At 49.4% G+C, this 57,671-nt stretch carries 46 protein-coding genes (1 of these 46 running past the window's edge); 21 read left to right on the top strand and 25 right to left on the bottom strand.

Features of this window, described 5'->3' with window-relative positions:
* The 5 genes from ilvA to ilvC all read right to left on the bottom strand — a co-directional run.
* Positions 1 to 90, bottom strand: partial view of a threonine ammonia-lyase, biosynthetic gene (gene ilvA, locus PY479_RS12915; protein ID WP_275484025.1) — the 5' end (the start) only. Its footprint begins 1,470 nt before the window's first position; 90 of the gene's 1,560 nt are visible here — the first part of the coding sequence; the start codon lies at positions 88 to 90; the stop codon falls past the left edge of the window.
* A 1-nt stretch (position 91) separates the two neighbouring features.
* A complete protein-coding gene (gene ilvD, locus PY479_RS12910) occupies positions 92 to 1,948 on the bottom strand; it encodes a dihydroxy-acid dehydratase (protein WP_212595201.1) in 1,857 nt (618 codons plus the stop codon).
* Positions 1,949 to 1,993: 45 nt separating this feature from the next.
* Complete coding sequence (gene ilvM / locus PY479_RS12905; protein ID WP_212595200.1) at positions 1,994 to 2,251, bottom strand: acetolactate synthase 2 small subunit; 258 nt, start codon at positions 2,249 to 2,251, stop codon at positions 1,994 to 1,996.
* Entirely contained in the window at positions 2,248 to 3,921 is a 1,674-nt protein-coding gene (gene ilvG, locus PY479_RS12900; RefSeq protein WP_275484024.1) for an acetolactate synthase 2 catalytic subunit, read from the bottom strand. Before ilvG ends, ilvM begins: the two co-directional genes overlap by 4 nt.
* 395 nt (positions 3,922 to 4,316) lie before the next feature.
* Positions 4,317 to 5,798, bottom strand: a complete 1,482-nt coding sequence (gene ilvC, locus PY479_RS12895) for a ketol-acid reductoisomerase (RefSeq protein ID WP_275484023.1) — start codon at positions 5,796 to 5,798, stop codon at positions 4,317 to 4,319.
* 164 nt (positions 5,799 to 5,962) lie between these two features.
* On the opposite strand from ilvC, the gene ilvY reads away from it, so the two are divergent.
* Positions 5,963 to 6,835 carry an HTH-type transcriptional activator IlvY gene (gene ilvY, locus PY479_RS12890; protein ID WP_212595197.1) on the top strand — a complete coding sequence of 291 codons (873 nt, stop codon included), beginning with the start codon at positions 5,963 to 5,965 and terminating at the stop codon, positions 6,833 to 6,835.
* Here ilvY and PY479_RS12885 read toward each other — a convergent pair whose 3' ends face one another.
* Positions 6,836 to 8,170, bottom strand: a complete 1,335-nt coding sequence (locus PY479_RS12885; RefSeq protein WP_275484022.1) for a hemolysin family protein — start codon at positions 8,168 to 8,170, stop codon at positions 6,836 to 6,838.
* A gap of 306 nt (positions 8,171 to 8,476) precedes the next feature.
* On the bottom strand, positions 8,477 to 8,716 hold the full coding sequence (locus PY479_RS12880) for a hypothetical protein (RefSeq protein WP_212595195.1): 240 nt from the start codon (positions 8,714 to 8,716) through the stop codon (positions 8,477 to 8,479).
* Between the two features lie 223 nt (positions 8,717 to 8,939).
* On the opposite strand from PY479_RS12880, the gene PY479_RS12875 reads away from it, so the two are divergent.
* On the top strand, positions 8,940 to 10,463 hold the full coding sequence (locus PY479_RS12875) for a YifB family Mg chelatase-like AAA ATPase (protein WP_275484021.1): 1,524 nt from the start codon (positions 8,940 to 8,942) through the stop codon (positions 10,461 to 10,463).
* Between the two features lie 14 nt (positions 10,464 to 10,477).
* Here the strand turns inward: PY479_RS12875 and udp are convergent, their stop codons facing one another.
* Positions 10,478 to 11,236, bottom strand: coding sequence for a uridine phosphorylase (udp, locus tag PY479_RS12870; RefSeq protein ID WP_275484020.1), 759 nt, complete (start codon positions 11,234 to 11,236; stop codon positions 10,478 to 10,480).
* A gap of 337 nt (positions 11,237 to 11,573) precedes the next feature.
* Between udp and PY479_RS12865 the strand changes: the two genes are divergently transcribed.
* Positions 11,574 to 11,798, top strand: a complete 225-nt coding sequence (locus PY479_RS12865; RefSeq protein WP_275484019.1) for a DUF465 domain-containing protein — start codon at positions 11,574 to 11,576, stop codon at positions 11,796 to 11,798.
* A gap of 54 nt (positions 11,799 to 11,852) precedes the next feature.
* Here the strand turns inward: PY479_RS12865 and PY479_RS12860 are convergent, their stop codons facing one another.
* The gene (locus PY479_RS12860; protein ID WP_212595191.1) at positions 11,853 to 13,028 is read right to left on the bottom strand and encodes a type III PLP-dependent enzyme; all 1,176 of its coding nucleotides are present in this window, start codon (positions 13,026 to 13,028) and stop codon (positions 11,853 to 11,855) included.
* A 359-nt stretch (positions 13,029 to 13,387) separates the two neighbouring features.
* Here PY479_RS12860 and ygiD point away from each other — a divergent pair, with 359 nt between their 5' ends.
* Positions 13,388 to 14,182 carry a 4,5-DOPA dioxygenase extradiol gene (gene ygiD, locus PY479_RS12855; protein WP_275484018.1) on the top strand — a complete coding sequence of 265 codons (795 nt, stop codon included), beginning with the start codon at positions 13,388 to 13,390 and terminating at the stop codon, positions 14,180 to 14,182.
* On the opposite strand, the gene PY479_RS12850 is transcribed toward ygiD, so the two are convergent.
* Positions 14,183 to 14,689 (bottom strand): hypothetical protein, encoded by a 507-nt coding sequence (locus PY479_RS12850; protein WP_275484017.1) that lies wholly within the window; start codon positions 14,687 to 14,689, stop codon positions 14,183 to 14,185.
* Between the two features lie 135 nt (positions 14,690 to 14,824).
* Here PY479_RS12850 and PY479_RS12845 point away from each other — a divergent pair, with 135 nt between their 5' ends.
* Positions 14,825 to 15,658, top strand: coding sequence for a mechanosensitive ion channel family protein (locus PY479_RS12845; RefSeq protein WP_212595189.1), 834 nt, complete (start codon positions 14,825 to 14,827; stop codon positions 15,656 to 15,658).
* 176 nt (positions 15,659 to 15,834) lie between these two features.
* Positions 15,835 to 16,083 (top strand): hypothetical protein, encoded by a 249-nt coding sequence (locus tag PY479_RS12840; protein WP_212595188.1) that lies wholly within the window; start codon positions 15,835 to 15,837, stop codon positions 16,081 to 16,083.
* Between the two features lie 64 nt (positions 16,084 to 16,147).
* On the opposite strand, the gene PY479_RS12835 is transcribed toward PY479_RS12840, so the two are convergent.
* A complete protein-coding gene (locus PY479_RS12835; protein WP_275484016.1) occupies positions 16,148 to 16,603 on the bottom strand; it encodes a GNAT family N-acetyltransferase in 456 nt (151 codons plus the stop codon).
* 649 nt (positions 16,604 to 17,252) lie between these two features.
* On the opposite strand from PY479_RS12835, the gene PY479_RS12830 reads away from it, so the two are divergent.
* Positions 17,253 to 17,375, top strand: a complete 123-nt coding sequence (locus PY479_RS12830; protein ID WP_267459533.1) for a hypothetical protein — start codon at positions 17,253 to 17,255, stop codon at positions 17,373 to 17,375.
* A gap of 101 nt (positions 17,376 to 17,476) precedes the next feature.
* Here PY479_RS12830 and PY479_RS12825 read toward each other — a convergent pair whose 3' ends face one another.
* A complete protein-coding gene (locus PY479_RS12825; protein ID WP_275484015.1) occupies positions 17,477 to 18,748 on the bottom strand; it encodes an SO_0444 family Cu/Zn efflux transporter in 1,272 nt (423 codons plus the stop codon).
* On the bottom strand, positions 18,742 to 19,218 hold the full coding sequence (zntR, locus tag PY479_RS12820) for a Zn(2+)-responsive transcriptional regulator (RefSeq protein ID WP_275484014.1): 477 nt from the start codon (positions 19,216 to 19,218) through the stop codon (positions 18,742 to 18,744). Before zntR ends, PY479_RS12825 begins: the two co-directional genes overlap by 7 nt.
* 303 nt (positions 19,219 to 19,521) lie before the next feature.
* Between zntR and purH the strand changes: the two genes are divergently transcribed.
* Both purH and purD read left to right on the top strand, forming a co-directional pair.
* On the top strand, positions 19,522 to 21,111 hold the full coding sequence (purH, locus tag PY479_RS12815; RefSeq protein ID WP_275484013.1) for a bifunctional phosphoribosylaminoimidazolecarboxamide formyltransferase/IMP cyclohydrolase: 1,590 nt from the start codon (positions 19,522 to 19,524) through the stop codon (positions 21,109 to 21,111).
* 52 nt (positions 21,112 to 21,163) lie between these two features.
* Complete coding sequence (purD, locus tag PY479_RS12810) at positions 21,164 to 22,462, top strand: phosphoribosylamine--glycine ligase (protein WP_275484012.1); 1,299 nt, start codon at positions 21,164 to 21,166, stop codon at positions 22,460 to 22,462.
* A 54-nt stretch (positions 22,463 to 22,516) separates the two neighbouring features.
* On the opposite strand, the gene PY479_RS12805 is transcribed toward purD, so the two are convergent.
* Entirely contained in the window at positions 22,517 to 25,105 is a 2,589-nt protein-coding gene (locus tag PY479_RS12805; protein WP_275484011.1) for an EAL domain-containing protein, read from the bottom strand.
* Between the two features lie 236 nt (positions 25,106 to 25,341).
* Positions 25,342 to 26,406, bottom strand: coding sequence for a uroporphyrinogen decarboxylase (gene hemE / locus PY479_RS12800; protein WP_212595181.1), 1,065 nt, complete (start codon positions 26,404 to 26,406; stop codon positions 25,342 to 25,344).
* A gap of 462 nt (positions 26,407 to 26,868) precedes the next feature.
* Between hemE and rsd the strand changes: the two genes are divergently transcribed.
* Positions 26,869 to 27,354 carry a sigma D regulator gene (gene rsd, locus PY479_RS12795; protein ID WP_212595180.1) on the top strand — a complete coding sequence of 162 codons (486 nt, stop codon included), beginning with the start codon at positions 26,869 to 26,871 and terminating at the stop codon, positions 27,352 to 27,354.
* Positions 27,355 to 27,414: 60 nt separating this feature from the next.
* Here the strand turns inward: rsd and acnB are convergent, their stop codons facing one another.
* Positions 27,415 to 30,012, bottom strand: a complete 2,598-nt coding sequence (acnB, locus tag PY479_RS12790) for a bifunctional aconitate hydratase 2/2-methylisocitrate dehydratase (RefSeq protein ID WP_275484010.1) — start codon at positions 30,010 to 30,012, stop codon at positions 27,415 to 27,417.
* Between the two features lie 341 nt (positions 30,013 to 30,353).
* Between acnB and hxpB the strand changes: the two genes are divergently transcribed.
* Positions 30,354 to 31,028 (top strand): hexitol phosphatase HxpB, encoded by a 675-nt coding sequence (hxpB, locus tag PY479_RS12785; protein ID WP_275484009.1) that lies wholly within the window; start codon positions 30,354 to 30,356, stop codon positions 31,026 to 31,028.
* 70 nt (positions 31,029 to 31,098) lie between these two features.
* On the opposite strand, the gene PY479_RS12780 is transcribed toward hxpB, so the two are convergent.
* The 8 genes from PY479_RS12780 to ampE form a co-directional block, all read right to left on the bottom strand.
* Positions 31,099 to 33,162 (bottom strand): M13-type metalloendopeptidase, encoded by a 2,064-nt coding sequence (locus tag PY479_RS12780; protein ID WP_212595178.1) that lies wholly within the window; start codon positions 33,160 to 33,162, stop codon positions 31,099 to 31,101.
* 113 nt (positions 33,163 to 33,275) lie between these two features.
* Entirely contained in the window at positions 33,276 to 35,498 is a 2,223-nt protein-coding gene (locus PY479_RS12775) for a patatin-like phospholipase family protein (RefSeq protein WP_275484008.1), read from the bottom strand.
* Positions 35,499 to 35,580: 82 nt separating this feature from the next.
* Positions 35,581 to 40,026: an EAL domain-containing protein gene (locus tag PY479_RS12770; protein ID WP_275484007.1), complete on the bottom strand. Its 4,446-nt coding sequence runs from the start codon at positions 40,024 to 40,026 to the stop codon at positions 35,581 to 35,583.
* Between the two features lie 164 nt (positions 40,027 to 40,190).
* Positions 40,191 to 41,621: a dihydrolipoyl dehydrogenase gene (gene lpdA / locus PY479_RS12765; protein WP_275484006.1), complete on the bottom strand. Its 1,431-nt coding sequence runs from the start codon at positions 41,619 to 41,621 to the stop codon at positions 40,191 to 40,193.
* A gap of 154 nt (positions 41,622 to 41,775) precedes the next feature.
* Positions 41,776 to 43,773 (bottom strand): dihydrolipoyllysine-residue acetyltransferase, encoded by a 1,998-nt coding sequence (aceF, locus tag PY479_RS12760; protein ID WP_275484005.1) that lies wholly within the window; start codon positions 43,771 to 43,773, stop codon positions 41,776 to 41,778.
* A 12-nt stretch (positions 43,774 to 43,785) separates the two neighbouring features.
* Complete coding sequence (gene aceE, locus PY479_RS12755; RefSeq protein ID WP_275484004.1) at positions 43,786 to 46,452, bottom strand: pyruvate dehydrogenase (acetyl-transferring), homodimeric type; 2,667 nt, start codon at positions 46,450 to 46,452, stop codon at positions 43,786 to 43,788.
* A gap of 68 nt (positions 46,453 to 46,520) precedes the next feature.
* Entirely contained in the window at positions 46,521 to 47,273 is a 753-nt protein-coding gene (gene pdhR / locus PY479_RS12750; RefSeq protein WP_212595172.1) for a pyruvate dehydrogenase complex transcriptional repressor PdhR, read from the bottom strand.
* A 345-nt stretch (positions 47,274 to 47,618) separates the two neighbouring features.
* Positions 47,619 to 48,470, bottom strand: a complete 852-nt coding sequence (ampE, locus tag PY479_RS12745; protein ID WP_275484003.1) for a beta-lactamase regulator AmpE — start codon at positions 48,468 to 48,470, stop codon at positions 47,619 to 47,621.
* Here ampE and PY479_RS12740 point away from each other — a divergent pair.
* Positions 48,469 to 48,600 (top strand): hypothetical protein, encoded by a 132-nt coding sequence (locus tag PY479_RS12740; RefSeq protein WP_275484002.1) that lies wholly within the window; start codon positions 48,469 to 48,471, stop codon positions 48,598 to 48,600. The genes ampE and PY479_RS12740 overlap by 2 nt on opposite strands.
* Here the strand turns inward: PY479_RS12740 and ampD are convergent.
* Positions 48,597 to 49,139 (bottom strand): 1,6-anhydro-N-acetylmuramyl-L-alanine amidase AmpD, encoded by a 543-nt coding sequence (ampD, locus tag PY479_RS12735; RefSeq protein WP_275484001.1) that lies wholly within the window; start codon positions 49,137 to 49,139, stop codon positions 48,597 to 48,599. The genes PY479_RS12740 and ampD overlap by 4 nt on opposite strands.
* Before the next feature lie 166 nt (positions 49,140 to 49,305).
* Here ampD and nadC point away from each other — a divergent pair, with 166 nt between their 5' ends.
* The 9 genes from nadC to mutT all read left to right on the top strand — a co-directional run bounded on the left by nadC (position 49,306) and on the right by mutT (position 57,493).
* Positions 49,306 to 50,166, top strand: a complete 861-nt coding sequence (gene nadC, locus PY479_RS12730; RefSeq protein ID WP_275484000.1) for a carboxylating nicotinate-nucleotide diphosphorylase — start codon at positions 49,306 to 49,308, stop codon at positions 50,164 to 50,166.
* Between the two features lie 852 nt (positions 50,167 to 51,018).
* The gene (locus tag PY479_RS17580; RefSeq protein ID WP_343377252.1) at positions 51,019 to 51,438 is read left to right on the top strand and encodes a prepilin-type N-terminal cleavage/methylation domain-containing protein; all 420 of its coding nucleotides are present in this window, start codon (positions 51,019 to 51,021) and stop codon (positions 51,436 to 51,438) included.
* Between the two features lie 2 nt (positions 51,439 to 51,440).
* Positions 51,441 to 53,147 (top strand): type IV-A pilus assembly ATPase PilB, encoded by a 1,707-nt coding sequence (pilB, locus tag PY479_RS12720; RefSeq protein ID WP_275483999.1) that lies wholly within the window; start codon positions 51,441 to 51,443, stop codon positions 53,145 to 53,147.
* A 64-nt stretch (positions 53,148 to 53,211) separates the two neighbouring features.
* Positions 53,212 to 54,480, top strand: coding sequence for a type II secretion system F family protein (locus PY479_RS12715; protein WP_275483998.1), 1,269 nt, complete (start codon positions 53,212 to 53,214; stop codon positions 54,478 to 54,480).
* A 79-nt stretch (positions 54,481 to 54,559) separates the two neighbouring features.
* The gene (locus PY479_RS12710; protein WP_275483997.1) at positions 54,560 to 55,474 is read left to right on the top strand and encodes an A24 family peptidase; all 915 of its coding nucleotides are present in this window, start codon (positions 54,560 to 54,562) and stop codon (positions 55,472 to 55,474) included.
* Positions 55,474 to 56,082, top strand: coding sequence for a dephospho-CoA kinase (gene coaE / locus PY479_RS12705; protein WP_275483996.1), 609 nt, complete (start codon positions 55,474 to 55,476; stop codon positions 56,080 to 56,082). The genes PY479_RS12710 and coaE overlap by 1 nt, the downstream gene beginning before the upstream one ends.
* A gap of 4 nt (positions 56,083 to 56,086) precedes the next feature.
* Positions 56,087 to 56,821 (top strand): cell division protein ZapD, encoded by a 735-nt coding sequence (gene zapD / locus PY479_RS12700; RefSeq protein WP_212595164.1) that lies wholly within the window; start codon positions 56,087 to 56,089, stop codon positions 56,819 to 56,821.
* 48 nt (positions 56,822 to 56,869) lie between these two features.
* Complete coding sequence (gene yacG / locus PY479_RS12695) at positions 56,870 to 57,085, top strand: DNA gyrase inhibitor YacG (protein WP_212595163.1); 216 nt, start codon at positions 56,870 to 56,872, stop codon at positions 57,083 to 57,085.
* Between the two features lie 6 nt (positions 57,086 to 57,091).
* Positions 57,092 to 57,493 (top strand): 8-oxo-dGTP diphosphatase MutT, encoded by a 402-nt coding sequence (gene mutT, locus PY479_RS12690; protein ID WP_275483995.1) that lies wholly within the window; start codon positions 57,092 to 57,094, stop codon positions 57,491 to 57,493.
* The last annotated feature ends 178 nt before the right edge of the window (positions 57,494 to 57,671 follow it).

Raw genomic sequence — 57,671 nt, 5'->3', positions numbered from 1 at the left:
TTTGGCGACATCGTAAACACTGGAAAGTAGGATCCGTTGCAGATAATAGTTCGCCAGAGACAACTGGGATTGTGATGCAAGCGCTAACATCTCAGTCCTCCAGCAGTGCGCGGTTACGTACTGCACCTTTATCGGCACTGGTTGCCATCAGAGCATAAGCTTTGAGCGCCATAGACACTGGACGCACACGCGCCAATGGTTTCCACGCCAAAGGACCTTTAGCTTCCATCGCAGCGCGACGAGCAGTCAGCACCGCATCACTTACCCGCAATGAAATACCACGTGAAGGAATATCAATATCGATCATGTCGCCATCTTCGATTAATGCGATAGTGCCGCCGGCAGCAGCTTCTGGAGAGACATGGCCAATGGACAGACCCGATGTGCCACCAGAGAAACGGCCATCAGTGATCAGTGCGCATTTAGTTCCCAGCCCCATGGATTTGAGATAACTAGTGGGATACAGCATCTCCTGCATACCTGGACCACCTTTCGGGCCTTCATAACGGATCACCACCACGTCACCGGCGACAACCGCACCACCGAGGATGCCATCAACTGCCGCTTCCTGGCTTTCAAATACACGGGCTTTGCCACTAAACTGCAGATTGGATTCATCTACACCCGCAGTTTTGACGATACAGCCATTGGCGGCAACATTCCCAAACAGCACAGCCAGACCGCCTTCCTGACTAAACGCATGCTCGCGATCTCGAATACAACCGGATTGACGGTTAGTATCCAGCTCTGGCCAACGACAATCCTGGCTGAAAGCTACGGTAGTGGGGATCCCCGCAGGGCCAGCGCGATAGAATTCCTTCACCTTATCGCTATCGGCAGTCATCACGTCGTAAGCGGCCAAGACAGAAGCCAGCGTGCCATCTTCGGCGGCGACATGATGCACATCAGTATGCAGCAGACCCGCCCGGTTCAGTTCGCCGAGAATACCCATCACGCCACCGGCACGATGTACATCTTCCATGTGATACAGCGGAGTCGATGGTGCAACTTTACATAAATGCGGTACTTTGCGGCTCAAGCGATCGATATCTTCCATGGTGAAATCAACGCCCGCTTCCTGCGCTGCGGCCAGCAGATGCAGCACGGTATTGGAGGAGCCCCCCATGGCAATATCCAACGTCATCGCGTTTTCAAACGCTTTAAATGAGGCGATATTGCGTGGCAAAACGCTATCATCGTTGTCGTAGTAATAACGTTTGGCCAATGCCATTACCCGTCTACCGGCTTCCAGGAACAACTCGCGACGGTCGGCATGCGTTGCCACCAACGAACCATTACCCGGCAACGATAACCCTAAGGCTTCAGTCAGACAGTTCATCGAGTTAGCCGTGAACATCCCAGAGCAGGAGCCACAAGTCGGACAGGCGCTACGTTCAATCTGTTCACTGTCGGCATCAGACACCCGTTTGTCCGCCGCAGCGACCATGGCATCGACCAAATCCAGCTTGATGATTTTGTCGGATAATTTGGTTTTACCGGCTTCCATCGGACCACCGGAAACAAATACCACCGGAATATTCAAACGCAGCGACGCCATCAACATCCCGGGAGTGATTTTGTCGCAGTTAGAGATACACACCAACGCATCAGCGCAGTGCGCATTCACCATATATTCCACGCTATCGGCAATCAGCTCACGCGATGGCAATGAATACAACATGCCGCCATGCCCCATGGCAATACCGTCATCGACGGCGATGGTATTGAATTCTTTGGCAATACCACCAGCAGCTTCTACCGCAGAGGCGACCAATGCCCCCATATCTTTCAGATGAACATGACCGGGAACAAACTGGGTAAAGGAGTTCGCAATCGCGATGATCGGCTTGCCGAAATCGCCCTCTTTCACGCCGGTAGCGCGCCACAACGCGCGGGCACCAGCCATATTACGGCCTTCAGTACTGGTGGCAGATCTTAGTTTTGGCATTGCTCAATTCCTTTGTTTAATTCTGGTAAAAATTAATGTGCTGTTTTAACCGTTGATAGTGCTGGCCAATGGTTGGCTGCTTTGCACTTCACACGCGGTAACATCCATCAGCTTCACGAGCTGACGGCTTAATAATTCGATGGCGCGTTCGCTTGCTACTGTCATATCCAATAACAAGTGTTTATCGTCCTGTTCCGACATATGCATTTCACAGACCCGAAAGCCGCGATGACGAGTCACTCGTAATACCCGTTCCAATACTTCCGGACGTTGTTCCAAGGTCAATATCAGATGATAGATCATTCCTGCACCTCCACTTCTTCAATCATGTCACTGTTGGAGGCGCCCGGTGGCACCAATGGCCAAACATTGAACTTATCGTCTATCTGCACATGTAACAGGAATGGGCCTTTGGTAGTCAGCATCTCTTCAAGTGCAGCGCTGACTTCTGTAGCTTTGCTAATACTGCGTCCAGGAATATTGAAGGCGGATGCGAGGGTCAGAAAATCGGGGTTATCGGAAAGGTCGGTCTCGCTGTAACGCTCTTCAAAAAATAGCTGTTGCCACTGTTTCACCATACCGAGTTTCTGGTTATCCAGTAACACAATTTTCAGTGGCAGCCGGCGGCGTTTGATTGTGGTCAGTTCCTGCACATTCATCATAAAAGAACCATCTCCGCTAACAGCTACCACGGTCGCCCCCGGACGTGCTACCTGTGCGCCCACCGCCGCCGGCAAGCCGAACCCCATCGTTCCAAAGCCGGCACTGGATAAGTGATCTTCCGGGCGACGGAACCACATATGTTGTGCCACCCACATCTGATGCTGGCCAACATCACAACTCACGACACTGTCTTCCGGCAAGTTATCCGCTAACTGCTTTAACAATGCGGGTGCATAAATCTGCTCGCCCGGCCGGTCATAACGCCAGGCATACTGTAACTTCAATGCGGCAACTTGCTGTTGCCAGGATGAGATATCTTGAGTCAAGGTTAACGCTGGCAACACGTCACAAAGATCATCACCAATGGCGACGTCAGGTTGCCGTAATTTGCCTTGTTCTGCTGCATCGATATCCAGATGGATCACTTTGGCGTTTGCTGCGAATGTATCCAGCTTGCCGGTGACCCGGTCATCAAAACGGGCACCCACCACCAGCAATAAGTCGGCTTGCTGAACAGCGTGATTTGCAGCCTGGTTGCCGTGCATTCCTAACATACCCAGATAGCCAGAGGCGTCATGAGGAACTGCCCCAAGCCCTTTTAAGGTAGCCACCGATGGAATACCAGTTCGTTGGATCAACTCTCGAAGCTGTTCGACGGCGCCAGCCATACCGACACCACCACCGACATACAACATCGGCTGCTTTGCTTGGGCTAGCAGGGTATTGGCCGCATCAATCGCAGCGAGATCTAATGACTGTTCAACCGGCACCGCTTGCAGCGGAGTTTTGTACTCCAGTGCAGCCAACTGAATGTCTTTGGGAATATCTACCAGTACCGGGCCTGGACGGCCAGACGCAGCAATTTCAAAAGCACGATAGAGTGTGGGGACCAACTCTTCAGACGAAGTCACCATAAAACTGTGTTTGGTACAGGAAAGGCTCATTCCTAACACGTCCATTTCCTGAAATGCATCGGTACCGATGACTGGAGTGGCGACCTGACCGGTAATGGCCACCAGCGGGATGGAATCCATCATGGCATCTGCTAGTGCCGTAAACAGGTTGGTAGCTCCCGGACCTGACGTCGCAAAGCAGACACCGGTTTTGCCACTGGAACGGGCATAGCCCACAGCGGCAAAACCGGCGCCCTGCTCATGGCGACTGAGAAGGTGCTCGACCTGACTGCCATACAAGGCATCATAAATAGGCATGATTGCCCCGCCGGGATAGCCGAATACTGTGGTGACTCCATGGGCAGCTAACACCTTGATGACTGCCTGACTACCACTGATTGTTTGCCCTTGTTCCATCGCTATTGTTACCTGCTGTTACCTGAACACGCCATAAAAACGAAAAAACCCCCGGTCCTTGCGGAGCGGGGGTTCGACTGCGACCAGTTGGTCTAACTTCGTGCCGAGCGCCACCCCCGCTGTGATCCAATAATAATCACTACGGTAATAATCACGAGGAGGAGCTTGGCGCTGAAGTTAATCATCTTTGGTGACAGTTTCCTGTTACTATCAAATTCCGTTGTTCTTTGCCGTTTAGCATTTTGACTCTCGGCGAACAGTTATTAAGCAATACCACAAAGGCTTTGCGAAACACAACAATTAATTTCCGGTAATTGATTTTTTGTGGTCAGCGACCATTCACCTGTTCTCATGCAAAAAGGGTTTCCGCTAACGGAAACCCTTCGGTTTGAACATTAAGATTCCAAATTGATACGTTTCATTTCAGTCATATAGCCACGCAATTCTTCACCGATATACTCAACATCGGTATTGCGGATAGCAGCGTTGACTTCAATTAGACGCATATTGTCTACTGCGTTGTCATCACCTTTCAGACCACCACCAACCCACTGTGGATCCAGGCTGTTAACGTAACGACGTAACAGTGGCAGTGCCGCATGGTTGAACAAATAGCAACCATATTCGGCGGTATCAGAAATCACCACGTTCATTTCATACAGACGCTTACGAGCGATGGTGTTAGCAATCAGCGGAGTTTCGTGCAATGACTCGTAGTAAGCTGATTCATCGATGATGCCTGAAGAAACCATGGTATCGAAGGCCAGTTCAACCCCCGCTTTGATCATCGCAATCAGGAAAATACCTTTGTCGAAATAGGTCTGTTCTTCAATGAATTCATCGCATTCTGGTGCCTGTTCGAAACCAGTAGCATTAGTTTCTTCACGCCACTTCAGCAGGTTAGCATCACCATTGGCCCAGTCTTCCATCATCACACGAGAGAACTCGCCGCTGATAATGTCATCCATATGTTTTTGGAACAGCGGAGTGAGCATGGTTTTCAGCTCTTCCGAAATTTCATAAGCCTTGATCTTTGCAGGGTTAGACAGACGGTCCATCATGTTAGTGATACCGCCGTGTTTCAGCGCTTCAGTGATCACCTCATACCCTTTCTGGATCAGTTTCGCGGCATATCCTGGCTCGATGCCGTCATCCAGCATTTTTTCGTAACCCAGAATTGCACCGGTCTGCAGCATACCGCAGAGGATGGTCTGCTCGCCCATCAGGTCAGATTTCACTTCCGCGATGAAAGAAGACTGCAACACCCCGGCACGGTCGCCACCCGTCGCACTGGCATAGGCTTTCGCGATTTCTAAACCGTCACCGTTAGGATCATTTTCTGGGTGTACGGCAATCAGGGTGGGGACACCGAATCCACGCTTATATTCTTCACGAACTTCTGTGCCTGGGCACTTAGGTGCAACCATTACCACTGTGATATCTGGACGAACTTTCATGCCTTCTTCCACGATGTTGAAACCGTGAGAATAAGACAATACAGAACCTTGCTTCATCATTGGCATAATGGCATTAACGACTTTGCTATGCTGTTTGTCTGGCGTCAGGTTCAGCACCATGTCAGCCTCTGGGATCAGCTCGTCAAAAGTGCCAACTTTAAAGCCGTTTTCACTCGCGCGCTTGAATGATGCACGTTTTTCAGCAATCGCTTCTGGGCGCAGGGCATAAGAAATTTTCAACCCTGAGTCACGCATGTTCAACCCTTGGTTAAGACCCTGGGCACCGCAACCGAGAATGACAATGTTCCAGTCCTTAATATATTCACAGCCGTTAACAAATTCACTGCGATCCATAAAACGACACTGGCCCAGTTGTGCTAACTGCTCACGCAGACTCAGTGTATTGAAATAATTTGCCATCTTGGTCACCTGTATTCATAAAATCCTGAGGCACTACTCCCCCCAAGGGAGCAGTAATGGTGTTCACTATAGCTCAGGATGATGATTGCTTGAAATGATATATTTGGCATACTACGTTGCAGATTTTGCAATATTTTGCATAAAAAAACATCGGAGCCAGATTGGTGGATATTCGCATTTTAAAAGTCTATCTCGACCTGTGTGACACGCTGCATTTTGGCCGCACCGCCGCCAACATGCATATAAGTCCGTCAGCACTCAGCCGCACACTACAACGGTTGGAACAGGACGTTGGCAATAAGCTGCTGGAACGAGATAATCGCAGCGTGGCTTTGACGCATGCGGGCAAAGCTTTCCGTCGATTTGCCGAAGAAACCTTAGGACAGTGGCAGACGCTGAAACGAGAGTTAGACACAGAACAGCATCTGCTGCGAGGAACGTTGCAACTCTACTGCTCGGTCACTGCAGCCTATAGCCACTTACCCGCCCTGCTTGATCGGTTTCGCCGGGTGCAGCCCTTGGTCGATATCAGCCTAACCACCGGTGACGCAGCAGATGCGATTAAAAAGGTCCAGAGTCAGCAAACCGATATTGCCATTGCCGCGTTGCAAGATGATTTCACCGATAAGTTGCACTTTGCCCCGATCGGCAAAGTAACACTGTCAGTCATTGCCCCGGCGGTTCACTGTCAGGTACATACCTTGGTCAATCAGTCGCCAATCCCGTGGGAAAAGTTACCTTATATCGTGCCCGATCATGGCCCCGGCAGACTGCGCATGGAACGTTGGTTTAAGGCCATGAATATCAACGCTAATATCTATGCGCAAGTAAGAGGACATGAAGCCATCGTGCCGATGGTGGCCTTAGGATGTGGAGTCAGCATCACTCCGAATGTGGTCGTCAACAATAGTCCGATGATGGATCGTATTCAGGTACTACAGTCACCACAGCCCATTTCACCCTTTGAACTGGGCTGTTGTTGCAAACAGAAACGTCTCAATGATCCGTTGATTAACGCATTTCTGGCCGTGATCTAACTAGTGGGGTGGATCGATTTTTTCTTTGAGTGCTATTTCCGGATCAACGGGCGTCAGGCGGGTCACTAACAACTGATCCACTTTGTAGGAATCGATATCCACTACCTCAAATTTATAGCCAGCAAAATTCACCGAGTCGGTACGTTTCGGGATCTTTCGCAGCATATACATCATGAAACCGGCGACAGTTTCATAGTTCTGACTTTGCGGAAACTCTTCAATCTCAAATGCGCGCATGATATCCGTGATAGGGGTGACACCATCCACCAACCAGGAGTTAGCGTCACGAGCCACAATCTGTTCTTCACTTTCATGCAGCGACCAGGCTCCCATCACCGCACTTTGCAGATCGTTAGAGGTCACCATCCCCACGACCAAGGCGTATTCGTTCATCACTACGGCAAAATCTGCACGTTGCTGGCGGAAATACTCCATCGCTTCAGACAGACTCAAGGTATCCGGCACTATCACACAAGTGCGTACCAGAGAGGGATCCAGCAAATCAATCTTGCGACCGCTAATGACCCTGACCAACAGCTCTTTTGCGTCAACATAGCCTTTGATGTTATCCAGCTGACCATCGCACACTAAAAACTTACTATAAGGATGGCTACCAATTTTAGCCTTTATCTCTTCTTCACTGTCCTGCAGCCGGAAATACACCAAGCTTTCACGGGCGGTCATGGCCGATGTAACACTGACGGATTGCATTTCGAACACATTCTCGATCATCTGCTGTTCGTCTTTATCCAGCACCCCGGCTTCAGCGCCAGCATCCATAATGGCGTAAATATCATCAGATGTGATTTCATCGTTGCGCGCAGTGGGAATACGCAGACCGCGGAATACAAAATTAGCTAAGCCATTAAAGAACCACACAAAGGGTCGTAATAATTTAATGCAGACCACCATTGGACCGACCAATACGACGGCAACCTTTTCAGGAACAGCCATCGCCACCCGTTTGGGCATTAAATCGGCCAGCAGAATAAACAGACTGGTCACCATCACAAATGACAACAGAAAACTCACTTTACTGAGCCAAGGTTCAGGTAACAGTGATGCCAATATTGACGAAAAATAGGGAGTAAACGCTGACTCACCGACAATACCGCCCATGATCGCCACCGCATTTAAGCCGATCTGCACCACCGTAAAAAAACTTCCTGGAGTGGTTTGCAATGTCAGCACTTTTTCAGCACGGACATCGCCCTCTTCAATCATCTGCCGTAACCGCATTTTCCGCGAGGCGGCCAAAGCAATTTCAGACATCGAGAAAAAGCAACTGATGGCGATCAGACACAACACCACAACCATATTTTCAAATACACTCATAACGCACCTAAGGCACTGACATATCAGCGCAATACCAAGCATTGCGCGACAAACTATTGGGATAAAACATTAGATTGCTGCTACAGCAGCGTCGGTCATGCACAGTGCTGATGCCGACAATGGGGACACTCCAGGAAGATAACCGCCTATATTATAACCGATTTTTAAACACTATGGCAGCCACCCACAGTGAAAAAGGAGATTAACACCCGCTGATGAATCGGGTATTACACCAACAATGGGGAAAGAATTTTTATAGGAATTTACCGCTGCCACCGCAACTAACGGCCGCAGCGGTACATAAAATTATTGAAATTTTTGCAAGGATTCAACTCGCTGATAGCCCATTTCATTGAGCTGATCATTGACGCAGTCCAACAGGTAATCCTGCAGCTCTGCTTTAGTGACTTCATCTTCAGTCGCCATTTGGTGGCACACTTGCACTAACTCTTTAATATCGGCCACTGATGCTTGTGGTAATGGATCTTCATCTGCCACTACAGAGGCTGTTACCAACATTGCCGCTAGCAGCGCCAACGCTTTCATCTTAACTCTCCTTGCAAAGTTTTATCGGTGCCGGGCACACCGCCGGCACGTTAAATCGCGCACAATCTAGCACTAACCCTCAGGCTTTGATAACGAATTTTTTTTACTGTTTCCGTGACAAAATTTATCCGAATTTGTTACCTGAGGATCACAATAATTCAGCGCTTGATTTACTGCTAAACTCATTAACTAACAGGATGTTTTAACCACACAAGGATTTGTCATGGCCATTGCCAAAGTTGCCACTCGCGCCGCGGTAGGTGTCGAAGCGCCCCAAGTATGGGTAGAAGCCCATATCTCTAACGGTTTGCCCGCGTTCAATCTGGTGGGATTACCCGAAGCGTCTGTTAAAGAAGCGCGAGAGCGAGTGCGTAGTGCGTTAATTAATGCCGGGTTCGAATTCCCGCAGCGACGTATCACGATTAATCTTGCGCCCGCTGATTTGCCCAAGCAAGGTGGCCGCTATGACTTACCTATCGCGATTGGCATTCTTGCCGCTTCCGAGCAACTACCACTACAAGCATTGGAAGATCATGAATTTATCGGGGAGTTGGCGTTATCAGGTGAGATCCGTGAATGCCCCGGAATGCTGCCGGTCATTGTTGCCGCGCGCCGAAAAGCGATGAAACTGGTAATACCGCAGGGCAACCGCAGTGAAGCTGAATTAGTGGGTTATGCCGAGATTCAGTTAGCGCAACACCTGCAACACGTTGCGGCTTACCTGCATGGGCAAATGCAATTACCGGGGATCACCCGCGAGATGCTGTGGCAGGATACGGTTTCATGCCACCATGAGCACTCCTGTCTCAGCGATGTCATTGGGCAGTATCAGGCCAAACAAGCGCTGGAAATTGCCGCCGCGGGTGGCCATAACCTACTAATGTTAGGACCACCGGGAACCGGCAAAACCATGTTGGCAAGCCGCATTATTTCTTTGTTACCCCCCCTTAATTATGAAGAAGCACTGGAAGTGGCAGCACTGCACTCGGTGGCAGGAATGACAATGGATACGACGCAATTTTATCAGCGACCATTTCGGGCACCACATCATACCAGCTCGGCGATTTCTTTAGTCGGCGGCGGCAGTGTACCCCGGCCAGGTGAGATTTCACTGGCACATCATGGCGTGCTGTTTTTGGATGAGGTCGCTGAATTTCCAAGGCGAGTGTTGGATTGCTTACGAGAACCGATGGAAACTGGCGAAGTCGTTATCTCTCGTGCTGCAGCTAAACTCACTTTTGCTGCACGGTTTCAGCTGATTGCCGCGATGAATCCAAGTCCTTGCGGCGATACCGGCACTGACAGCCGCGCCACACCAGATCAAATTCGTCGTTACTTATCACGTTTATCGGGTCCCTTTATCGATCGCTTTGATCTGACCATAGAGGTGCCGAAATTGCCGGCGGGGACGCTGACGGCCCCCAAAGCAGAAGGCGAAACCAGTGCCAATATCGCTGCGCGTGTGCGTACAGCGCGGGAAGTTCAACTCAGCCGTGCCGGAGTTCTTAACTGCCAGTTAGGGAGTAAGGCGCTCAAACAAGCAGGCTTTAAATCAGCAGATTTAGTATTTCTGGAACAGAGCGTTACCAAGTTAGGATTGTCGGTCCGCAGTTTTCATCGGTTACAACGGGTGGCCAGAACGATAGCGGACTTACAGCAATCTAGCACCGTCGAGCGGCGTCACATTGCCCAGGCACTAGGTTACCGGGCAATGGACCGCCTGCTGACAGGATTGCGGGCACAATAGCCCAAAGAATGTCATTACGCCAACAACTTACGGGCGGCCTCGACCACAATCGAGATTGCTCTCTGTTCAGTTCCTTGCATCACCGCAGCATCCGGGATCTCTTGCTGTGTACGATTCACAATCACCCCGGCAACACACGCCGCTCGCCAGCCCTGACTGGCACACATAGTAAACAGTGTGGCGGACTCCATCTCATAGTTGAGTACGCCCAATGCCTGCCAATGCTTCAGCGAACCTTCAAAGCGCGGGGTCACTCGTCCAGAGACCGTGTCATAGCGCTCCTGTCCAGGATAAAAAGTATCAGATGAGGCGGTAATTCCCACATGCGGCTCAACCCCCTGCTCACGACAAGCGGCCACCATCGCAGCAGTACAGGCAAAATCCGCCACCGCTGGATACTCCATCGGCGCAAAATGCAGACTCGCACCGTCCAACCGGACTGAAGCTTGGGACACAATGATATCGCCAACCTTAACGTGAGGCTGAATTGCACCCGTAGTGCCGATTCGCAAGAAAGTACGGATGCCTAATTGCGCTAATTCTTCTACCGCAATAGAGGTTGATGGGCCGCCAATACCGGTAGAGCAGATGACAATTGGCTTACCATCAAGATTTGCCAGATAAGAGGTAAATTCACGATGGCTGGCAAGAAACTCCGCGTCATCCAGCAATGCGGCAATCCGCTTTACCCGTTCTGGATCTCCCGGAACAATTGCTAATGTTGCCCCACGCAACATGGTTTTGGTCAGTCCTAAATGGAACACATCGGCCATATAAACCTCTTATCGTCTTTTGTAATGCCAATGATCCCGGAATCCGCTTCCGGGGAAACCGACAAGGTTACCGCGAAGCATACTATCGGTGCAACGCATCACGCGTTCTGACCGGAGACAATAACAAAACACATTACCTTGGGTATCAGAGGGCTTACTTGTTAATCCAGTTGCAGAGATGCGGCTAATGCATCATCAATACGATGATGACACTTTACTGAAAAACTTGGGAATAGACGCTACTATTAACACTTGTCGCTCAGACAAGTTAACTAGGATAAATCAGTACATTTACTAAAAGTATTTATTACAAGTCAATGTGTTAAGGAGTGTGCCCATGTTTACGGAATACGGTGCGTTGGTAGTAGAACTCAAAAATTCTAATGTTCAATTCCAAAAACTCTGCGAAGAACATGATCAACTCGATAAAGAGATTAAGAAAATTGAACGCTACCCATCCAGCGAATTTTCTCAAGATGTCAAAGCGATGAAAAAACGTAAACTTGAGCTGAAACAGCAGTTATTCAACATATTGAAATGTCAGCCAGAATTCAAACATTGAACAAACAGAAGGGCGCCAATTAGGCGCCCTTCTGTTTGCTACTAGAGTTGCCAGTTACAGGTAATAGGCCTGTAATGGAGGGAATCCGTTAAAGCACACTGCAGAATAAGTGGTGGTGTAAGCACCAGTAGTCAGCCAGTACATACGGTCACCAATAGCCAAATCGCCAGGCAAACCATACGCATATTGCTCATACATGATATCAGCACTGTCACAGGTCGGGCCGGCAATCACACAGCGCTCCAACGGGCCTTTGGCATCGGTGTAGATCGGGAATTTAATCGCTTCATCCATGGTTTCAATCAACCCGGAAAACTTACCCACATCGGTAAACACCCAGCGTTCCAGCGCCGTATGAGATTTACGGCTGATCAACACCACTTCTGAAACCAAAACCCCGGCATTAGAGATCAATGACCGTCCAGGTTCCAGAATGATACGTGGGAAGTTGTCACCAAAATCCTCTTTGAGGAAGTAAGTGATCTGCTCGGCATACATTCCCAGAGTATTGGTTTTATCAATGTAATTCGCAGGGAAGCCACCGCCCATGTTTACCATTTTCAGTTCGATGCCGTGATCATCCTTGAGGCGCTGAAACAGCACACTTACTTTGCCAATCGCGGCATCCCAGGCACCGATATCACGCTGCTGAGAGCCTACATGGAATGAGATACCGTAAGGTTCTAATCCAAGGTCACGGGCCAGCACCAGCAGTTCGTACGCCATTTCATTCTGGCAGCCAAATTTGCGCGACAATGGCCAGTCAGCAGTTTCTGTGCCTTCGGTCAAAATACGCACATATACTCGTGAACCCGGGGCTTCTTCAGCGATCATTCGCAGATCTGGCTCTGAATCAGAGGCAAACATGCGTACACCGCGCTGGTAAAATTCCCGTACATCCTGACGTTTCTTAATGGTATTGCCATAACTGATGCGATCCGGCGTGACACCCAGCTCCATCACCATGTTCAGTTCATAAATTGAGGCAATGTCAAAATTTGCGCCCTTGTCACGCAGCAGCGACAGGATCTCCTTCGCTGGATTAGCTTTAACTGCATAAAACACATCGGCATAGGGGAAACTTTCCACCATGTCGTTGTATTGTTTGGCAATGATATTGGTATCAATCACCACAAATGGCGTCGGCTTGGTGTCCGCAAATGCTTTTATCTTGCTAAAGGTTTCACTGTCATAGTAATCAGCAACGTTAATAGCATGGAACTGGCTCATTGGCCCCGGATCTCCTAATCAGGCTGTCGGCAACATTGCCGGTACAGGTTGAAAAACGTGCGAAGTAGACGATATTTTTCCTTTGGATGCAACGAATTTTTATGCCACAGACGCAATTTTTTATTCGATTTTGTTTTCATCCTGTTAAATATGATTTTAGTGATTAAAAATCAATATGTTATACATGGCTTGTGGGGGGTGTTTTGATGCACTTTTTCTTTCTATTAATTAGTATATAAACGTCATTTTTCTGCGATTATTTTCGATAAAAATAAAGTGTAGGCTTTATAACCATAGCTATTGGACGCAAGTGGTTGTTACCGCTGCGATATCTTGCTTAAAAACGCATTGGAGTCACGATGTCTGAACCTCAAAGTGCAGTCAGTTCGCGGATGCCAGCAATCTTTGTTGGTCATGGCAGTCCGATGAATGCCATTGAAGAAACGGCGTACACGCGCCAGTGGCAGCAGTGGGGCCAACAATTACCGGTGCCGAAAGCTATACTCGTCGTTTCTGCACATTGGTTGACCTATGGCACAGCCATTACCGGTGCCGCAAAACCTGAAACCATACACGATTTTGGTGGATTTCCAGCACAACTATATGCGCAACAATACCCTGCGCCAGGTGACCCACAATTGGCTCATCAGTTGGCCAAAATGATGGGTGCCAATGTTATTGTGGACGATACGCGGGGCTTAGATCATGGTGTCTGGTCGGTATTAATGCATATGTATCCACAGGCGGAGATCCCGGTATTACAACTTAGTATCGATCCTAGGCTGACACCCCAGCAGCAGTACGCCGTGGGGCGGAAGTTACGACCATTAAGAGATCAGGGGATTCTGATTGTGGCATCCGGCAATGTGGTACATAACCTACGGGTTATGCGCTTTGACGGCCCAGCGTACCCATGGGCGCAAGAGTTTACCGATATGATAACCACCAAACTGCAAAGCCATGATGATGCAGCGGTATTGGATTATGAAAATCTAGTATCACCACAAGTGGCACAGATGTGTCATCCGACAGATGACCATCTGCAACCACTGTTTTACCTGCTAGGCACGGGTTATGACGATGAGCCACGTCAACTGTTTGATAACAGCATTGATTTACGCGCCATCGCCATGCTCAGCATACAGCTTGGTTGATCATTTAGCGGCAGTGGGTAATTCAAGCCCACTGCTTTGCAACGCCTGTTTCAACGCCTCCGCACTGTCGAAGTAGCGAATTTGAGTGATCTTCAATTGCTCCAGATTAATTAATGCTGCAGTGTCATCCGCGACGGGGAACAGTTTGGTCGGTTGCCCCTCACGGTCTAACGCCACCGGAAAACTAAAATCTTTCATTTTAGGGATGGCGACTAACCGCGCTATCAGTGATGGCATACCGCTAATATCGGCAATATATAACAGACCAATATGTTGCATCTGTTCTGTGGTCACGCCTGACAGTGCTTCACGAGCAATTTTGCCGCCGGCCATTGAGCGCGTGAAAACCAGCAGTTTGTCACCGGCATTTAAAGACTGAGGCGCATCGAACTGGTCTTGTAATGTTACTGGTTGCAGCGTATCGCCAACGGCGTATTCAGACGCCTGCGCCGACTGCAGCGTAAACAGCATCAGGCACATCATCAGCAATGTTGCGGGAATTTTCATGATCGTCCTTTTTAATTCGTTGTATAGTTGGCGCAATGTCGCGATAGTCATCATGACAATCGAACACATTACCACCATGCGCTAACGATACCACAACAACTCCGTGCCATGACATGCTGATTTAAGGAGAAAACGATGGCTGACTCCGGTTTGGGTTCTGAGCTGGCTCAGATACAACAGGTCTATGATGTTATTACCGAATATTTAGTGAAATACAGCTTCCAGATACTCGGTGCCCTGATTATCTTTTTGCTGGGGCTGTGGCTCGCAGGAAAAGCCTCCACTATGGTGGAGAAGCAACTGCAAAAGCACAATATTGATGTCACCCTGAGCACGTTTGTGACCCATCTGGTGCGATTACTCGTCATTATCATGGTGGGGATTATTGCACTGGGAAAACTAGGGATCAGCGTTACGCCAATGGTCGCAGCTATCGGTGCGGCATCTCTGGGCGCCGGTCTTGCTGTGCAAGGCATGTTATCCAACTATGCCGCAGGCATTACCATCATTGTGTCCAGACCATTCGTGGTGGGAAATACTATCAGTATTAACAACATCACCGGTCAGGTAAAAGATATCAAACTCGGTATGACCTTCCTCACCAACGAAGAGGGGGAGCTTATCAGCATTCCCAATAAACATATTCTTGGGGAAGTACTGCATAACTCTTTTGCCAATAAGTTGGTGGAACTGCATTTCAATATCGATTACCAAACCGATCCGACTAAGGTGATTGAATTGATTAACGGCATACTGGAAAGCCATCCGCAAGTGGATAAACAATGCCCATTACAGGTTGGGATTAACGGGTTTAACAGTACAGGTCTGGATATTGGTGTGCGCTACTGGATCCCAACTGCCAGTTATTTCCAGGATAAATACCAGGTCAATTTGCAGCTATGGCAAGCGTTGGTCGATGCCGGGATCTCTATCCCACGTCCGGCCCAACAACTATATATTCATCAATAACTGATGGATCGACACTGCATATAGATGTGATCTGACGCAGATTATCGCTCATAAAAGCGACACCATGTGACACAAAATTGTCTTATGTCAAAAATTTAACCCTGGTTACTTTGTATTGTTCAGCTGCCAATGCCACAGCAGTGACGTGGTACAACTAACGGTCGAAGAATCGAATCATGGTCCAAACACTAGAACAATATCAAGAAAGGCGACGGACCGCCATTTCACGCGATACTTTTTGGGATGCAATGACGCCAGAGCAAAAAATGGCATACTATCGGCTTCAGGGATACGGTTATCGCCTGCTGTTTGTAAGGCAGATGTATTCCGGCCCACTGGCAATCGTTGCGCAGCATTCCCAGTTAGCGACAATTAATTGGCAAGGAGACATTGATCTGCAACCTGAGGTCAAGTTACGTGCTTAGGTAGGACCCCCTGCCAATAAAAAAGGCGTGCTTTGCACGCTTTTTTTATTGGCGTTGCCATGACCTAAGTAGCGTTCGGCAGCAACATCTCTAAATGTGGAATACCATCCTCAAGATACACTGCAGAAACCGCCTGAAATCCTAACGCTGCATAAAACTGTCGTAAATAATCCTGGGCACCAATCCGAATAGCACTTTGAGGCCACTGTTGCCGACAAGCCTCGATTGCCTGTTGCATCAGCGCATGAGCCAAACCTCTTCCTCTGGCACAGGGTGCTACCAACACGCGACCAATACTGCACTCGTCATAACTACAACCTGGTGGCAATAAGCGCGCATAGGCCACCAGCTCCCCATTATCGTAACCTATTAGATGCAGAGCACCTTGATGGCGATCTTTATCATCTAATTCCGGGTATGGGCACTGCTGCTCCACCACAAACACATCCACACGCAGTTTCAACACGGTATAGAGCGTATTTGTGTCCAAGTCAGCAAACGAATAACGCTGCCAATACATGAGCTGCCCCCTGAATTCCAAAAAGCGGATTACATCATAGAATCTATTGACTAGGAAGCTGAGGTCCACAAAGTGGATTGCGGTATAAATTTGGCTCCGGGAGCCGGTGCGGTTGTCGATAAGACCTGTAAAGGTGGCCGGGAAGCGCTTCGAAATAACCTGCACCGGCCAATAACCGTCTTAACGTCCAGTTATTGCTCCGGATACCAAAAGAGGTAACTGCATCATACAGTTGTCACCAGTAGCCAATTCAAGGCATCAGGCATGTTTGGGGGTGTTTAACACTAGAGATAACGCTGGTTATTCTACCTTTGTCACATAGAATTTATTAGACCGTCGATAATTTACCCACTGTTGCATGAGTGCAACAATCGAGATAGTCAGCGGCACTAGAAAGCGCGTTTTAATTCGTTCTGATTATCACCAAAATCCACTTATTAAAAATTATTCTATTGGAAGATGCGCCACCCTGAAAGCAGCGGCGTAGAATGAAATTCACCGACAGATGACTGTCGGTGCAACTGGTTTCATCGATACCTAAAAACGCAGGTATCACCAGCTGTCAGGTGAGTCTTGAAATCGCCGGGATATACCGACAGGTTATATAAATCCCTACGGTTTCTCCTAAAGTAAATACGGAAGGAAAACCATGAGTAAAGAACACAACAGCAGCAAAGAACAGAAGAAAAAGCCCCAGCTGAGTATGAAGGAAAAAAGGGCAGCCAAAGCCGCTAAACGGCAGGCCAGAAATAATCCGGTAGATAACAGCTGATACTTCTGTCAATGAAACTGAAATTTTTGCAGCCGCTTGTCGGCAACAGGATCACGAAAGGCACTCAATGAGTGCCTTTCTCTTTATGGCGGCCAAGGTTATTAAGAGCAACAATCTCTGCGCAACCAACGCCGTGGCACTTTGTCGTAGAGAGCTTTAGCCATCAGCCCCGCCAGTAATAATGCAGAATAGCTGACCACCACCTGCGGTAATACCTCATGTTCGGCACCAATTTGTGGTGTCACCTCGAAGCCAAATGTCGCCACCAGATAATTCACCACAAAACCACTCAACAGCGCCACCCCCAGCACACCACCCAAGTACCCGTACAATGCCCGTTTACCCAGCTCTTTCGACACAATCCCAAGTGTTGCAATATTGGTGGCGGGGCCAGCCAACATAAATACCAATACCGCACCGGGGGAAATCCCTGCCAATAGCAGTCCGGCGGCGACAGGTGTCGAAGCCGTAGCACAGATGTACATAGGGATTGAAATCAACACCATTGCCAACATCGCCAGCACCCCATCACCCCAGCGAGCCAGAAAGTCTGCCGGGACATAGGTAGTCACTACCGCAGCAAAAAACAGTCCCACCAGCAGCCATAGTGCGGTATCTGCCACCAGATCTGTCGCCGCGTACTTGATGCCATGCCAAAGCTTACTCAGGAACGACATTTCTCGATTTTCCGAGGTTTCACCTCCGCAACAACTACTTTTACCGCTGCTGCAGCCACAACTGTCCTCGATTAAGGATTCATACTGCGGGGCTTTATCACTACAGCAACTGTCTGCCGCCTGCGCGGAACCACAGCAACTGCTCTCTTTGGCCGGTTTGACAGAGCAACCGCAAGACGAACTTGCAGTTGCAGTATTAGTGCAACAACTGCTCGGCTTCGATGCCGCCGATGTCACTGGTGAGAACATCCTCCCGGTTACTGGGGTAAATTTGGATACAGCATTGACCTTGTCGGCTTGAGCTTCATCGCGTCCCACCAGTAATCCAGCAACTATCGCGCTGACTACGGCGGCAATTGGGCGAACGACGGCCATAAAAGGCCCAAGGAGCACATAAGAAATCGTGACCGAATCAACTCCGGTTTCTGGCGTTGATACCAGAAACGAAGTCGTCGCCGCTTTTGATGCACCACTACGACGCAAAGCAACTGCAGCGGGAATTACGCCGCAGGAACACAGAGGTAATGGGGCACCGAATAACGCCGCTTTAATAGTACTACCGATACCATTTCCACCAAGCTGCTTGTGCATCCAAGTAGTTGGCACAAACATCTTTAACATACCGGCTAACAGCAACCCCAGTAATAACCATGGGGCAGATTCCATAAACAGCGCGATAAAATTATTCATCAACATTTGCAATCACCCTGTAGCGGTGCATGAATATGTATTGTTTCATCTGGTAACGCTTCAGCGCTGGATACATCACAAGACTCCAACGCCTTTAAAATTGAACAGTGTTCCGCGCTTTCCGGGCCACCACAGCAAGTGTCCGATAACAATTGCAGAGAACGACGAAAGCGATCGAGTTCCGCAATCCGTTGTTGCACCTGCGCGAGTTTGTCGTCCACCATGCCTTTAACATCACCACAAGCGCGGTTGGCCTTGTCCAGCTCGATAGATAACAGTTCTGAAATTTCACTCAGACTGAATCCCACCGCTTTGGCTCGCAGAATAAACTGTAAGCGTGCCGCATCATCGGTGCTGTATACGCGATAACCTGACGCTGTGCGCATGGAAGGCGTCAACAAGCCATGCTTTTCATAAAAGCGCAGCGTATCTGTATTCACTCCGCACATGTTTGCCAGCTCGCCAATGCGTAACATCTGCCCTCACCTATCTTGCCAGTTGAGTATAAACCTTAGAGCTATATCCAAGGTCAAGCTATTTTAACTGAAAATCACTCTCATTTGATAGTTAAGATGATGCGGCTTCGTTCGCCAGAGGCGTATGTGTTGTTCGGCATAAAAAACAACGCGATTGAGGGATTTGCGCTAGAATACCGCCTCCGGCAGCATCCCAGATGCTCAAGGCTGGAGGGACTTTGGCAAAGTTATAAATATATAACTATGATTTTTATAATTTTTCTAAAGTCCTTTGCAATATCTAAACGTGGAAACTGTACTCAAATGACTACTGCCAGACCTATACGTCGTGCGCTGCTCAGCGTCTCAGATAAAACCGGAATCCTTGAATTTGCCCAAGCCTTGCACGCGCAAGGAGTGGAGTTGCTCTCCACAGGTGGCACCGCCCGCCTGTTGGCAGACAACGGCGTACCGGTTATCGAAGTCTCAGACTACACCGGTCATCCGGAAATCATGGACGGCCGAGTAAAAACCCTGCATCCCAAAGTGCACGGTGGCATTTTGGGCCGCCGCGGTCTGGATGAACAAGTGATGCTGGACAACCATATCAGTCCGATCGATCTGGTAGTCGTCAACCTCTACCCCTTTGCCGCCACCGTAGCCAAACCGGGTTGCACACTGGAAGATGCGGTAGAAAACATCGATATCGGTGGACCGACGATGGTGCGTGCCGCCGCGAAAAACCACAAAGATGTCACTATTGTCGTCAATGCTGCGGATTATGACCGCGTGTTAGCCGAAATGGCTGCTAACCAGGGTTCAACCACATTGGCAACCCGCTTTGATCTGGCGATTGCCGCGTTTGAACATACCGCGGCTTATGACGGCATGATCGCTAACTATTTTGGCACTATGGTGCCAGCACATAGCAAAGACAACTGCGACGCTGATTCTAAATTCCCGCGTACCTTCAACACTCAGTTGGTGAAAAAGCAGGATCTGCGTTATGGCGAAAACAGCCATCAGAGCGCGGCATTTTACACTGACCTCAATATTGATGAAGCCTCAGTGGCCACTGCCGTACAACTGCAAGGCAAGGCGCTGTCTTACAACAATATCGCCGATACCGATGCAGCGCTGGAATGTGTGAAGGAATTTGCTGAACCCGCCTGTGTGATTGTTAAGCACGCGAACCCTTGCGGTGTCGCGCTGGGCAGTAACCTGCTAGACGCTTACAACCGGGCATTTAAAACCGATCCAACCTCAGCGTTCGGTGGCATTATCGCGTTTAACCGTGAACTGGATGGCAACACTGCTGCGGCAATCGTTGACCGTCAGTTTGTAGAAGTGATTATTGCGCCAGTGGTTAGTCCGGCCGCTCGAGAAGTCGTTGCCAAGAAAGCGAATGTGCGTTTGCTGGAATGCGGACAGTGGCAGCAACCGACTAAAGGTTACGACTACAAGCGCGTTAACGGTGGTTTGCTGGTGCAGGACCGCGATCAGGGCACCACGACTGAAGCTGACCTGAAAGTCGTGACTAAGCGTCAGCCGACCGCCAGTGAGCTGAAAGATTTACTGTTCTGCTGGAAAGTCGCCAAATTTGTGAAATCCAATGCTATCGTCTACGCCAAAGCGGGAATGACTATTGGCGTAGGTGCCGGCCAGATGAGCCGCGTGTACAGTGCCAAAATCGCGGGGATCAAGGCAGCGGATGAAGGCTTGGTCGTCGAAGGTTCAGTGATGGCATCCGACGCTTTCTTCCCATTCCGTGACGGTATTGATGCAGCAGCAGAGGCTGGCATCAGCTGTATCATTCAACCAGGCGGTTCCATCCGCGATGAAGAAGTGATTGCTGCGGCGGATGAACACGGGATGGCGATGGTCTTTACCGGAATGCGTCATTTCCACCATTGATGATTTGCCCGGGGAGCCAGGCTCCCCGCTGACAGCATTAAGGAATTAACAGATGAAAGTACTCGTGATTGGTAATGGTGGTCGTGAGCACGCCCTGGCTTGGAAAGCTGCACAATCTGCTGACGTAGAGCAGGTATTTGTCGCACCAGGCAATGCCGGCACGGCGCTGGAACCCAAGCTGCAAAATATTGCGATTGATGCGACAGACATTGACAAGCTGTTGGCATTTGCCAAAGCGGAACAGGTAGCACTGACCATCGTCGGCCCCGAAGCACCGTTAGTCCTTGGTGTCGTCGACGCTTTTCGTGCAGCTGGGCAAACCATTTTCGGCCCAACCAAGGCGGCCGCACAATTAGAAGGCTCCAAAGCATTTACTAAGGATTTTCTGGCTCGGCACCATATTCCCACTGCCGACTATCAGAATTTTACCGAAATCGCCCCAGCCAAAGCCTTTGCTGCCACGCTCGCCGCACGTACGGGCTTCCCAGTGGTCATTAAAGCCGACGGGCTGGCTGCCGGTAAAGGCGTAATCATCGCGCAGGATCAGGCCGAAGCCGATGCCGCCATTGATGATATGCTCGCTGGCAACAAATTTGGCGAAGCCGGTTCACGCGTCGTCATTGAAGAGTTTCTGAAAGGCGAAGAAGCCAGCTTTATCGTGATGGTCGATGGTCACAACATTCTGCCGATGGCCACCAGCCAGGATCATAAAGCGCGTGATAATGCGGATAATGGTCCAAATACCGGCGGTATGGGCGCCTATTCCCCCGCGCCAGTGGTCACGCCAGAGATCCATGACTGGGTCATCGCCAATGTCATCCGCCCAACGGTCGATGGGATGGCTGCGGAAGGGAATGTCTATACCGGTTTCCTGTATGCCGGACTGATGATTGCGGCGGATGGCACGTCGAAAGTGCTGGAATACAACTGCCGCTTTGGCGACCCTGAAACCCAACCAATTATGATGCGGTTAAAGTCTGATCTGGTAGCTTTGTGCCTGGCCGCCTGCCGCGGTGAACTGGATCAAGTGACCGCTGAATATGATGAACGCGCTGCCGTAGGTGTAGTGCTGGCTGCCGGGGGTTATCCAGACAGCTATCGTAAAGGGGACGTGATTGAAGGGCTAAGTCTCGGCAATAATGATGCGAAAGTGTTCCATGCTGGCACCAAAATGCAGGATGGTCACGTGGTAACCAATGGGGGTCGGGTGCTGTGTGCAACCGCGCTTGGACATTCCGTTACCGCAGCGCAACAAGCCGCTTATGCACTGGTGGATGAAATTCACTGGGATGATGTGTATTTCCGTACCGATATCGGTTATCGGGCCATCGCCCGTGAACAGCAGCGTTAAACCGCTCAGTTACATTGAAAACCGAAGCAAATGCTTCGGTTTTTTATGGCTGTTTCAGCGACTAACCGCAACGGCTGTCGGCTCTGCCAGCAGTTCTGTTACTAATCGTAACCCGGCGGTTGGCAAACTGTATTGCTGCAAAGGTATGGGGCGTCCGATCACATAGCCTTGTGCATAATTGACACCTATTTCACTCAGCTTGTCGATGATCGCCTGACTTTCGACAAATTCCGCGACTGTTTCGATACCCATAGTACTGCAGACATCATGTATCGATTTCACAATCGCGTAATCGCGGGCATTGACGGCCAATTGCCGCACAAAGCAGCCATCAATCTTCACATAATCGACCGGCAACTCACGCAAGTAGCCGTAGGAAGCGAAGCCACTGCCGAAATCATCTAATGCCAGCGAGAACCCCAATTTTCGCATCGCTTTTAGCATTTCCATCGCCCGTTGCCGATTCTGGATGGCGCTGGTTTCGGTAATTTCAAAGCAAATGCAGCTACTGGGAATAGCATACAGCGCCTGCATATCCGCAATGTAGCTCAACATACCATCGGCACCCAGACTGTTGGCCGATAAGTTAATCGACATGGTAATTTGCTGACATAACGTTCGGTGTGCAGCTAACCAGTCAAATGCCATCCGTATCACTTCTCGATCGACTTCCGGCATCAGCTTGAAGCGTTCTGCCGCGGCAATGAACTGTGCTGGTGGCAAAATACGGCCATGCTCACCTTTAATCCGCAGCAGAATTTCTAACCGCTGCCGACCGCTACCACCATTCAAATTGCGGATCGGCTGGAAATACAACAGCAACTCCCTAGCTTCGATAGCGCGAGTGATCCGTAGTGCCCACTGCGGAGCATTGCGCTCATACGCCAGCTCCTGATTACGCCCATCAAAAATGTGGATTTGATTGCTGCCCTTGCGTTTAGCCGCAATACAAGCAATGTCAGCATCTTTAAGGAGTTCACTGGCCTTTATCGGCTCGCCCTGGCAAAAGGCAATACCGACACTGATGCCTACTCGGTAATGAATGCCCTGGTGGTGGATCGTCTGCAGATGCACCTGATGCACAATCTGTTTCAGTAAGCGTGTCACTTCCACAGCACTGCGATCACGCAGCACGACGCCAAACTCATCTCCCCCCAGTCTGGCTAACAGATCCTGTTCATCCAGCTGTGACGCAATGGCCTTGGCAACCAGTGCCAACATCTGATCACCGGCATCGTGACCACAGTTGTCATTAATCAACTTGAATTGTTCAAGGTCGAGATAACAGATGGCTAATGAGCTGGCATGAGCGACAAATCCCGGTAATCGCTCTTCAAAAGCATTGCGATTGAGTAAAGCCGTAGTACCGTCGTAGTCGGCTTTCTTTTGCAATTGCAGCTTCAAACCTTCTTCATCGGTAATGTCTCTTAGCACGATCACCGAGCCAATAATTTCATCCTCTTCATCATGCAGATTGCTCAGGGCACGGTCCAGTATCCGCGGCTGCGATAACGCCAGACTCATTTTACGATGTTCCGCCTGACGACCGCCGGAGGACATAAACTGCTTAATTTCAGCATCAAGACTATTAGCGCTGTCGAACATCTCACCGAGCGTTGCCTTAAGTGCCTGCCGCCGATTGACGCCGAGTAACTTTTCCGCCTGCGGATTCAAGTAAACAATGCGCGCATGTCGGTCGGTAATTAACACAGCTTCAGCGATGGATTCCAGGGTAATTCGCGAGCGTTCTTTATGGCGACAGATCCGCAGCAGCAACTCATTAATCCTGTCTGCCAGGATACGGAATTCTGCACCGCCCTTACCACTGAGGCGTGCAGGAATACGCGTGTTAGGATCAATTTGTGCTAACTCGTCCATCAACCGTGAAAATGGCGTCAGCAATTTAGTCCGCAACCATAAATACCCTAATGCCACTATCAGTAAACCACATGGGAGTAATAACAACACGATGGGAATACTGCGCCATTGCATCTGTGCCACTAACTGTGGCTGTAGTTGTAATTCCAGCACCACCGGGACATTCCCCACTGACGGCAGCGCCAACCGCTGATAAAGACGATGAGGCGTTGCCTCTGGCAGAATACTAAAGGCTGACAATGGCCTAAGATGAATCACTTGGGTCTGTTCCAGTGCGGCAAGATAGGCGTCATTCAACCAACGACAAGCGATTAATACCTCTCCGTTGGGTAAGCGTATATATCCCAGCATCACTGGCTGATCATCCACCAGCAAAATACCGCTGCTTTCAGATGCCAGCCACGCAGGATTATTGAGCGTGGTGAATAATTGGTGAGTCTCGGGGAAACTGCCCCCCTGCAGCTTATGTAACTGCTGGTGCTGCTCGACAAACAGACTGATGTTATGACCCGCCAATAACGGCTGCCAAGCTCCCTGCACTTCCTTCTGCTGATACACGGGTGCATATAACGTCAGCAGCTGTTGCAGTTGCTCTAAATCTGCCGAGATCTGTTGCTGTATCCGAGCCAGCTCATGCTGCATCATCTGTTGTTGATGTTGTGCAATTCCCTGTTGAAACCACAAATTCAGACAATAGGTGACAACCAGCAGCGCCGGAATGCAAAAACCACCAATAAATAACCGAATACGATTGCCAATATACATAGTGGGAGTCTCGGCACATCTCTCATCAAGGCAGCCAAAAGGAGGCCGGCGCTGTCGATAATGGCAGCACTTACCGGCGGAAAGTCTGTGCATCTTGCCTGAAGCTTTTAGGCAATTTTTTGATTTAGCGCATTTTCGTCAATGGCTATTTTGCAGAAAACGTAAAAGTGTGACGGCTAATATACTGAAAACAATAAAGGCCCGATGTCGGGCCTTTATGCACATTGAGACGGTGACTATTTGTGATATTTACGAGACTGCTCGTGTACCGCTTTCACAAACGCTTCGGCGTGAGCAGGGTCAGCATGCTGGGAAATACCATGTCCCAAGTTAAACACATGACCATTGCCTTCGCCAAATCCAGCCAGAATAGTGGCCACTTCTTCTTCAATGCGCGGAATTGGCGCATACAACATCGACGGGTCCATATTGCCCTGCAACGCCACTTTGTCACCTACGCGGCGGCGAGCTTCAGCAATATCAATGGTCCAGTCCAGCCCCAGAGCATCACAACCAGTAGCTGCCATGGCTTCCAGCCACAGACCGCCACCTTTAGTGAACAGCGTTACTGGCACTCGACGACCTTCGGCTTCACGAGTCAGACCTGCAACAATCTTCTCCATATAACGCAGAGAGAATTCAAGATAGGCTGAATGAGACAGTGCGCCACCCCAGGAATCAAAAATCATCACGGCTTGCGCGCCGTTGGCAATCTGGGCATTCAGATACAAGGTCACCGCATCGGCCAGCTTGTCTAGCAACAGGTGCAGCGCCGCCGGTTCGGCATACATCATGCGCTTAACTTGTTCAAACGTTTTGCTAGAGCCGCCCTCAACCATGTAAGTCGCCAATGTCCAGGGTGAACCAGAGAAGCCGATCAGCGGCACTTCACCTTTCAGCTCACGGCGAATAGTGCTTACCGCTTTCATCACGTAACCCAGTTCCTGTTCTGGATCAGGCACTGGCAGTGCTTTGATGGCTGCCATGGTGTCGGCTTTACGCTCAAAACGAGGACCTTCACCGGCTTCAAAATACAGCCCCAGGCCCATGGCATCAGGCACGGTCAGAATATCGGAGAACAGAATTGCCGCGTCTAAATTGAAACGACGCAATGGTTGCAAAGTCACTTCACAAGCTAAATCAGCATTACGGCACAGTGCCATAAAATCCCCAGCCTGAGCACGTGTGGCACGGTATTCAGGTAAGTAACGTCCAGCCTGACGCATCATCCACACCGGAGTTACGTCAACAGGTTGTCTCAACAAGGCACGCAAATAACGATCGTTCTTCAATTCTGCCATTTGGCTGTTCCTACAGGTTAATTTAGGATTTTCTGGGGCGGTAGTTTAGCATTTGCCACAATAATGTAACCTCTCTAACAGTATTTCTGTGACCCTTAACATGGATATTTCCAGATCAGAAAAATGTGTCAATTATGCAGAATCGGCCACGGATCACGGACCGGGAATAAACCGAAATGAAAAAGGAAAGCACATCTCTTATGTGACTGAAAAAAGTTGCACCAGTTCCCCCCCTTTGGTATAAAAAGTCTGCGCTAGCAAGAACAATCAAGAAGCTCGTCACATCGAGCCCGTCATAATTTTCCTCGCCCAGCGGTAGTTTCTACCGCTGGGCTTTTTATTTTTCGAATGACATTGTCACCAGTCGATAGACTTTAGTCGCTTGTCGGATCTGTTTCAGTTGCCAAGCACCGCTGTAATCGCCTAAATTGAAAGTATTCTAGGCGGGGAAGGAGTGTCATTATGCTGACTGAACTCGAACTGGCAGAACAAAAATGGGGTGGCGCCAGCCGACTGATCGACCGTTGGCTGCACAATCGACGAGAATTACTGAGCCAGTATTTCAAGTTGGCGGGGATACCCTACGGTAAACGTGACAAAAAAAGCCTTCCTGAGGTGGCGCAGGTACATCTGTTCTGTGAACACCTCGTCGATTACATATCAGAATGTCATTTCCGCGTAATTAACCAAATCATGCACTCGTTTCCTGAGGGGCAAAAACTGACCGATCAGCTGTTGCCAAAACTTCTGGAAACCACCGAACTCCTGCTCGATTTTATCGACAAATACGCTGACGTTGAGAGCGACGATATGCTGTTTGAACTGGATGACGATTTAGCCGAGCTGGTGAATACTCTGGAAACTCGTCTGCAATTAGAGGATCGCTTGCTGCAGGTGCTTTACACCTATCGCGTCAAACGAGAAGAAGCGATGCAATCAGCCGTTTAGCAAGGCATGTTGTCGATGAAAAAGGCCAGCATTTGCTGGCCTTTTCTCTTAGCAATGAACTTACACTGCCGTCTGGAAAATCACTTTTCCGGCCTTTTCAGTGTAAGAGCCAATCTTGTCAAAGTTCAGGTAGCGATAAGTATCGGCTGCGGTTGCATCGATTTCCTTCGCATATTCCTGATACTCTGCTGGCGTTGGTAAACGGCCAATCAGTGCAGCGACTGCTGCCAGTTCGGCAGAAGCCAGATACACATTGGCACCGGTTCCCAGACGGTTCGGGAAGTTACGGGTAGAAGTTGATACCACCGTCGCCCCATCGGCGACGCGCGCCTGGTTACCCATACACAGCGAACAGCCAGGAATTTCGATACGCGCACCAGCACGACCGAAAATACCGTAATAGCCTTCTTCGGTCAGTTGGTCCTTATCCATCTTGGTTGGCGGTGCAATCCACAGACGGGTTGGCAAAGTTTTGGCAAACTTATCCAGCACTTTACCCGTAGCACGGAAGTGGCCGATGTTGGTCATACAAGAACCAACGAACACTTCGTCAATCTTGGTATTTGCCACTTCAGACAACAGCCGGGCATCATCTGGATCGTTTGGTGCGCACAGGATCGGTTCTTTAATCTGATCCAAGTCGATTTCAATGACTGCAGCATATTCAGCATCGGCATCGGCTTCCATCAGTTGTGGATTAGCCAACCACTCTTCCATACCCTTGATACGACGTTCCAGCGTGCGACGATCACCGTAGCCTTCTGCAATCATCCACTTCAGCATCACGATGTTAGAATTCAGGTATTCAATGATCGGGGCTTTATCAAGCTTGATGGTACAGCCAGCCGCACTGCGTTCAGCAGACGCATCTGACAGTTCAAAGGCTTGCTCAACCTTCAGATGTTGCAGACCTTCAATCTCCAGGATACGGCCAGAGAAGATGTTCTTCTTACCTTTCTTCTCAACCGTCAGTAAGCCCATTTCGATCGCTTTGTGCGGAATGGCATGCACCAGATCACGCAGAGTGATACCCGGCTGCATTTTGCCACTGAAACGTACCAGCACGGATTCTGGCATATCCAACGGCATTACCCCGGTAGCGGCAGCAAATGCCACCAGACCAGAACCCGCAGGGAAAGAGATCCCAATCGGGAAACGGGTATGCGAGTCACCACCAGTACCGACAGTATCTGGCAGCAGCATACGGTTCAGCCAAGAGTGGATAACACCATCGCCAGGACGCAGTGATACACCACCGCGATTCATGATGAAATCAGGCAGTGTGTGGTGAGTATTCACATCAACTGGTTTTGGATAAGCGGCAGTGTGACAGAAAGACTGCATCACCAAATCGGCACTGAAGCCCAAACAGGCCAGGTCTTTCAGTTCATCACGGGTCATCGGGCCAGTCGTGTCCTGAGACCCGACAGAGGTCATCTTCGGCTCGCAATACTGACCAGGGCGAATACCTGCGACGCCACAAGCTTTACCCACCATCTTCTGGGCGAGGGTGAAACCTTTGCTAGAGGCGGCCACTGCTGCAGGGCGAACAAAGACGTCAGACGCTGGCAGGCCCAGCGTTTCACGTGCCTTGTCTGTCAGACCACGGCCAATGATCAACGGAATACGGCCACCGGCGCGGACTTCATCCAGTAACACATCAGTTTTCAGCTCGAAAGTAGAGATCACTTCGTCTGAGTCATGACGCTTCACTACACCTTGATATGGGTAAACATCAATGATGTCGCCCATTTCCATGTTGCCAACATCCAGTTCAACCGGTAAAGCACCCGCATCTTCCATGGTGTTGAAGAAAATAGGCGCGATCTTGCCACCAAAACAGAAACCGCCAGCGCGCTTGTTAGGCACAAATGGAATATCGTCGCCCATCAACCACAATACTGAGTTAGTGGCTGATTTACGGGAAGAACCAGTACCCACCACATCCCCCACGTAAACCAGTGGGAAGCCTTTGGTTTTCAGTTCTTCAATTTTGCTGATGGGGCCAACCACACCGGATTGATCCGGCTCGATACCATCACGAGCGTTTTTCAGCATCGCCAGTGCATGCAATGGGATATCTGGACGTGACCAGGCATCAGGTGCAGGAGACAGGTCATCGGTGTTAGTCTCGCCGGGGACTTTAAACACTGTCAGGGTAATTTTGTCCGCCAGTTTCGGACGACTGAGGAACCATTCGGCATCAGCCCAGGATTCTACAACCTGCTTGGCGTAACTATTACCTGCCTGCATTTTTTCCACCACATCATGGTAGGCATCGAACATCAGCAGGGTATGAGACAACGCTTTAACCGCAAGAGGTGCCAGATTTTCGTCGTCAAGGAATTTCACCAACGGCTCAATGTTGTAACCGCCTTGCATCGAACCTAACAGTTCAACTGCGTGCTCGGCGCTAACAATAGGAGAGGTCACGGTGCCGCTGGCAACGGCATCAAGGAAGCCGGCTTTAACATAGGCAGCTTCATCAACGCCTGGGGGAATACGGTTTTCCAGCAGATCCAGGATAAATTGTTCTTCACCCGCTGGTGGATTTTTTAGTAGTTCAACCAGTTCGGCAACCTGATGGGCATCCAGCGGTTTTGGGACAACACCCTCGGCGGCACGCTCTGCAACGTGTTTACGATATGCTTCTAGCACGGCAACATTCCTCTTCGTTTAGCGCTCTTACGACTGCCCATTCGCGAGCGCGGGCAGTCCCACAGATTCAACCCTTATTTTCCGCGCAGAAGTATACTACAGCTTTGCAAAAGTATGAATCAGATCACACATGAACCACATAATGCGTGGGGGTAAATTTGTAGGCGCAGAATAAACTAAAGTTTGAAATTCAATAATGATATTAGACAATAGTTTGAAAATTAATCATTTAGATAAAATACAGCGAATTACAGTAGTGTGATATTGTCCTTACAATATTTTGCAGCGACAAACAAGCGCTTGTCAGCCAGTGCCAATTTTACACAATGACGGTATTAACGATGAAAAATACCCCGCTCAACGCAGTAATTTTCGATATGGATGGCGTACTGATCGATTCTGAGCCCGTATGGCAACAGGCGGAATTTGATATTCTTACGGCCAAAGGATTGCCCATCACCAAAGCAGAAATTGCGCAGACCACCGGTCTGCGGATAGACGAGGTGGCTGAATACTGGTATCAGCGTTTTCCTTCCGATGATTTTGATACCGCCATGGTGGCTGACTACATTATCGAGCAGGTCATCCGCTACATCCGCCAGGATGGCAAGGCCATGATCGGCGTTAACGAGGCGCTGCAAGCCTGCCGGACATACCAGTTGAAAGTTGGACTGGCAACCTCCTCATCCAGCAATATTATCGACGCGGTGCTGGAGCAGTTACAGATCCGTGAATATTTTGATGTCATTCAAAGTGCTGAATCACTGCCTTATGGCAAACCGCATCCTGAGGTCTATCTGCGTTGTGCATCAGCCCTTGGTATTGCGCCGGTCAGTTGCCTCGCTGTCGAAGACTCATTTAACGGACTGATTGCTGCTCGTGCCGCCAGAATGCAGACACTGGTGATTCCCGCGTCATCGCAACGGCATGATCCTCGTTGGACAGCCGCGCACCATCAAGCCGACAATTTGCGGCAACTTCCAGCCTTGTTAGCGCAGCTAATAGGCAAGGCATAACTTGAGCTCACACAAAACAAAAGCCAGACGATAGTGTCTGGCTTTTGGGTTCATGAGCAAAACAGTGGTATTACCAGATTTTCACTCGTTGATCTTCGGGTAAATACTCTTTATCGGTCGGTTTCAGATCAAACGCCTTATAGAAACCGTCGATGTTACGTGGCGTAGCCATCGCCCGATAGTGACTGGGAGAATGCGGGTCAGTCAACAAACGGCGCACCAGCTCTGCATCACGATAGTTACGGCGCCATACCTGCGACCAGCCAATGAAGAAGCGTTGATCGCCGGTCAGGCCATCCATAACCGGAGCCTCTTTACCATCAAGACTCAGATGATAAGAGCGCAAGGCGACCGTTAATCCACCCAGATCCCCGATGTTTTCACCTAGCGTCAAATCACCGTTCACATGTTTGCCCGGCAAAGGTTCAAAAGCACTGTATTGTGCCGCCAGGGCTTTACCACGCTTCTGGAACTCTGCACGATCTTTATCGGTCCACCAGTCACGCAGGTTGCCATCACCGTCATATTTGGCGCCTTGGTCGTCAAAACCATGACTGATTTCGTGACCAATCACTGCGCCAATGCCGCCATAGTTCACCGCATCATCCGCCTCCATGTTGAAGAACGGCGGTTGTAAAATTGCGGCCGGGAATACGATTTCATTACCCACTGGGCTGTAGTAAGCATTTACCGTCTGTGGCGTCATGTGCCACTCGGTGCGATCGACTGGCTTGCCAATTTTGTTGAGCATATCGTCGTACTCAAAGCTGGCGGCACGCTGATAGTTAGCCACCAGTTGCTTAGCACTGATCTGCAGTTTGCTATAGTCTTTCCATTTGTCCGGATAGCCAATCTTATAGGTAAACTTCGACAGTTTTTCCTGAGCCGCTTTCTTGGTCGCCGGGGTCATCCATTCCAGTTCGTTAATGCTGACTTCAAAGCCTTTGATCAGGTTTTTGATCATGCTTTCCATGCGCACTTTCGCTTCAGGTTTGAAGTTGCGGGCCACGTATTCTTTACCCACCAGCTCACCGATAACATTGTCAGCACCATCAACCGCCTGCTTCCAGCGCGGCTCCTGTTGCTCGATGCCCTGTAAGGTTTTCTGGTGGAAATCGAAATGCAGATCGGCAAACTGCTTGCTCAGTAACTCGGCATAGCTGTCAACCAAATGGAATGCTAAATAGTCCTTCCAGGCAGAGACTGGAAATTTCTCAAATTCAGCGCCAAATTTTTCGAAGTAAGAAGGCTGGCGCACGATGATGTCGTCGGTTTTACCCGCCAGGCCACTGCCCAATACAAACGCTGCGAAATCGAACTTACCCGTCAGCTTCTGGATCTGCGCCAAGGTCATTTTGTTGTATGACTTATTCGCGTCACGGGACTCCACGCGGGTCCACTGGTTTTTCGCAATCGCCAATTCAATGTTGGCCACATTCGCTACTGCGCTGTCAGCATTAGCATAACCCGCCGCCTTGAGCAGATTACGCACGTATTTGCGCATGGCATCGCGGTTAGCAATAAACTTGGCGTCATCTTTCAGGTAATAATCGCGGTCAGGCAGCGTCAGACCACTTTGGTAAAGATACACACCATATTGACTGGAATTTTTGGCATCATTGTTCACATAGAAACCGAAGGGAATGCTGCTGCCTGACGTCAGCAATTTGCCCATCAACCCGGCAACATCTGCATAGCTGGCAATCGCGGCGATGTCATGCAGTTGCGCTTTTAACGGGGTAATGCCCAGTTTTTCAACTGTCGCGGTGTCCATATAAGCGGTGTAAAAATCCCCGATTTTCTGTTCAGTACTGCCTTTGACTTTATTCGGTTTGGCAGCCGCTTCTTCAACGATCTGCTTCAGTGCCGCTTGGCTTTTTTCATAGAGAACGGTAAACGCCCCGTAATTGGATTTATCTGCCGGGATCTTGGTACGTTGTAGCCATTTACCGTTAACGCTGTAATACAGGTCGTCCTGAAAACGTACTTTTGGATCAAAATTCTCGGTTTCAATACCAGAGACTTTTTTCACTTCTGCCTGAGTCTGTGCCAGCGGTTGGGTTGGCTCACTGGCACACGATGCCAGACCAAGGCTCAAGGCAATCCCCACTGCCAAAGCGCTTATCTTATTCATTGAATTCCCGTTCTCCAGATTAAAAAGGGTGTAACAAGGATAGCAGCCTGACACCTTAGCATCGCCACTACCCGGCCAATAGCCGATTTTTGTAAGGATCTATGAAGCCTGGATCAGAAGTTTTTACCAATAAACAGGTACATGGTCTTTTGACCATCATCACTGAGGCCCATGCCCAATGCTGCCGGGCCCAATGGTGTATTGGTGCCCAGATACAGGCTGCCGGCATATATCAGATCATTGAGTTCCACATGTTCACCCACGCCCCAGACATTCCCCGCTTCAATACTGCTTCCGAGGTAAAGTGGATAATCCTTCATCCCCAGCACATCGCGCCCAAGATCATATTGATAAATAAAGGCGCCAAACAACTTCTGGGCACCCGCGAGCGAGTTTTTATGATAGCCGGAGAGATTAAGGAAGCCGCCAAGATCCGACACGTAGATGGAGAAGTTCTCATCGCCATCCTTATTGACTGAGGCATAGGAAGCCTTGCCCACAAACGAATGACTACCCACACTGACAACACCTTTCCAATCCGCCTGGATCTGCAACGAGCGGTCAGGCCCCGCCACTAAGCCGCCGTTATATTTTTCGTTCCGCAGGTAAACATTGACGGTGACACGGTTGCCGGTGGTTGGAAAACTGATGTTATCCAACGAATCATAAGCAAATTTGAAGTAGGTCCCGTAAGTCGTAAAGTCGATATCATCAACCGCGATGATGTTGGAAATTCGGCCGCTATCAACCGTCAGTCCCAGTTCCAGCAAGCCTTCAGGTAAATAGTTATAGCCAATACCGAGGTCGATCTGATGGGTACTGCGATCCAATTGATAATAAAGAATATTAGCATTGAAGATATCCCAGGATTTCTCTTCATACTGATAACGGGCCCGGCCATAAAACTGCTGGTTTGCATCCAGTGGCTGATAAAACTCTGTACCCAGCATCTTTTCAAAACCAAGCTTCGCTTCGTTACGCCACTCACCACCGTTTTCGGTTAAATCTTTCATGGTCAACGCAAAGTCCAACGTGACCGCCGAGTCCATCGAAAAATCATCTTCCCAGTTAAAACCAAACCGCAAATAGTTAGGCCCCCAGGATTTGGCCTTGGTGGTTACTGTCAGCACCCGACCTTGGTCTGTGTCTTCAAATTCGGCGCTGACTCGTTCAAACTTGTCGAGCGAATATAACCGGTTGATCGCATCATCCAACTGCGCCTTGGTAACCACATCCCCCACGTTAATCCCCAGCACTTGACTCAACAGCGAGTGGCTGACTTTGGCATCATTGTGGTAAACAATCTGGGTCACCGGCCGCTGCACATCCTCCAGCCAACTGCCAGCGATAGCCTTTTTATGTTTTTCATAAGCGGTATAGTCTGCGGCAGACAGTTCCAGTCGTCGCAATTCAGGTAACAATGCTTTCGCGGCAACTTCGCCCGCATGCAGCGCTTTGGGCATATCAGAAAAGTCTGTGGTACTCAGCGAATCAATATTGGGCCGGATTAAAATATCTCGTTCTGTCAGCAGTAATTTCTGCCGTTCAGTACTGGCCTGAGTCAGCATAGTGGATAACTGGTTCAGCACCGCCACCGCACCATTGAGCTGGTTCTTTTTGACCAGCTCCGAACCGATATCCACGGCAATAACAATGTCGGCCCCCATGGCTTTTACCACATCGACCGGCATATTGTTGGCGATGCCACCATCCACCAGAATTTTGCCGTTAATCACTGCGGGCTGCAGCGCGCCGGGGACGGTGGCAGAGGCTTGCATCGCCTGCACCAAACTGCCACTGCTGAGGATCACCGGACGGCTGGTTTCCAGATCAGTCGCCACCGCGCGAAAGGGGATCGCCAAATCATTAAAGCTGCTGTACTCCGGCACCAGACCGGTCGTATTGCGATATAACCGCGACATGCTCTGCCCCAGTAACACGCCGCTTGGGGCCTGCACCTCGCCATCGCGAATCCCCAGATTCAGTGGAATATTGTACTGATCACGCGTTTGCTTTTCCCGGTACGCCAGTTGTTCACGAGGGATCAGATCCGAATAACCGCTGGACCAGTTTTGCTTCATCATCAGCTTTTCAATGTCATCGGCGCTGTATCCCAACGCATACATTCCGCCCACATAAGCGCCGATACTGGTACCCGCGATATAATCCACCGGGATATGGTTAGCCTCTAACACTTTTAACACGCCAACGTGTGCGGCCCCTTTAGCGCCCCCACCACTGAGCACCAAACCAATTTTTGGACGGTCTGACGCCGCCGCAGCAAAAGCACAGCAAAGCGCAAACAGGGTGAGCAGACGGGGAAAAAATGATGACATGATGGCACGGATTCTGTTCAGCAAATGACCGGCATATCTTAACAGAGAAGCCCGGGTAAAAAGAATCTACAACACAGCGATATTATTGCACTGGTTGATATTGCAACAATTGCTGCTCCAACATCTCGAGCGGCGCCGGCTTGGCAAAATAGTACCCCTGAATCACATAACAACCACGGCTGAACACCTGTTCCAGTTGCTCTTTGGTTTCAACGCCCTCAGCAACGACGCTCAGCTTCAGGTTACGGGCCAGTTCGATAATACTGCTCACAATGGCCTGGTCCGCGGAATTAGTGGCAATGTCCAACAGGAAGGAGCGATCGATCTTCAACGCATTGACCTGGAAGTTACGCAGATAGGCCAACGAAGAGTAACCGGTACCAAAATCATCAATCGCGACTTCAATGTTATGTTTACGCAGACGCCGCAGATGCTGCTTTGCAATGTGCAGCTCTTTCATCAACACCCCTTCGGTAATCTCCAGCGTCAGACGATTCGCCGGCATGCCAGTTTGCTGCAAGGTGTCTAGCACAAACTCGATGAAATCGGGTTGCCGAAAATGTACCGCACTGACGTTGACTGAGATGCTGAAATTGAGATTGCTAAACTGCTGACATAAACGCGCGCCATCGAGACAAGCGCGGTGCATCACCCAACGATCAATATCAATGATCAGGCCGCAACTCTCCGCCACTTTAATGAAGATATCCGGCGGCACAAAGCCATCCTGAGGATGCCGCCAACGCAATAGTGCTTCTGCCCCGATACAGCGGTCATCCTGCAGCAGATCAAATTGCCCCTGATACCAGAGTTCAAATTCATCCTGCTCGATGGCTCGCCGTAAGTCGCCTTCTAAGCGCATGTGGTACAGCGCCTCAGCGTTACGTTCCCGGGAGTAGTACTGGAAATTACCGCGACCAGAATCTTTGGCGTGATACATGGCTTGATCGGCGTTTTTAATCAGGTTTTCGGGCTGCTCAGTATCATCGGGCCAGATACTGATACCGATACTGGTGGAAACAAAGAATTCGCGGCCAAATAACCTAAACGGTTGGGCAATTTGCGACAATAAGCGATCACACAGACGGTTGATTAAATCGACATCCCCAGAATTCACCAGAATGACAAATTCATCCCCCCCAAACCGGCACAGCAGTTGACCGTCATCCAGCACCGACTGTAAGCGGTTGGCGGCCTCCACCAGCAAGGCGTCACCCATGCTGTGGCCATAGTAATCATTTACTTGCTTGAAACGGTCCAAGTCGAGGAACAGCAGCGCTAACTTGCCGTTATCCTTACTGGCTCGCGTTATCGCCTGCTCCAAGCGCACCGCAAACAGACTGCGGTTAGGTAAGCCCGTCAGGACGTCATAATTCGCCAGCTTTCTAAGCTCGGCCTCTGACTGTTTTCGTTCGGTAATATCTGAAAAGACAATAACATAATGACGTAACTGCTGAAAATTGTCCTTCATCGCCGAGACATTCAGCCACACCGGGAAACTGCTGCGATTGCGGCTCATCAACTCGCGCTCGCCAGTCCAGGAACTGCGCCCCTCCAGCAATGGAGCCACATGCGCCGCTTTACCGTCGCCGGAACACATGACTTCCCCGACCTGTTTACCGGTCATCTCCTGACGGCTGATCCCTACCAACTCTTCTGCTGCGCGATTCGCCACCTCAATGAACTCGTTGGCATCCAGAATTAACACCCCTTCAGAAGTGTTTTCAAAGGCGCGCGCCAACAGGCTGACCTCGCTTTCCAGCCGTTTAGCGGTCGTCACTTCGCTATAAATACCGGCAATTTTTAATATGGCACCGGTTTCTGGATCCCAGTTCACCGGACGCCCGCGCACTTTTATCCAGCCCCAATGCCCATCGCTACGTTTATAGCGGTATTCCGCATCAAAGCTCGCCAAGTCACCATTCAGCACTTGCTGCCATTGCTGTTCCACGCGTGGACGATCATCCGGGTGCATCGGAAAACCACCAAACTTCACTGTCAGCTGGTCGTTATTCATACCTAGCACATCGCCATGATTATCCAGATAGAACTGATTATCTTGCCGGTACCATTCCCAAAGATCAGAATCACTGCCACGCAACGATTGCCGTAGACGATCATCACTCTCGGTTAACGCGTGGTTAATCTCACGGAAACGCAATACCTGCCGATGGCGGTAGACAATGATGCCTATCAATGCGGCTAACAGCGACAGCATCCACAACGCACGGAACCAGTTGCTTTCCCACCAGTGGATCCGCACTTCAAATGGGAATACCACCGGGGTTTTGTTCCAGACGCCATTGACCTGCCCCAACACCTCGAGGTTATAGGTGCCACCTTTCAGCCCCGCCAGGTTGATTTGAGACTGATTTTCTAACAGCACATAATTCGGTGTTTGATTGCTTCCCGGCTCAAGCAGACGATATTTAATGCTGGTGGCGGCATCCCCCAGATAATTGCTGTTGGATAACTGAAAACTGATGAGCTTAGCGTTTGGGGCTATCTGCATCCCCGGATGGGGCACAATACTGACCATAGTGCGATTTTCATAATAAACCGACACCGACTCCAACACGACACCGAGATCCGCAATACGGTTTTTCATGTGGGGGACATCCAGTAACATCACCCCTTCCGGAGTTCCAACATACAACCCTTTGGCCGCATCATAATAGATGGCACCTTCGTTGAGCTCCGGTGCGATCAAGCCATCGGTATATCCCAGAACCAACAACTCGCCGTTGTGCTTGTTCTGCCGGATGATTTTTTTCGGACAGCCCACTACTCTAAAATCTTTGGTATCTTTCAGGAAATACACACCATCACACTCGACCTGCCATTGGTCGGTCAGACTGTGGATCTCCGAGGTTTTAATATTTAATGCCTGCATACCGAGACTGCGCGTACCAAGCCAGAAGGTATCATCGCTCACCTGCAGTATCTGGTTGATAATTGATTTCTTTAACACGTCACTATTGACGCTTTCTATCCGATGAAAAACTTCAGTGCTATCGAAATATCCTAAGAATTTGTCACCACCCACCCACAAGCGATGTTGCCAGTCCCGATATAAACCAAAGACAATGAGGCGCTCTTGGTCAGTGTCTACGCCTGGGAGGTGGATACGTTCAATATCCCCCCCTTGTACCCAGTGATACAGTCCATAATTTGTCCCGAGCCACCAATTTTTGCCTTCATGCAGCACGTTATATACGCCTTTATGAGCAAGCACCCCCGCTGGTGCCTCAGCGGTAACCAGTCGCGTCCCTTTATGGGCAACTTTATCGAAGATATACAAGCCATTGGTCGTCGATAACAGCCAATGTGCTGCATCTATCGCATCGATACGATAGATGCTATCACTCGGGTCCATCCCTTCGATTCCGTAGCGGTCCGAGATTTTGCTGGTGAGATTGACCTGATATAACGCTCCGTTACTGCCAAGCCACAGCGAGCTATCATCGGCGGCGATGGACCACACCGTATCAATATTCAATTTATACGGGGGATCATTACTGATGCTGTCCAGCAAAAAATCGGGGGTCTCTGCCAGAATCGCTAACGGATTTCCGGTTCCGGCAACCCACACCAGTCCATGTTGATCAATTAACAGCGCATTCGGGCTGTCGATCCCAGCGCGTTGCTTCAGTTGATCTTTATAGGAAATAATCCGGTGTTCATTGGGGAAATATTTCAGCAGTCCACCACGGATAACGACCCACAGATTACCTTTTTCATCCTCAGCCACCATGCGGCACAAATATGGTATTTGCGGCACAATAGCAATCTTTAGTGTTTCGAGATCCAACTGGTATAAACCGTCACCGCCGGAAATCCATACGCGGTTTTGGCTGTCCTGATACAAGCTGTAAACACTGCCGGATGCACGTTTCCATGACAATGACGCTAACGCGTTGCCCTGCTGATCGTATAGCCACAGGTGCCGACTGTTACCCAACACTAAACGGCCATCACTCATTAACAACATGCGGTTCCAACTGCCATCTGTCATTTTCGGAAGACTAAACAGCTCGCGTAGTTGTTGAACATCTTTTGAAAGCCGCCAGACTTTGCCCTGCGCCGAGAGCAACAGCAGATCACCGTTTGGTAACGGCGCCGTAGCTCTTAGGGCACTACCATCAAAATCGGGAAAAAACGTTGGCGTGCCGAAACGGCGAAACGAATTGTTGTGAATGTTGTATAGGTAGGTATTACGTTCAGTCACCGTCAGCAGATATTGATGATCGACTTTAGCGACTAACAGAAAGTACTCTTCATCCAGACGGGAATTAGTTGCAGATTTATCAACGCGCCGTACCACGTTATTACTGACACGATACAAGCCCTGCTCGGTCGCTAGCCAAATAAACCCGTAGTCATCCGTGGTCATATCCTGAATGGCAGAATTTCCCATACCATCTCTGGCAGAAAATACGCGCTGCACTAACTCACCGGCAATAGCGCATGAGCTACCCAGTAGCAGGTAAATAACGCATACCACTATTGCAAATATCTGTCTGTTCATTCCTGACTACGACGGCCACATAGATAAAAATTAGGCCCTGACGGGGACGCTACCATATAAACACATTTTATTTACAAAATCAGCTGATACTTTTATCGCTGATACCTAATAAACAAAAGCCCGGCACGAATACCGGGCTTTACGTTAACAGATCAACTTAGCGATTACTTATTCTTTTTCGCCTTAGGATTAGGCAGGTCAGTAATAGAACCTTCGTAGATTTCCGCAGCCAGACCAATAGATTCATGCAGTGTTGGATGTGCATGGATAGTCAGCGCGATATCTTCTGCGTCACAACCCATTTCCACGGCCAACCCGATTTCGCCCAGCAGTTCACCGGCATTTACCCCAACCAGTGCACCACCAATGATACGGTGAGTATCTTTATCAAAAATCAGCTTGGTCATCCCTTCGCTAGCTTCTGACGCAATCGCACGACCGCTGGCAGCCCATGGGAATACTGCAGTTTCGTATGCAATACCCTGTTCTTTTGCCTGCTTTTCAGTCAGACCTACCCACGCCACTTCTGGATCGGTGTAGGCGATAGAGGGGATCACTTTCGGATCGAAGAAGTGTTTCAGACCAGAGATCACTTCTGCCGCCACATGGCCTTCATGCACGCCTTTGTGCGCCAGCATTGGCTGCCCGACGATGTCACCCACTGCGAAGATGTGTGGCACATTGGTACGCATCTGCTTATCAACATTGATAAAACCACGTTCATCGATCTTCACGCCAGCTTTGTCAGCATCAATCAGCTTACCGTTAGGGGTACGACCGATGGCCACCAGCACGGCATCATAGCGCACGGGTTCAGCAGGTGCAGACTTGCCTTCCATAGTGACATAAATGCCATCATCTTTGGCTTCGACAGCTGTCACTTTGGTTTCCAGCATCAGCTTGAATTTCTTACTGATCTGCTTGGTGAAGTTTTTCACAATATCTTTGTCAGCGGCAGGGATCACCTGATCGAACATTTCCACCACTTCGATATCGCTACCCAGAGCAGAGTACACAGTCCCCATTTCCAGACCGATAATCCCACCACCCATTACCAGCAGTTTGTTAGGCACTTCTTTCAATGCCAGTGCATCAGTAGAGTCCCAAATCCGAGGATCTTCATGAGGAATGAATGGCAATTGGATCGGACGGCTACCCGCAGCAATAATGGCGTTGTCAAAGTTAACCGTAGTCTTGCTACCATCTTCAGCAGTCACTTCAATGCTGTTAGGACCGGCAAATTTACCGAAACCGTTAACCACTTTCACTTTGCGCATCTTAGACATGCCGCCCAGACCACCGGTCAGCTGACTAATCACTTTTTCTTTAAATGCACGCAATTTATCGATATCGATCTGTGGTTCGCCGAAAGTGACACCGTTAGCTGCCATGTGTTTGGCTTCTTCAATCACTTTGGCAACATGCAGCAAGGCTTTGGAAGGGATACAACCCACATTCAGGCAAACACCGCCAAGAGTGCTGTAACGTTCAACAATCACTGTTTCCAGACCCAGATCCGCTGCACGGAAAGCGGCTGAATAGCCTGCGGGGCCGGCACCTAATACCACAACCTGTGTTTTGATTTCGTTACTCATTTTTTCCTCTGATTTGTTTCAGTCCGTCGGGACGGCCAGCCCAACCTTGGAGCCTTCAACCACTTTACCGTCATGAAAGTGGCTGCATTTTAACCTTTAGATGACCGTGGCCACAATAAAACGTAAGGCTGACCCAATTGGTCAGCCTTTGTGATTACATAATTAATGTCCGAATGTCAGACAGGTAGCTTGACAGCGTTACGCTGAAACGCGCGGCCAGCGCTCCGTCAATCACCCGGTGATCGTATGACAAAGATAACGGGCACATCAGCCGCGGAATGAACTCTTTACCATTCCACTTCGGCTTAAACTCAGACTTAGACACGCCGAGAATTGCGACATCCGGATAGTTAACGATTGGGGTAAATGCAGTACCACCAATACCACCTAGACTCGAGATAGTGAAACAGCTGCCCTGCATATCTGCCGCTTTCAGTTTGCCATCACGGGCTTTAGCAGAGATGTCCGCCAATTCCTGACTCAGTTCCACGATGCCTTTCTTATCCACGTCGCGGAATACCGGCACCACCAGACCATTAGGCGTATCGACTGCTACGCCAATGTGGTAGTACTTTTTCTGGATCAGGGATTCGCCATCCGGGCTCAGACTGGAGTTGAATGTCGGAAAATCCTTCAAGGCTTTCGCTACGGCTTTCATCATAAACACCAGCGGGGTGAACTTGATGTTCTGCTTTTTCTTGGCAGCCAGTTCGTTCTGCTGTTTACGGAAAGCTTCCAGCTCGGTGATATCAGCTTCGTCGAATTGGGTAACATGAGGGATTGTGACCCAGTTACGATGCAGATTCGGACCAGAGATTTTCTGAATACGCGTCAGCGGCACTTCGACCACTTCACCAAACTTACTGAAATCGACCTTAGGTGCATCAATCACTTGCAGACCATTACCGCCACCGACGGCTGTCGCAGCTGAGGCTTTGGGTCGTGACAGTTCATAGCGGACATAGGCCTGAACATCTTCTTTCTGGATGCGACCTTTGCGACCAGAACCTTTGACCAGGCTCAAGTCCACACCAAACTCACGCGCTAAACGGCGCACTGATGGCGAGGCAAACACAACGCCGGTGCTTGGCTGTACGCCAGCACTTGGATGATACGGTACGGGTGGGCGACTTGGTTGCGCTGCGGCCACTGGAGCTGCAGTTGGTGCTGGTGCAGCGGCTTCTGCCTGTGGGGCTGGGGCTGAAGCGGCAACGGCCACACCCTGCACTTCCACCTTGGCAATGATACTGCCTTCAGAAACTTTATCGCCGACCTTGACGATCAGCTCAGTCACCTTGCCTGCAACTGGTGCGGGTACTTCCATGGTCGCTTTATCGCTTTCAAGGGTAATCAGCCCCTGGTCTACGCTGACGATATCGCCAACAGCGACCAGCAATTCTATGACATCAACATCGGTAGAACCGCCGATATCGGGTACTTTAATTTCCTGTATGGAAGCAACGGCAGGAGCGGCTGCCACTGGTGCAGCTTCTGGAGCAACAGGTGCGGCAACAGGCGCAGGTTCTGCAGCGACTGGCGCTGGGGCAGCAGCGGCGCCGCCAGCAACTTCCAATAACAGGATCAAGGAACCTTCAGAAACCTTGTCACCGACTTTGATTTTGAGTGATTTCACCACACCCGCCTGCGGTGCCGGTACGTCCATTGTGGCTTTGTCAGTTTCCAGTGTGATCAGACCGGCATCGGCTTCGATGCTATCGCCTTCTTTCACCAGCACTTCAATCACGTCGACATCTTTAGCATCGCCAATATCAGGTACGGTTACTTCAATCACCTGACTCGCCGCCGCAACGACTGGGGCGGTAGCAACAGCTGCTGCCGCTTTAGGCGCTTCGGCTTTAACCGGCTCAACTTTCGGAGCTTCTGCTTTTGCCGCTTGTGGTGCCGTAGCAGCACCTTCAGCCGCCAACAACGCAATCAAGGTACCTTCAGAGACTTTATCGCCCACCGCTACTTTCAGCGCTTGCAGTACCCCGGCAAATGGTGCCGGGATATCCATCGTCGCTTTATCACTTTCAACGGTAATGATGGCGTCTTCAGCAGCCAGGCTATCGCCTACGCTGGCACAGATCTCAATCACCTGCACCTCGTCACCGCCGATATCGGGCACCAGTACTTCTTTTAAATCTGCCATTCTGTTTCCCTCTTACGCGAACAGTGGGTTGATCTTATCGGTATCGATACCGTATTCAGCGATTGCTTTAGTCAACACATCAACTGGCAATTCGCCACGATCTACCAAGGATTTCAGCGCTGCAATCACAATGTAAGTGGCATCCACTTCAAAGTGGTGGCGCAGATTAGCGCGGCTATCGCTACGCCCGAAACCATCGGTACCCAATACTTTGTAATCCGTTGGTACAAACGCCCGTAACTGTTCACCGTAAAGCTTCATATAATCACTGGCCGCAATTGCCGGTGCATCCTTGGACAACACTTTAGCAACGTATGGCACTTTTGGTGTTTCAGTTGGATGCAGCATATTCCAGCGTTCACAATCCTGACCTTCACGCGCCAGTTCGTTAAAGCTGGTAACGCTGAACACATCAGCACTGATACCGTAATCTTTTGCCAACGCCTGAGCCGCTTTACGTACCTGTTCCAGAATAGTGCCACAGCCCATCAGCTGCACTTTACCTTTGCCGGAGCCAGCAACACTTTCCAGTTTGTAGATACCTTTTACAATGCCTTCTTCCACGCCTTCTGGCATTTCCGGCTGCACGTAGTTTTCGTTCATGGTGGTCAGGTAGTAGAAGATATCTTCCTGATTTTCGCCATACATACGGCGGATACCATCTTGAACAATCACGGCAATTTCATAGCCGTAAGTCGGATCATAACTGATACAACTTGGGATGGTGTTCGCCAGGATATGGCTATGACCGTCCTGATGCTGCAAACCTTCACCGTTCAGCGTTGTACGACCCGAAGTACCGCCGACTAGGAAACCACGAGCACGCAGGTCACCTGCCGCCCAGGCCAGATCGCCGATACGCTGGAAACCGAACATGGAGTAGTAGATGTAGAACGGGATCATCGGTGAATCGTTAACGGAATAACTGGTCGCCGCAGAAACCCAAGATGCCATCGCGCCGAGTTCGTTAATCCCTTCCTGCAATACCTGGCCAGACTTATCTTCACGGTAGTAAGCCACCTGGTCTTTATCCTGAGGCACGTATTTCTGCCCTTCATGAGCATAAATCCCAACCTGGCGGAACAGACCTTCCATACCAAAGGTACGGGCTTCATCAGGAATGATCGGCACGATATTTTTGCCGACACCTTTGTCTTTCAGCAACGCGGTCAGCACCCGCACAAACGCCATGGTAGTGGAGATTTCACGACCATTAGAGCCTTTCAGTACGGCGTCAAAAATCTTCAATGATGGCACATCAAGATCTTCAGTGAACTTCTGACGACGAGAAGGCAGATAGCCACCTAAAGCTTCACGACGAGCCTTGAGGTATTTCACTTCTTCTGAATCTGGACCTGGATGGTAGAAAGGGACTTCATCCAGTTTGTCATCAGGAATTGGGATATTGAAACGATCACGGAAGTAACGGATAGATTCGATATCCATTTTCTTCACGTTGTGCGCGATATTTTTACCTTCACCGGCATCACCCAGACCATAACCTTTTACGGTCTTGGCCAGAATCACTGTTGGGCGGCCTTTGGTATTCTTAGCGTGCTGCAACGCCGCATAAATCTTCACCGGATCGTGACCACCACGGTTCAGACGCCAGATGTCATCATCAGACATGTTGGCAACCATCTCGGCAGTCTCAGGGTACTTGCCAAAGAAGTGTTCGCGCGTCCAGGCACCTCCTTTGGCTTTACAGTTCTGGTATTCACCGTCAACGGTTTCTTCCATCAACTGCAGCAACTTACCACTGGTATCGCGAGCTAACAGCGGATCCCAGTAACGGCCCCAGATCACCTTGACCACTTCCCAGCCAGCGCCGCGGAATTCCCCTTCCAGTTCCTGAATAATCTTGCCGTTACCACGGACCGGACCGTCCAGACGCTGCAGGTTACAGTTGATGATAAATACCAGATTGTCCAACTCTTCACGCGCGGCCAGACCAATGGCACCCAGGGCTTCTGGCTCATCCACTTCGCCATCGCCGAGGAAGCAGTACACGGTCTGTTCTGAACAATCTTTAATGCCGCGGTCAGTCAGATACTTCAGGAAACGTGCCTGATAAATCGCCTGAATTGGACCCAAGCCCATCGATACGGTAGGGAACTGCCAGTAGTCCGACATCAGTTTAGGGTGTGGATAAGAAGACAGGCCTTTGCCATCCACTTCCTGACGGAAATTTGCCAGTTGATCTTCAGTCAGACGACCTTCGAGGAATGAACGGGAATAAATCCCTGGCGCAATGTGCCCCTGGAAGTACACCAAATCACCGCCGTCTTTGGCGTTAGGCGCACGGAAGAAATGGTTGAAACACACGTCATAGATAGTGGCACTAGAGGCAAAACTGGAAATATGACCACCAAGCTCCAGATCCTTTTTGGAACCCCGCAGCACCATCGCCAAAGCGTTCCAGCGGATAATCGCACGAATACGACGTTCCAGCCCCTGATCACCTGGCATCTGCGGTTCCTGACCAGCAGGAATGGTATTGACGTATGCAGTTGTTGCAGAGTACGGCAGATAAGTACCGTTACGACGAGCCTTGTCGATCAGCTTTTCCAGCAGATAATGAGCACGTTCCGGCCCTTCCTGCTCTAATACTGCTTGCAGGGCATCCAGCCACTCCTGAGTCTCTAATGGATCCAAGTCTTGTAGCATATTTTCAGACATGACACTGTCCTTATCTATACATTGTAAAAGTTGTGATTGCGATGTCCTCGGCGCCCAAAACGCCCGGATTACACACCGCTCTTCAAACGGCGCAGGCTACGCTGCAACCGACTGTCTTCTTCCCTTACCGACAACATGACTTCCTCTATATAGCTCAAGTGTTCGTTGGATGCTTCACGTGCGGCTTCAGGATCGCGACGAACGATCGCGGCAAGCAAAGCCCGCCGGTGCTCGTTAGCCTTGTGGGTGGCTTCTTCGCGTCGGCTCAGAAGCTCTAGGTTTTCGGCTACATTTTTGTGCAGCACAGCTGTTAAACTCAGTACCAGATGCAGCATCGCCATGTTATGCGAAGCTTCTGCCACTGTCCGGTAGAAATCGACAATCGCACTGGCTTGTTCAGTAATCCCCGATGCACTTTCTACGCGGTCGATACAATCTTGCAGATTCTGCATATCCGTATCAGTACCCCGCAGCGCGGCGAAATAAGCCATCATCCCTTCGGTAGCATGACGAAACTCCAGCAAGTCATATTGGCTTTCACTGTCGTGTTGCATCAATTCCACAATTGGGTCAGACAGGCTTTGCCACAATTGCTGCTTCACATAGGTGCCACCACCCTGGCGGCGCAGCAACAACCCTTTAGCTTCAAGCTTCTGGATGGCTTCCCTTAAAGAAGGGCGGGAAACTTCGAACTGCAATGCCAGTTCACGTTCAGGAGGGAGTTTTTGACCAGGCTTCAAGCTGCCTTCAAGAATCATCTGCTCCAGTTGATTCATGATAACGTCAGAAATTTTTGGCTGACTGATTTTGCTATAAGCCATAACGGGCACTCAGCTCCATTTTGTAAATTGGTCTTACCAATTCCTCCGGGTGAGCGCACTTTAACAAATCACAATTTTATTGTCTAGATAGTGATCTACGTCAATTAAACCCACAATATGTGAGCATGCCCTAAACAACAAGGTTTTGGAAGGTAGCCATTAGCCTAAAGTCTAATGGCCTATCCGCGATTATTTTCATTATTGCTGACAATTATCAGCAGAGTATCGGCCTACATTATAGTCTGCCGCCAGCCAAAACCAGCATCAGCACCACAAAAACCAGCAAAAATCTTTCACGACACTGCACGCCAATAATTAGCGCCTTATCAGCCACACCTGAATACCTTATCTGACCCAACCAAAAATGGTCAGCAATGACAGGATAGTCAACAGCAGCACAAAATTACGCTTACTGAGCGCCAGCAACGCTATCGTGGAACGCACACAGATAGGGGCTAACGTTTCTTCCGGCATCACCTCCGCCGCCACAGCGACGCCGGTAATGATGCTGCGGGGTTTACAGCGCCAATCGAAGGCTAACTCACGCCACCGGCTAAAACCGGAAGAAAACTGACCACTGAAAACAAACCCGAGTGCCACCAGTCTTGCGGGCAACCAGTCCAACACATAGAGCAGCCCCGGCAGTAACGGCCAGTCAGCATCGTGACGTTTCCGCTCTTCAGCAAAGAAACGTACGGTACAGTAAAACACTACCCCTACTGGTCCAAACACTATTAAAAACAAGGCGACGGCGGCGTAATAACGATAATTAATCCAGGCGGCCATCTGTCCGACTCTGGCACCCAGTTCTTTTTCGCTAACGGCATCCACACAGTCGGTGCAGTCCAGTTCACCTGCATATAAATAGCAAGCTTCGACATCACCACGACAGGCAGCCTGCATATATCGCTTAAATACCGCGCGTTGCTTTTGGTGTGAAAAACACACCATGCCAAATACCACCCAAACCATGAGCGTCAGCAAGCCAAAAAACCAACCATTAACGACCCACAGCAGCACCGCCACCGATACAGTGGGCAACAATAATGCCAGTAACATCCCCGGCAATGAGTGCAGTAGATTGCCGGCAAAAAGATGCTGTTGATACCAGTGCAAACCGTTATCCAGCTGCAAGGCACCAGGCAATAACTTGAGTCGCTCAATAATGATGGCGACCAACAGGGAAAACAGAGCCATGTTTCTCTCCAGTTTCAATCCTGCGTTACAGGCAGGAAAGGAAATTTCTTATTGCGTGAGCTGGAAACGGTATCGTTCACGCCGCAACTTGGTACTCAACATTCCGGCCATGACCGTAAAACGCCGTTAAACCGCCGCCAAATATCGCTGCCAGTCAAATCCTGGCCCCGGATCGGTCTTGCGACCCGGCGCAATATCGCAGTGACCGACAATCCGCTTTTTGACAATCATAGGATAAATTGTCATCAATTCACGGGTAAGCTGCTGTAATTGTTGGTACTGAATATCGGTATAGCCGGAAGTATCTGTGCCCTCCAGTTCGATCCCCACCGCGAAATCATTACAGCCAATGCGTCCGTCAAAACTCGAGACTCCGGCGTGCCAGGCTCGTTCGTCACAAGAGACAAACTGCACGATTTCACCGTCACGACGGATCAGAAAGTGCGCCGATACTTCAAGTCCCTGTAGCTCCGCAAAGCTCGCATCGGCATGACAGTCCAGCGTTCCCAGAAATAACTGCTCAATATAAGGCAAGCCAAAACAACCGGCGGGCAAACTGATGTTGTGAATCACCAGCAAACTCACTTCGTTGGTGGGCCGCGCATTAAAATGAGGTGACGGACACTTCCGCGCGTCGCGGTACCAGCCTTCAAACCAATATCTGTCCACGCTGTGCAAACCTTGTTCAGTAGCAGTAAATTAATGCGGTTCAATACTTTACCAGTATTCTTTAGCGCCGCAAATGCCCATGCGTCTACAATGCACAGCTGCGCTAAGACTGCCCAATATGCTAATCTTGCTACTAGGCTCAGCAAGTTAATCTCAGGACAGTTAAATGCTGGAAAATGACATTTGCGTCAGTGTTAAAGCGGCTCTTGATGAGGATTTAGGCCACCTCAATGCCAGTGAAGGTGATATCACTGCACTGTTAATCCCAGAAGACCAACATGGTGAAGCCGTGTTGATCACCCGTGAAGAAGGGGTGTTTTGCGGCAAAGCCTGGGCCGAACAGGTGTTCTATCAACTGGGCGGTAATGTGGCGCTGCACTGGCATGTAGATGACGGCGATTTGCTGGTGCCGAATCAGAAACTTTGCGACCTTTCTGGCCCAGCCCGCAGCTTATTGACGGGCGAGCGCACGGCAATGAACTTTATCCAGACGCTGTCAGGTGTCGCCACCTTGACCAAAATCTACAGTGATAAACTCGCCGGCACCTCATGTCAGTTGCTGGATACGCGCAAAACCCTTCCCGGCCTGCGCACCGCCCAAAAATATGCCGTCACCTGTGGCGGCGGTAAAAATCACCGTATTGGTCTGTTCGATGCGTTTTTAATTAAAGAGAACCACATTCTCGCTTGTGGTGGCATCGCTAAAGCCATTAATGCCGCCAGAGCCTTGCGGCCAGATAAACCCGTGGAAGTCGAAGTGGAAAATCTGGATGAATTACGACAAGCATTAGATGCCGAAGCCGACATTATCATGCTGGATAATTTTAATATCACCGACATGTTGGCCGCGGTGGAACTTAATAAACAGTACCTTGAGCAGCAAAAAGGCGCCAAACTCGAAGTTTCCGGCAATGTCACACTGGAATCAATTACTACCTTTGCTAATACCGGCGTTGATTATATTTCTGTCGGCGCGTTGACAAAACATGTGTGCGCGCTGGATCTATCCATGCGATTTAAAGGTTAATCCTATTGTTAATGAATAGTTTTAACAAATGTGCCGGATTGACAGTCAGCAATAATCCCAGTCTTTGTTGAAATTATTCATAAAATATCACTTTTATTGTCATTTTGCGGTTCGAAAATCGTGATAAAACGACCTCAGAACTATCCAAACTGATATTTTGTTAACATTGTTTTTTTGACGTTTGCAGCATGGTTGACGCTATCGCAGCCGCTGCCAAATTAACGACAGCAATGCGACTGTAATAAGGCTCACAACTCACGGAAAATCCATTAAAAATGCGAAAAAATGTGATTTAGGCATTTTCATTCGATTCACAATGTAATAACTTTTAGGCGTGGCGAGATGGCCGTTATGGCCTACAGCCCGTAGGCGAGAGTAAATTCAGTAAAATTTACAACTGTTTTAATTTTTACAATTTTAACATTTATGTCATATTTTCTAGATTATTCTCATCATCGTTGGGGCATAGCGCCCTGACATAACGGCAAAAGTGACACTCAACAACAAATTTTGCTGCTGTAGGCAGAAACTGAGGTTAACCTGATGCTGGTTGTCGCTGATATCTACGCGTATGATATCGATGACACAACAAGGCGGTGCACAAAAACGGCCGATGAGCTCGTTAGTGTACGGGGTCGCTGAGGATGCTGAACAAACTGAATTCCGGTTGAATTTAGGCTTGGTTAGCATTAGTAAGAGTTAACACAGGTAACGCATGCCGTGTTCCGTGTCTCGCGTTTTCTGGTCGGGAGTTCTGTTGAACCCTCGACGAGGACCAAATGAGAAGGAACTCTGCCGCACTACCGTCAGTAATGCCGCATCAGTTTTTAAACGGAGAGAGATATGAAAGGTATGAAACGCAACACTAAAGGCTTCACCCTGATCGAATTGATGATCGTAGTGGCCATCATCGGTATTCTGGCCGCTATCGCGCTGCCTGCTTATAAAGATTATGTGACTACATCTGAAGGGGGGGCTGCGATGAAAGGTCTTTCATCATTTGCACAAAAAGTTCAGACGTGTGTCCAAACTGGTATTGGATGTAGTAAAACACCAAACGAGTTATCTGCAGAAATTTCAAAAAACAAACAAATTACAGCAGGATTTACTGATCCAGTGCAAGGGACCGGAACAACACTAACATGGGTTACAACTCACTGTAGCTTGGCGGGTGTCTTTGATAATGATGGAGGAGTCACCTTCACTATGACTGCCGTCTCTGGAGACGCTAACGATTTGGCGTTGTGTAAGAAAGGTGCTGGTCTGAAATAACAATGCCAACTACAGGCCTTCATTTAGGATTATCGACACTGTTTATCCGTAAGGGTCTGCTGGATGAAAGCAGACTCGCGGAGGCCGTAGCGCAATCCCGAAAAAGCAAACAGTCACTGGTCACCACCTTGGTGGCCAGTAGACTGTTATCAGCGCGCACGATTGCTGAACTTTGCTATGAAGAGTATGGCACCCCGTTACTGGACTTGGCTGAGTTCGACATCAGCAGCATTCCGGAAGAATTTTTAAACCGAAAACTCATCGATAAGCATCGCTGTTTGCCGCTATTTAAACGCGGTAACCGCCTTTATATTGCGACCTCTGACCCCACCAATATTGCAGCGCTGGAAGATTTTCAGTTCAGTGCCGGACTGCACGCTGAAGCCATCCTAGTAGAAGAAGATAAGCTAGCCAAAGCACTGGATAAAGTGCTGGAAGAAGATATTAGCGCGTTAGATCTCAGTGGCATTGATGAAAATGCCTTGGCTGGAATTGAAGTCGCTGATGCAGAGAATCGCCTAGATGACCCTACAGAAGCCGCTGATGATGCCCCAATTGTTATCTATATTAATAAAATTTTAACTGATGCCATTCGTAAGGGAGCGTCAGATTTGCATTTCGAACCTTACGAAAAGAAATACCGCATCCGTTTTCGTATTGATGGCATTTTACATGAAATGTCGGCGCCTCCCATTAACTTGGCCTCAAGAATTTCTGCCCGCTTAAAGGTGATGTCCAAGCTGGATATCGCTGAACGTCGGGTGCCACAGGATGGCCGCATCAAGATGAAGCTGTCCCGCAATAAAAGCATCGATTTTCGTGTCAGTACCCTGCCCACGCTCTGGGGTGAAAAGATTGTGATGCGTATTCTCGACTCTTCCTCAGCACAGCTCGGTATCGAGAAATTGGGCTATGAAGAAGATCAGAAACAGGCTTATCTGGAGATGCTGTCACGCCCGCAAGGGATGATTTTGGTCACTGGCCCGACCGGTTCTGGGAAAACCGTGTCGCTGTATACCGGGCTCAATATTCTCAATACCGAAGAGCGCAATATTTCTACCGCTGAAGACCCGGTGGAAATTAACCTCGAAGGCGTCAACCAGGTTCATATCAATATTAAAGCCGGACTGACCTTTGCTTCGGCGCTACGTTCGTTCTTACGTCAGGACCCGGACGTAGTGATGGTCGGGGAAATCCGCGATTTGGAAACCGCCGAAATCGCCATTAAAGCGGCGCAGACAGGCCATTTAGTACTGTCTACCCTGCATACCAACTCCTCTGCGGAAACCCTCACTCGTCTGCTCAATATGGGGGTTCCTGGCTATAACATTGCCAGCTCAGTCAATCTAATTATTGCGCAGCGATTGGCCCGTCGTTTATGCGTCGAATGTCGGCAACCTGAAGAGATCCCGGCACATGAGCTGCTAAATTTGGGATTCAGTCAAGAACAAGTCGATCAAGGATTTACGGTTTACAAGCCTTGTGGCTGTGAGCACTGTTCCGGCGGTTATAAAGGCCGTGTCGGTATCTATGAAGTGATGAAGATGTCCGATGAAATCGCCAGGGTGATTATGGAAGGCGGTAATTCCTTACAAATTGCTAAGATGGCGAAAGAGCAAGGCATGCGTGATCTACGGCAATCGGGATTACTAAAAGTAATAGAGGGCGTGACCAGCATTGCCGAAGTCAACCGCGTCACGAGTTTCTGACCGATAAGTGAAGCTAAACTACAAAATAATTCTTCATACAAGCTAGGCGCAAAGGAACCTGATTATGGCGACAGCAACTGCGACCCGCAAAACTGCCAAAAAGCAAAAACAACTGAAAGCGCCCACCATCTATACCTTCGAATGGAAAGGTACCAACCGTGACGGCAATAAAACCAGTGGCGAACTTCGTGGAACCTCTCCCACCGAAATAAAAAACCAGCTGAAAAGCCAAGGCATTATTCCCAAATCCGTCGTCAAAAAATCCAATGGTTTGTTTAGTAATGAAAATAAAAAAATCAAACCCATGGATATCGCGATGGTTACTCGCCAAATTGCGACAATGCTGGCGGCAGGGGTGCCATTAGTTACTTCTATTGATTTAGTGGGTCGTGGCCATGAAAAGCCAAAAATGCGCAACTTATTAGGTACTATTTTAGTTGACGTACAATCGGGTATTCCTTTATCAGAAGCATTAAGACCTCATCGTCAATATTTTGATGACCTGTACGTAGATTTGGTGGCTGCCGGGGAGCATTCAGGCGCTTTGGATTTAGTATTTGACCGAATTGCGACCTACAAAGAAAAATCCGAAGCACTGAAATCCAAAATCAAAAAGGCAATGTTCTACCCGGCTGCAGTAGTAGTTGTCGCTGTTGCCGTCACGGCTCTGTTGCTGTTATTTGTAGTGCCTCAGTTTGAAACTATATTCAACAGCTTTGGCGCGGAATTACCTGCATTCACTCAAATGATTATCAACATATCCAGATGGTTACAAAGTTCTTGGTATTTCTTTCTTATTGGGATAGTGGCAGGAATTTGGCTGTTTGTGCGTGCGCATCGTAACTCACAGAAATTTCGCGATAAAATCGATGAACTGGTACTAAAAATTCCTTTAATAGGCTCAATACTCCATAAAGGCGCCATGGCACGATTTGCCCGGACTTTAGCCACCACTTTCACTGCCGGGGTACCGTTAATTGAGGGGCTTGAATCAGCCGCTGGTGCTGCCGGTAACGCCGTTTACCGTAAAGCACTAATGAACGTGCGAAATGAAGTGATGGCAGGGATGCAAATGAACGTCGCTATGCGCACTACCAAGCTATTTCCTGACATGCTGATCCAGATGGTAATGATTGGTGAAGAATCCGGCTCATTGGACGATATGCTCAATAAAATTGCCAATATCTATGAAATGCAGGTGGACGATGCCGTCGATGGTTTATCCAGTCTCATCGAACCGCTTATGATGGTGGTGCTTGGTGGTCTAGTCGGCAGTCTCATTGTCGGTATGTATCTGCCAATCTTCCAACTAGGGAAAGTAGTCGGTGGCTAATTAAGTGTTCTTTCGAGGCTTACTCAACCTAACTTCCTATAGTCTTTTTTAAAATAACAATTAAAAGAAATCATTAACTATGTCTGAGTTTATTACTACGCTAAGCCAATTTCCTTGGCTGTTCATTGGGTTAGCATTTGTTTTCGCCGCAGTGATTGGCAGTTTTATCAACGTGGTGATCTATCGTGTTCCTGTGATGCTGAAGCGAGAGTGGCAGCAGGAATGCGAAGCCTATTTGGAAGAATATCAATCCGATGCATTTAAGCTGTTGCATGAAAAAAAGCTGCTGAAACCCATCGATAATCTTCCGCCGACATTCAATCTGATTGTCCCTGGCTCCACCTGCCCCAAATGCAAATCTGCGATTAAGCCTTGGCACAATCTGCCCATTATTGGCTGGTTACTGTTAGGCGGTAAGTGTGCAGCCTGCAAACAACCCATTTCACCACGTTATCCCCTCTTTGAATTACTGGCAGCAGTTCTCGTTGCGACGCTCGCGTGGCACTTTGGCCCCACCTGGCAGTTCGCGCTGTCTGCAGTACTGACATTTGCCTTAATCGCGTTAGCTGGGATTGATCTGGATGAAATGTTGCTGCCAGATCAGATTACATTGCCGTTCTTATGGCTAGGGCTAGCAGCTAACTACTTTGGCCTATTTGTGCCATTAACCGATGCGGTGATTGGTGCTATTGCGGGCTATCTCAGTCTCTGGTCAGTGTTCTGGTTATTTAAACTGGTCACCGGCAAAGAAGGCATGGGTTATGGTGATTTTAAGTTGATGGCGCTGTTCGGCGCTTGGCTGGGCTGGCAGATGCTACCGCTGATCATTCTGCTGTCATCGGCAGTGGGCGCCATCATCGGCCTGTCCATGATGCTGTTTAAAGGCATGCAACGTAATAATCCGATTCCCTTTGGTCCTTACATTGTGATCGCGGGCTGGATTGCCTTGCTTTGGGGCCAAGATATCGTTAGCTGGTATCTGCGGAGCCTTTGATGTCTGACTATATCGTGGGACTCACCGGTGGTATTGGCAGCGGTAAATCCACTGTTGCTAATCTGTTTGCAGAGTTGGGCGTCACTATTGTAGATGCCGATATCATCGCCCGCGAAGTGGTTGCGCCAGGTTCGGAAGGGTTGCAGCAGATTGTGCAGCATTTCGGTACAACTATTCTGGATACTGATGGCACCTTAAACCGAAGTTTGTTACGCGAACAGGTATTTTCTGACCCCAAGCAGCGTGAGTGGCTGAATCAGCTACTGCATCCGATGATCCGTCAGCGCATGTTAGCGCAAGCTAAAGCGGCAACCTCTCCGTATGCGATATTGGTGGTACCGCTATTGTTCGAAAATCGACTCGAATGTCTTGTAAATCACACTTTAGTGATAGATATTGGAAGGGATACACAAATCCGGCGAACTATTGACCGGGATCATGTATCCAAAACGCAGGTTATTAACATTATTGACAGCCAAATCAGCCGTGAACAACGGTTGGCCAAAGCCAATGATGTGATTACCAACGAAGGAGATGTTGAATCACTGAAGTCTCAGATTCTGGCTCTGCATAATAAATACTTAAAACAATCAGAAAAAGCCCAGTAATCCCATGAATGAACTCGTATTTGAACAACCATTGAATGAGAAAGTACGCAACTATTTGCGCCTTGAGCACCTTGCTCGCCAACTTGATACGCATTTACAGGAAGACCATCAGCATCGTTGCTTCTTTCCGCTGTTCTCACTTTGTGAACTAGCTGAACGTTGCGATTTCCGTAGTGAATTGCTGAAAGATGTCGACCGCTTATTGCTGCAACTAAACACCTCATCTGCGGCAGCCGCGCTAAGTAATCAGCCACCAGACTTTTTTCTGGAGCAGCTTTCACTGGCGCGTGAACAGCTACAAACCCCAGAACGCCCAGGCGTTCAGCTGAAGCAAAATCGCTTTATTGCCACCGTGCGTCAAAAGCTTAATTTAAATGGAGCCTGCTGCAACTTCGATCTGCCACAGCTTCACTTCTGGCTGGCAAAACCGTGGGCAGAGAGACAGCAGGAGTATCAGCAATGGGTAGAACATTTTCAGTGTCTGTTGCATCCCATTAGCCTGCTAATGCAACTCACCCGCGCGAGCAGCGAGTACCGTGAAGCGGTGGCTCATGCAGGCTTTTATCACGATAGCAGTCCGCAAGCACTGTCTCTGGTCAGGGTTAAGTTAAACGCCAATGACGGCTGCTATCCGACCATTAGCGGTCATCGCAATCGCTTTGCCATTCACTTTGTCCAGTTTGAGCAACAGAAGCATTCGCAACAGACGGTAAAATTCTTACTGGCGACCTGTAGCTGAAATCATTAACATGGCGGGGTAAATGAATCGCAATATAGGCGTATTTCGATGCCCACGGTTGTTAAATGTCCAACATGTCAGAAGCCTGTTGAATGGTCTTCTGCCGCAGAATTCCGACCATTCTGTAGCGAGCGCTGCAAACTCATAGACTTAGGTGAATGGGCTTCGGAAAAATATACCATTCCGGTAAAGCCGGAAATTGATCCGCAACTTCTCGATGAACTCGGTTACGAGGATGTCGAATTTTTCAAAGATCCAGACTGATAAGATATGGCAACAAATAAACGCGTTCACGTCGCGGTAGGCATAATTATCCGTGGTCAGCAGATCCTTTTAGCCAAACGTCATGGTCACCTTCATCAAGGGGGCAAATGGGAGTTTCCCGGCGGTAAGGTTGAGCCAGGCGAAGATACAGCAACAGCGCTTAATCGGGAACTACAAGAAGAAGTCGGCTTAACCGTCACTGACTGTGCGCCCTTCATGCAGCTTGCTTATGACTATCCAGATAAGCAGGTATTTCTTGATATCATGACAGTGACAGGGTTTTCTGGTGAAGCCTACGGTGTTGAAGGCCAGCAAATTGCCTGGATAGATATTGCGGCATTACCGCAATATCAGTTTCCCGATGCCAATATGCCGATATTGGATAAAATCCTGGACGAGTTGCTTTAGGCGCAATATGAGCACTATTCGCATGGATAGTGCTTACTTACAAACTTAAGTAGTGTATGAAGCAAAAAGCCCCAGCTTTCGCTGAGGCTTTTGCATTATTTGGCGCTTGGCGATGACCTACTCTCACATGGGGAGACCCCACACTACCATCGGCGCGATTGTGTTTCACTTCTGAGTT

The sequence above is a fragment of the Shewanella sp. A32 genome (genome assembly GCF_029167175.1).
Lineage (GTDB): Bacteria > Pseudomonadota > Gammaproteobacteria > Enterobacterales > Shewanellaceae > Shewanella > Shewanella yunxiaonensis.
This window is presented reverse-complemented; position numbering and strand designations above follow the sequence as displayed.

Excerpts from the sequence above, each read along its gene's own strand:
- ilvD (WP_212595201.1), bottom strand. The coding sequence starts at position 1,948 with ATGCCAAAACTAAGATCTGCCACCAGTACTGAAGGCCGTAATATGGCT.
- ilvM (WP_212595200.1), bottom strand. The coding sequence starts at position 2,251 with ATGATCTATCATCTGATATTGACCTTGGAACAACGTCCGGAAGTATTG.
- ilvG (WP_275484024.1), bottom strand. The coding sequence starts at position 3,921 with ATGGAACAAGGGCAAACAATCAGTGGTAGTCAGGCAGTCATCAAGGTG.
- ilvC (WP_275484023.1), bottom strand. The coding sequence starts at position 5,798 with ATGGCAAATTATTTCAATACACTGAGTCTGCGTGAGCAGTTAGCACAA.
- PY479_RS12885 (WP_275484022.1), bottom strand. The coding sequence starts at position 8,170 with ATGAGTGTATTTGAAAATATGGTTGTGGTGTTGTGTCTGATCGCCATC.
- PY479_RS12880 (WP_212595195.1), bottom strand. The coding sequence starts at position 8,716 with ATGAAAGCGTTGGCGCTGCTAGCGGCAATGTTGGTAACAGCCTCTGTA.
- PY479_RS12875 (WP_275484021.1), top strand. The coding sequence starts at position 8,940 with ATGGCCATTGCCAAAGTTGCCACTCGCGCCGCGGTAGGTGTCGAAGCG.
- udp (WP_275484020.1), bottom strand. The coding sequence starts at position 11,236 with ATGGCCGATGTGTTCCATTTAGGACTGACCAAAACCATGTTGCGTGGG.
- PY479_RS12865 (WP_275484019.1), top strand. The coding sequence starts at position 11,574 with ATGTTTACGGAATACGGTGCGTTGGTAGTAGAACTCAAAAATTCTAAT.
- PY479_RS12860 (WP_212595191.1), bottom strand. The coding sequence starts at position 13,028 with ATGAGCCAGTTCCATGCTATTAACGTTGCTGATTACTATGACAGTGAA.
- ygiD (WP_275484018.1), top strand. The coding sequence starts at position 13,388 with ATGTCTGAACCTCAAAGTGCAGTCAGTTCGCGGATGCCAGCAATCTTT.
- PY479_RS12850 (WP_275484017.1), bottom strand. The coding sequence starts at position 14,689 with ATGAAAATTCCCGCAACATTGCTGATGATGTGCCTGATGCTGTTTACG.
- PY479_RS12845 (WP_212595189.1), top strand. The coding sequence starts at position 14,825 with ATGGCTGACTCCGGTTTGGGTTCTGAGCTGGCTCAGATACAACAGGTC.
- PY479_RS12840 (WP_212595188.1), top strand. The coding sequence starts at position 15,835 with ATGGTCCAAACACTAGAACAATATCAAGAAAGGCGACGGACCGCCATT.
- PY479_RS12835 (WP_275484016.1), bottom strand. The coding sequence starts at position 16,603 with ATGTATTGGCAGCGTTATTCGTTTGCTGACTTGGACACAAATACGCTC.
- PY479_RS12830 (WP_267459533.1), top strand. The coding sequence starts at position 17,253 with ATGAGTAAAGAACACAACAGCAGCAAAGAACAGAAGAAAAAGCCCCAG.
- PY479_RS12825 (WP_275484015.1), bottom strand. The coding sequence starts at position 18,748 with ATGTTGATGAATAATTTTATCGCGCTGTTTATGGAATCTGCCCCATGG.
- zntR (WP_275484014.1), bottom strand. The coding sequence starts at position 19,218 with ATGTTACGCATTGGCGAGCTGGCAAACATGTGCGGAGTGAATACAGAT.
- purH (WP_275484013.1), top strand. The coding sequence starts at position 19,522 with ATGACTACTGCCAGACCTATACGTCGTGCGCTGCTCAGCGTCTCAGAT.
- purD (WP_275484012.1), top strand. The coding sequence starts at position 21,164 with ATGAAAGTACTCGTGATTGGTAATGGTGGTCGTGAGCACGCCCTGGCT.
- PY479_RS12805 (WP_275484011.1), bottom strand. The coding sequence starts at position 25,105 with ATGTATATTGGCAATCGTATTCGGTTATTTATTGGTGGTTTTTGCATT.
- hemE (WP_212595181.1), bottom strand. The coding sequence starts at position 26,406 with ATGGCAGAATTGAAGAACGATCGTTATTTGCGTGCCTTGTTGAGACAA.
- rsd (WP_212595180.1), top strand. The coding sequence starts at position 26,869 with ATGCTGACTGAACTCGAACTGGCAGAACAAAAATGGGGTGGCGCCAGC.
- hxpB (WP_275484009.1), top strand. The coding sequence starts at position 30,354 with ATGAAAAATACCCCGCTCAACGCAGTAATTTTCGATATGGATGGCGTA.
- PY479_RS12780 (WP_212595178.1), bottom strand. The coding sequence starts at position 33,162 with ATGAATAAGATAAGCGCTTTGGCAGTGGGGATTGCCTTGAGCCTTGGT.
- PY479_RS12775 (WP_275484008.1), bottom strand. The coding sequence starts at position 35,498 with ATGTCATCATTTTTTCCCCGTCTGCTCACCCTGTTTGCGCTTTGCTGT.
- PY479_RS12770 (WP_275484007.1), bottom strand. The coding sequence starts at position 40,026 with ATGAACAGACAGATATTTGCAATAGTGGTATGCGTTATTTACCTGCTA.
- lpdA (WP_275484006.1), bottom strand. The coding sequence starts at position 41,621 with ATGAGTAACGAAATCAAAACACAGGTTGTGGTATTAGGTGCCGGCCCC.
- aceF (WP_275484005.1), bottom strand. The coding sequence starts at position 43,773 with ATGGCAGATTTAAAAGAAGTACTGGTGCCCGATATCGGCGGTGACGAG.
- aceE (WP_275484004.1), bottom strand. The coding sequence starts at position 46,452 with ATGTCTGAAAATATGCTACAAGACTTGGATCCATTAGAGACTCAGGAG.
- pdhR (WP_212595172.1), bottom strand. The coding sequence starts at position 47,273 with ATGGCTTATAGCAAAATCAGTCAGCCAAAAATTTCTGACGTTATCATG.
- PY479_RS12740 (WP_275484002.1), top strand. The coding sequence starts at position 48,469 with ATGTTTCTCTCCAGTTTCAATCCTGCGTTACAGGCAGGAAAGGAAATT.
- ampE (WP_275484003.1), bottom strand. The coding sequence starts at position 48,470 with ATGGCTCTGTTTTCCCTGTTGGTCGCCATCATTATTGAGCGACTCAAG.
- nadC (WP_275484000.1), top strand. The coding sequence starts at position 49,306 with ATGCTGGAAAATGACATTTGCGTCAGTGTTAAAGCGGCTCTTGATGAG.
- PY479_RS17580 (WP_343377252.1), top strand. The coding sequence starts at position 51,019 with ATGAAACGCAACACTAAAGGCTTCACCCTGATCGAATTGATGATCGTA.
- pilB (WP_275483999.1), top strand. The coding sequence starts at position 51,441 with ATGCCAACTACAGGCCTTCATTTAGGATTATCGACACTGTTTATCCGT.
- PY479_RS12715 (WP_275483998.1), top strand. The coding sequence starts at position 53,212 with ATGGCGACAGCAACTGCGACCCGCAAAACTGCCAAAAAGCAAAAACAA.
- PY479_RS12710 (WP_275483997.1), top strand. The coding sequence starts at position 54,560 with ATGTCTGAGTTTATTACTACGCTAAGCCAATTTCCTTGGCTGTTCATT.
- coaE (WP_275483996.1), top strand. The coding sequence starts at position 55,474 with ATGTCTGACTATATCGTGGGACTCACCGGTGGTATTGGCAGCGGTAAA.
- zapD (WP_212595164.1), top strand. The coding sequence starts at position 56,087 with ATGAATGAACTCGTATTTGAACAACCATTGAATGAGAAAGTACGCAAC.
- yacG (WP_212595163.1), top strand. The coding sequence starts at position 56,870 with ATGCCCACGGTTGTTAAATGTCCAACATGTCAGAAGCCTGTTGAATGG.
- mutT (WP_275483995.1), top strand. The coding sequence starts at position 57,092 with ATGGCAACAAATAAACGCGTTCACGTCGCGGTAGGCATAATTATCCGT.